This window comes from Pseudarthrobacter chlorophenolicus, from assembly GCF_000962805.1.
Taxonomy (GTDB): domain Bacteria; phylum Actinomycetota; class Actinomycetes; order Actinomycetales; family Micrococcaceae; genus Arthrobacter; species Arthrobacter chlorophenolicus_A.
In genome coordinates, this window is the sequence record NZ_JZTW01000023.1 from 1 (window position 1) to 56,691 (window position 56,691).

Here is a 56,691-nt window from a genome sequence, read left to right on the forward strand (position 1 = left end):
TTCTCGGGGGCGAGGCAGTCTGTTTCGTCGGCGACGATCACCGCGTGCCGCCACGACATTGATCCAGCAGCCAGCGCACCCAACACCAGTGGCATGGCGCAGACTTTCCGGGACTGGCTGATGAACGCCGCCGCTGCGCCAGGGCTGAGGGTCAGGACCCCGGCGATCTCCGCCGTCGTGGACATCTCCACGAACGCCCGCCGCGACCCCGTGGCCTCCGGCGGCGTCATCCCCTCCTGGAACTCCGCGAAATCCGCCGCGTCCTGGGCTTTGCCCGCCGCAACCTGCGCTTCCAGCTGTTTCCACAACGCCAGCCGCTGCAGCCGAAGCTCCGACTTCCGCCCCAGCACATCCACGTCAGCCATGCCGGCAGGGCCAGCGGCGGCACCGGCATCGTCACGGCCAGCCAAGACAGCAGAGTCATCAACCAGGCCCAGCTCCGCGTCCGACAGGAACAGCGCGTCAAGGCCGTCGACAGAGGCCCGAACAGCCTCCATCACCCCTGTCTCCTCGACCCGAGAAGCTGCCGCGTTTTCCATACAGGCATCATCGCGCGAGGGTCTGACATTCGTGCCGGAAGGTGAAGCCACATCGTACGGGCCCCGTCCCCGCCCGAATCGCCCTCAGCGTCGAATCCGGAACGCCAAAGGGAGCAGCTACGCGCCGGTCCCCGCGGCCGGTCCCCCGGATCCGTGCCAGAGACAGGCGTCGACGTCGAAGGGCAGGAGCTGGTCCTGCTCGGCCATCAGGTTGGCCCCATGGGCGGTGACACGGCGCATGAAGTGCCGCCTGCAGAGGGTCTCGTACCCCACCACCGGGACATGCTCGCCACCGGCACCGGAAGCTCCGTCGGCCCCCATGTCCACATCGCCCACCACCACCTGCGCGCCCTCGGTGACCATGACGCCGTCGACCGTCCTGGCATTGTGCGTGGCGCGGCGACCGCACCAGCACAAAGCCTCAACCTGCAGGACCTGGACACGGTCAGCGAGTTCGATCAGCCGCTGCGAGCCAGGAAACAGCCGGGTCCGGAAGTCCGCGGTGATCCCGAACGCGAAAACATCCACATCGATCTCATCCACTACTTTGGCGAGCTGCTCCACCTGCCCGGGCGTGTAGAACTGTGCTTCATCGCAGATGAGGTAGTCGACGCGCTGGCCGTGGGTACGCCGACGCATGACTTCCTCCCAGAAGTCCGTGCCATCCACCACCTCGACGGCGTCGGTTTCCAGGCCCAGGCGGCTGGAGATCCGTGATTCGCCGGCACGGTCGTTCCGACTGAACCGTACGCCGCCGCGGCCCCTGGCCCGGTGGTTGTGGTCCATCTGCAGTGCGAGGGTGGACTTGCCGCAGTCCATCGTGCCGGAGAAAAAGACGAGTTCAGCCACGGCGGCGCCCACCCTTGCCGCCGCCGGCCGTGAGGCAGAGCAGCGGAACTTCGCGCTCCGCCTTGGTCAGTGACCCGTGCTGGCCCACCACCTCCATGGCGGTGGGGCGGCTGCGCCGGGTGTCGTAAAGTGCCAGGGAGTCCCGGGCTGCGATCATCACGTCGCCAATCCTGCCTTCGACGGCGGGCCGCACGGCACCGAAGAGCCCGGCGGCCACAGCTTCGTCCCGGGTAAAAGCCCAGACCTTGCTGCCGAAGCGGTTCCGCCATGCGGCCAGGAGCCGGTCCCGGTCCGCTGCCCCGGACGTCTCCTCGAGGTAGAGGTGGACCATGCGGGGTTCGCCGGCAGTGTGCCGTACGCCGTCCACCAGTGCGGGCTCGGCGGAGTAATCGATCCGATGCGGTTCCGGCACGTCCAGCATCCCGTGGTCAGCGGTGAGGAGAATCGTGGTCCCGGCCGGAAGCGAGGCGCTGAGCCGCTTGACGGTGGCGTCGAGTTCCTCAAGCTGGTGTTCCCACTGCTGGGACTGGCAGCCGTAGCGGTGCCCGGCTTTGTCCAGTTCGTTCAGGTAGAAATACATCAGCGACGGCCCGCTGCCGGACATGGCATCCGCTGCGGACGCGGTACGCGCATGGGACGTGGTACCGGAGATGAACCGCCCACCGCGCAAGGCTGCGCGGGTCATGGGCGAATCCGCGAACTGGGGCAGGCTGATGGTGGTGACGTCGGCATGTTCGGCTGCCCGCTCGAGCACCGTGGGGTGGGGCTGCCAGTCGTTGGGGTCCACTCCGGGGTCCCAGTTCCCCAGCAGGTTGACCACTTTGTCCTGCTGCGGGTCGAGCACGTCGTAGCCCACCATGCCGTGCTGGCCGGGCGGCAGTCCGGTGCCAAGGCTGGAGAGGGCCGCGGCGGTGGTGGAGGGAAAAGCGGAGTCGAGCCAGACGGGCACCTCGCCCTGCCCCGCCTGGATGACCGAGCGGAGGAAGGGTGTGTGGGCGGACTTCTGCTTGAGCAGGTTCCTGCCCAGGCCGTCTGCCACCACGACGCAGACCCGCTTCGACGGCGGCAGCTTCAGCGTGTTCTTAAACCCGCCGATTCCGAGGCTGGCGGCGGCGCTGGTCAGCACCTCGGCCACGGAGCGGTGTCCGTAGGCCGGTGCCGGGGGAAGGTCCGACGCCGGTCCGGGCAGCGCGGCGGAAGCTGCAGGGGCGGCCGGGGGTACTTGGGGGCGCTCGTCGGGCATCAGCGCTGCTGGTGGCCGCGGCTGAGGCGCGTGCCGAACACACCGGCGCGGGGCCGGGGCGGCAGTGACTGAACGTGGGGTACCGGCGAAGTGGATCCCGTGTTGACGGCCCGCAGGGCCCGGGCAAAGAGCTTCGCGTCCTGGACTGCCTGCAGCCCGTCGGCCTCCGCACTGATCCGCAGGACGATGTCCTCCTGCGCAATCGTGCCGGTATAGCCGTGGTCCGCTTCGCATTGGGGATCGCCGCAGCTGGCAGGACCCATGTCCAGGCGCTGGCCGCCGGACCAGGCAATGGACAGAGTCAGCTCCCGCACGGGATCGGACGGCTTGTAGTTCTGCGGCTGGGCGTACATGTAGCTGAGGACCACCGAACGGATCTGGGCCACGGGAACGGACTCCGTGGAGATCTGGGCAACGATCTGCTCGCCTGCCTCGTCCAGCTGCTGGTCGTCCACGTGGGTGATGACCAGCATGTCGGCAGTCAGGACCAGCACCGTGATGTGGCGGCGGACTTCGGCACGGTCAAAGTGGGTTTCCAGGTGCACCAGGTGGGCCACGCAGTCGCGGCCGTCCAGGGCGTCGTCCACCACATCTGCTACGAGGCGCGGATAGAAACCGGCCTTTTGGAGGGCACCGTCCAGGCTTTGGCCCTGCGAACTGTGGCTGTGTGAGCTGTGGTGGCGGATGGCCTGGTTTTCATTGCCGGGCGTTTCAGGCGCCGAGGCGGGAGGCTGGGAGCTCATTACCCCATTTTCACAGATGCGCCGCTCACTTTGCTAACCGCCCGCTGCCCGCCGCGGAGAAACGGAGGGCAAGCGAACCACAGACACAAGAACAGGTGAGGCACAAGCATCGCCGGATCACGTAGCAGGCAGGCCTGAGAATCGACGCTCTATCAGCCCCGCATGGCCCGCCGTGCGCTGTCCGTGCGTTGGGCGGCGTTCCCGATCCGGACGTCGGCCGCCAGGATGGTGGCCCCGTTCGTCCCGCAGAGCACAGGGTTGAACTCCACCAGGGCGATCTCGGGGTGGTTGTCCTTCATCCAGGCCAGCCGGCCGGCCAGGTCCTCCAGTGCGGAGACGTCGACGGCGGGAAGACCCTGGTATCCGAACAGCTTCCGCGCCGCCCGGGGCGCCCGGATGAAATCGTGGACGTCCGCGGCGGACAGCGGCGGCACCCGGTGCGACCAGTCATCCAGCAGGTTCACGGCATCGCCGGCCAGGCCGAAGGAGACGACCGGCCCCAGCAGCGGGTCCTCAATGGCCCGGAACGTGCACGCCTGGCCTACCGGTGCCATGGACTGCACTTCCAGGGCCGGATCACCATAGAGAGCCAGGGCTCGGCGCATCTGGAGCACATCCCTGCGCAGCGACTCGGCGTCCTGGATGTCCAGGCGGACGCCGCCCAGGTCCAGCCTGTGCCGCAGCGCGGGGTCCGTCGTCTTCACGGCCACAGGCCAGCCGAGAACCTCGGCGGCTTCCACTGCTTCGTCAGGGGTGTCAAAGGCCGCGGACGGCAGCACGGAAATGCCGTAGTGCCCCAGCAGCGAGGCCGCCGCTGCGGAATCCAGCTGCTTGAGCTGCTCCCCTTTGACGTCGCGGAGCTGCACGTCGAGTTCGGCGCGGGCACGCGCGGGATCGCAGCCCGACGGTTCCACGAAGTGGCCGTGGTCCCGTGACACCCATTCCGAGTACCTCACCACGGCGGCGAGCGCTGCCACGGCCGCCCCGGGGTTGGAGAAGCAGGGAACAGCCTTGTCCGCGGCCCCCACCATGCCTTCAACGTAGACGGAGTCGTCCATGATGCCGGTGAACGCCGCCACCACGGGTTTGCCGGCCTCGGCTGAGACGTCGGCGAGGCACTCAGCGATACTGTCCACTGTGAGTCCGCGGGCCGGCAGCAGCGCTGCGACGGCGGCGTGGACGTGCGACGGGCGCAAAGCCTCGAGCAGCGCTGCGCGCAGGGCCGGCAAGGCGACAGACCGGCCGGCATCGAGGTCCACCCCGGTCACCAGCTGCTCCACGCTGAGGCCGTGGTCTGCTGCGCTGTCCGCAACGACCTTGCCCAGCGCCTGGGAGTTGCTGAGGATTGCCAGGCCGGGCCCCGCGGGCAGCGGCTGGCCCGCGACAACCTGCGCCACATCCACCAGTTGCTCGATGGTTCCGACGCGGATGACGCCGGACTGGCGCAGCATGGAGTCCAGGGCACCGCCCGGCGCCTGGGTGGTGCGGACGGCGTGGCCCGGCGGCAGGCGCAGGCCCATGGTGTCGGACTTGGCCACGATCACCGGCTTGGTGCGGGCCAGGCGCCGGGCGATGCGGGAAAACTTGCGCGGGTTGCCGATCGATTCCAGGTAGAGGCCTACGGCGGAGGTGTCGGCGTCGTCTTCCCAGTACTGCATGATGTCGTTGCCGGACACGTCGGCGCGGTTCCCGGCCGAGAGAAACGTCGACATGCCCAGGCGCCGGCGGCTGGACGCCGCGTACAGCGAGACGCCGATGGCGGCGGACTGGCTGAACAGCCCCAGCCCGCCGCGTCGCGGCAGGGTGGGCGCCATGGAGGCGTTGAGCCGGACCCCGGGGTGGGTGTTGATGATGCCCAGGGAGGCCGGGCCGATGACCCGCATCCCGCTCGCCCGTGCCTGGCGCACAAGGTTCCGTTGCCGCTGAAGGCCGCGTTCGCCGTCGTCGGCGAAACCCGCCGAAGCGATCACCAGGCCTTTGACGCCGGCGGCGGCACAGTCCTCCACGACCGAGGGAACTTCCTCGTACGGCACGGCGATCACCGCGAGCTGCACGGGCTCGGGCACTTCGGTCAGCCGGCCGTAGGACAGCATGCCGGCCAGTTCCAGCGCCTCGGGATTGATGGCGTAGGCGGGCCCGGAGAAGCCGCCTTCCACGATGTGCTCCAGCAGTTGGTAGCCCACGGTCCCCCACTTGCGGCTGGCACCGATGACGGCCACGGACGACGGCGTCAGCAGGTCCCGCACGCTCCTCGCCTCGGCGCGGTGCTCGCGGGATTCCATGACGGCCCGCGATTTTTCGGTGGGGTCGATGTTGAATTCGAGGCTGACCACGCCGTCGTCGAAATGGCGTTTGACGTCATAGCCGGCGTCCGAGAAGACCATGAGCATTTTGCGGTTCTCGGGCAGCACCTCGGCGCTGAAGCGCTGGATGCCGTTCTCGTGGGCGGCCGCGGCGAGGTGTTCGAGCAGGATGGAGCCGATTCCCCTGCCCTGGTGCGCGTCGGCAATGTTGAAGGCAACCTCGGCCTCCGTGGGATCATCCAACCGGTCGTAGCGGCCGATCCCGATGATTTCCCCGCGCATAGTGATGACGAACGCCACCCGGTCCCTGTAGTCCACTTCGGTGAACCGTTTGAGCTCTTTGGCTGACAGCCGTGCCTTGAAGGCGAAGAAGCGCATGTAAATTGAGTTCTGCGACTGCCCGGTATGGAAGGTCTGGATGGCCTCCGCATCGGACGGGTGGATGGGCCGCAAATGGGCTGTCCCGCCGTCGCGCAGGACGACATCGGCTTCCCAATGTTCCGGATATTCGCCGTCCCCGGGCTGATCCACCATAGGCTTAGCCTAGCCAAAAACTGCCGCAGCGCAGCAGTACCCTGCCCGGCAGCCCCCAGTAACCGAAGGATTCACCACCCCCATGGCCCGCCGCCAAAGCCCAGCACCCGTCGCGGACACCACTCCCTTCACGGAGAACATCGTCGACATCGACGTCACTTCCGAGATGGAGGGTTCGTTCCTGGAGTACGCGTACTCCGTGATCTACTCCCGGGCCCTGCCGGATGCGCGCGACGGGCTCAAGCCGGTGCAGCGCCGCATCCTGTACATGATGAGCGACATGGGCCTGCGGCCGGACCGCGGGCATGTCAAGAGCGCCCGCGTGGTGGGCGAGGTGATGGGTAAGCTGCACCCGCACGGTGACGCCGCCATCTACGACGCCATGGTGCGCATGGCCCAGGACTTCTCGCTGCGGCTGCCCCTGATCGACGGGCACGGCAACTTTGGATCGCTCGACGACGGCCCGGCAGCGCCGCGGTACACGGAGGCCCGGCTGGCCCCTGCCGCCCTCACGCTCACCAGCCACCTCGATGAAGACGTGGTGGACTTCGTCCCCAACTACGACAACCAGCTGACCCAGCCGGACGTGCTGCCGGCGGCGTTCCCCAACCTGCTGGTCAACGGCGCCACCGGCATCGCCGTCGGCATGGCCACGAACATGGCCCCCCACAACCTGGTGGAGGTCATCGCCGCCGCCCGGCACCTGATCGCCAACCCGGAAGCCACGCTTGAGGACCTCATGCGGTTCGTTCCAGGCCCGGACCTGCCCAGCGGCGGACGGATCGTGGGCCTGGACGGCATCCGCGACGCCTATGCCACGGGCCGGGGCTCTTTCAAGACCCGCGCCAAGGTTGAGGTGGAGCAGCTCTCGGCCCGCCGCACTGGCCTGGTGGTCACCGAACTGCCGTACATGGTTGGCCCCGAAAAGGTCATCGAGAAAATCAAGGACGCGGTCAACGCCAAAAAGCTGACCGGCATCAGCGACATCGTGGACCTGACGGACCGCAAGCACGGACTGCGCCTGGTCATCGAGCTGAAGAACGGCTTCAACCCCACCGCGGTGCTCCAGCAGCTCTACCGGTACACGCCGATGGAGGATTCCTTCGGCATCAACAACGTCACGCTGGTGGACGGGCAGCCGCAGACCCTCGGCCTGGTGGCCCTGCTGTCCGTCTACGTCAATCACCGCATCGACGTTGTCCGCCGCCGCACCATCTTCCGGTTGGGCAAGAAGAAGGACCGGCTGCACCTGGTGGAAGGCCTCCTCATCGCCATCGTGGACATTGACGAGGTCATCCAGATCATTCGGTCCTCCGATGAGGCCGCCGCCGCCCGTGAGCGCCTGATGTCCATCTACGACCTCACCGAGATCCAGGCCAACTACATCCTGGAACTCCGGCTCCGCCAGCTGACCAAGTATTCGCGGATCGAGCTGGAGAAGGAACAGGACCAGCTGCGCCGCGAGATCGCCGAACTCGAAGCCATCCTCAACTCCGAGGAACTGCTCCGTTCACTGGTATCCGATGAACTCGCAGCGATTGCCGAGGAGCACGGCACGCCCCGCCGGACCATCCTGCTGGAATCCGAAGCCGTCTCCCCCACCGTTGCGGCAGAACTTGCGGGCAGCAAGAAGGGCAAACCCGCTCCCCTCGCCTTGGAGATCGCCGACGATCCATGCTGGGCCATCCTGACAGCCTCGGGTCAGATTGGGCGCACCAGCAACCAGGAACCACTGGCGGAAGCGGGACCACGGAACAAGCACGACGTGTTCACGTCTGTGGTGAAGACCTCAGCGCGCGGTGAGATCGCTGCCATCACCTCCCAGGGCCGGATGCTCCGCCTCCAGGTGATGGACATGCCGGTCCTGCCGCCCGTGGCGGGCCTGCCCAACATGGCCGGGGGCGTTCCGGCGAAGGACTTCCTGACGCTGCTGAAGGGCGAAACCCTGGTGGCGTTTGCCCCGCTGGACGAAATACTCGCCATCGGGACCGCCCAGGGCGTGGTGAAGCGGGTCCAGCCGGAGTACCCGCTGAACCGCGAGGACTGGGAAATCATCGCGCTCAAGGACAAGGATTTCGTGGTGGGCGTGGCACCGGCTGCGGCTGATGATGCCGAACTGGTGTTCCTGACGGCCCAGGCCCAGCTGTTGAAGTTTGCCGCCTCTGCCGTGCGTCCGCAGGGCCGGACGGCGGGTGGAATGGCTGGCATCAAACTGGCCGCGGGCGATCGCGTGACATTCTTCGGCGCGGTGCGCGCCCAGGACGAGGCCGCCGTCGTAGTTACCATCGCCGGCACCAACGGCGCCCTTCCGGGGACTGCCCCGGGCACGGCCAAGGTGACGGCGTTCTCCGAGTACCCGGTGAAGGGCCGTGCCACCGCGGGTGTGCGCGCGCACCGGTTCCTGAAGGGCGAGGACACGCTGCTGCTGGCGTGGGCCGGACATGGCCCGGCCAAGGCGTCCTCGGCCGCGGGCGTAGCCAGGTCACTTCCGCAGGAGCACGGCCGCCGAGATGGTTCAGGTATCCCGTTGTCCCAGGCTGTGGACGTGGTGGGTGCCGCAATGGCGTGGCCGGAGGCTGCCGCCGGGGCTTAGTCCCGCCCCGGCACGCGGCGCCGGATCAAGGTTCCCTGCTCCAGTTGTACGGCGTGGTCGTGGAGACCTTGACGAGCCCGTAGCGCTCGAGGATGGGGCGCGAGTATCCGGTGGAGTCGCTGTGGATCAGGGTCTTGCCGAGCCGCAGGGCGGACCGGGCACGCTGTGCGGTGAGGGCCCGGTAAATGCCCTGTCCGCGCCAGGGCGCCAGTGTGGCCCCGCCCCAGATGCCGGCGAAGTCCGTCCCTGCCACCGGTTCAAGGCGCCCGGCGCTGATGATGCGGTCCTCGTGGCCCGCTGCCCACAGCTCGGTTCCATCACCGGCAGCGAGCCGCCGGAGCAGGTCGTCGGCCCGCGCTTCCGAGACGCTGCCCCCGAACGCGACGTCCTGCATGGCGCTCACGGCGCGGACATCCGCTGATTCGGTGACCTGTCGGAGCCAAACCCCTGGTGGCAGGGGGACCTCCACCACCAGGGCGGCCGCGGCGCCAATCATGATTGATTCGGGGTCGGCGGGCACGAAACCGTGAGCCAGCAGTGCCGTGTCCAGGCCCGGTGCGGCGTCGTGCTCCCGGGTCTTCCACTCCACGGACTGCACCGCAGGGTCTGCGTGGAAGTGCGCCTGGGCCTCCCCCACCCAGGCCGCGACAGTGGCCGCCGACGCCCCGCCCAGGCCAGCGTAGGTGACGAACCCGCGTCCGCCGTCGAACGTGGCCAGCAGCAGGGGACCTAGCCCGACCACTGACGAAGCCCCGGCCACCTCGGGGGCGAGGCGCAGTTGGGAGTCGTAGGCCCGGAGGAACCGATGGGCGTCGGGATGCGTCATTGCGGCTGCTTTCGGATCGATGAGGTGGCCGGGCGTGCCATGCCGTCGATGGCTATGGCGCCGCGAACGGCCAATGTAACAGCTCTCCGCTTAGACTGCTCCCATGCCTATCGTGCCTGATGAGAAGGACTGGACCTGGGTCCTGGACCGCCCCTGCCCCGATTGTTCGTTCGACCCCTCCACCACCACACCGGCAACGGTCCCCGGCACCATCGAAAACATGTTGCCCCGGTGGCGGGCCGTCCTGCGCCGGCCGGAGGTTGCCGAGCGCCCCGACGGCAACACCTGGTCCGCGCTGGAGTACGCGTGCCACGTGCGCGATGTGTTCAGCCTGTTCGACCAGCGCCTGAACCTGATGCTGGACTCCGACGACGCGAAGTTTGAGAACTGGGACCAGGACCTGACGGCCATCGAAAAGGACTATGCCAACGCCGATCCGGCAGTGGTCAACACCGAGCTGGCCGCCGAGGGCCAGCAGGTGGCGGAGTCCTTCGCAGGGGTCCGCGAATCCGAATGGGACCGCAGGGGGCTGCGCAGCAACGGTTCAGAGTTCACGGTCCTGACGCTCGCGCGGTACTTCCTGCACGACGTCGTCCACCACCTGCACGACGTCGACGGATAGTTCCGCGGGCGCGCGGGCGGCGCGGGCGTCAGGCCCGCACCTCCGCTGCTTCCCGGCCGGGCTCCCGGTGTTCCCCGGCCGGCGCGAGCACCAACCGGACGTCCCCGGACTGAATATCGGCGGCGTGGTGGGTTACCAGCACCACTGTCCGGTCCCGCAGCCCGGCCCTCAGGTCGTGCAGCATGGCGCGGGCTGACTCGGCGTCCAGGTGCGCGGTGGGCTCATCCAACAGGATCACCTCGGCACCGGTCATCAGGGTGCGGGCCACTGCAAGGCGCTGGCGTTCACCGCCACTGAGGAAAGCGCCGCCGGGACCGATCCGCGTGTCCAGTCCCGCGGGCAGCCGTTCCATCAGCCCGGTGAGGCCGACGGCGGTCAGGACCGCTGCCATGTGCTGTTCGATCGCGCCCTCCCCCGCGATGTCCCGTTCACTGCCGCCCTGCTCCCTTTTGTCCGGTCCCACCGCGGGCCGCCCCAGCAGGAGGTTGCCGCGGATGGTCGAGTCGAAGAGGTGGGCCTCCTGCGGGCACCATGCCACCCCGCCGGACACCCGCACACTCCCTGCGGCTGGCGGCAGGAATCCCAGCAGGACCGAGAGCAGCGTGGACTTCCCCGAGCCGGACGGGCCTGTGACGGCCAGCCAATGCCCCGGCCCCGCAACCGCATTGAGCCCGGTGAAGACCGGTGCGCCGCCGGGCCACGCCGCCGCGAGGTTCGCCAGCTCCAGGCCGGGAACGCCGCCGTCACGCTCCGGCACCGGCTGCAGCCCGTCCGTGGTTCCGCCGTCGTCGTCCTTCGCGTTCCCGGACGCGTCCAGCGCCCCGGACGACGCCACGCGCTGCAGGACCGCGCGCAAAGCCGGGAACTGGCGTACCGCCGTCGTCATCGCCGAGTAGGGTTCCACCAGGGCCAGCAGCAGCAGGACCACCACTGCGGCAATGGCCGGCTCGATCCGTCCGTCCAGGACGGCGGGGGCCGCCAGCCACGCGCTGGCGAGTGCGGCGGCACCGCAGGCGGCTGCGGTTACCGCGTGGCCCAGGCCCTCTGCCCAGGCCGAACGCTGGGAGGCGCGGGTGGCCTTGCGGTCTTCGCTGCGGAGTCCGTCCAGCACCCGCGGCGCCACACCGTTGGCGGACAGCTCCGCCCGGGCATCCAGGGCAGCCGAGATGCGGCGCAGCACCCCGGAGCGCAGTACCTGCTCCGCGGTCGCCGACTTCCGGTCGCCCCAGAGCGCAAGGACGGGCGCCAGCAGCAGGCTCGCCGCGGCGGCGGCGATGACCGCCGGCAGTGCCGGCGGGACCACCAGCCAGGTGGTTCCCACAGCCAGCACGGCGACTGCCACAGCTGTGACGGGGGGCAGCACCACCCGGGGCAGGAGGTCCCGGACGGTGTCGACGTCGTCGATCACGGTGCCCAGCACGTTGCCGCCCTGGAGGAGCCGCCGCAGGGCCAACGCCCTGCGGCTCAGAGACGCCCACAGCCTTCCCCTGAGCCTGGTCAACGCGGCGAACACAGCGTCGTGCAGCAGCAGCCGTTCCCAGTAGCGGAGCACTGCCCTGCCGATGCCGAAGAAGCGCACGCCAACAATGGCGGTCAGCAGGTAGAGGATGGGCGGCTGCTCGCTGGCGCGGATGATCAGCCAGCCGGACAACCCGGACAACGCCACAGCGAAGACTGCTGCGAACGTGCCGACTACGGCGGCCGCAGCGAACTTTCCCCGCACCGGCGCCAGCAACGGAGCCAGGAATTGCATACCGCCCCGGCCGGGACGGCCCGCGGTTCCGGCGGTGGCACTGGATTCAACCCGCCGCGTTGCAGCCTTGGAGGCCCGTGAGGCGGCAACGGGAGCGTGGACTGCATCCGCCGGCGCCGCCGCCGGGGGCAACGTGTTCTGTTGCTTTGCAGCCTCCGGTCCCGCTTCTGCGCCGATTGGCACCAGCACGTCGGCGAGACTGCGGGTCCGCTCCTCGTGGGCCACCAGTATTACCGTCACTTTGCCGCGCAGCCCGTGAATGGCGTCTTCGACGGCTTGCGCCGAATCGGCGTCCAGGTGCGCGGTGGGCTCATCGAGCAGGAGCACAGTTGCTCCGGCATCGATCCTCGCCAGGCCTCGCGCCAGCGCGACGCGGCGCAGCTCCCCCGGGCTTAGTTCGGCAGGATGTTTCTGCGCGAGGTGCCCGGCACCTGCGCGGGCAAGGCAGGCGCGGGCGGTTTCCTCAGCCAGCGCACTGTCCCGGGCGTTGCGTGGGCGGGAGCCCAGGTAGAGCAGCACCTCGTCCAGCACCCTGTCGGCCACCAGCACAGGATGCTGCGGCACCCAGGCCACGGCGTTCCGGTCCAACCCGGCCAACGTCCCGGTCACAGCTGCCCCTGCACCGTCCCCGATGGTGCCGGCCAGGACGCCCAAGACTGTGCTCTTGCCGGCACCGCTGGGTCCGTCCAGTGCGGTGATCCGGCTCTGGGGCGCTTCAAACGTCAGGGGCCCGACGGCGGCGCGTGACCTTCCGCGGTAGGTCACGGTGAGCCCGGTGACAGTGAGCGGCGCTCCGGGCCTTCCCGCAGGCACGGCAGGCAGTGGCTTCGGCTCGGGGGCGTCCGTGACGGCGGTGACGCCGGCAAGGGCCACCCGGCCGTCGTCGCTGGCGTGGTGCGCCGTGCCCAGCTCACGAAGCGGCAGGTAGCAGTCCGGTGCCAGGATCAGGGCCAGCAGGCCGGCTTCGAGCGGCATGTCGCCGTGCACCAGGCGCACGCCGATGAACACGGCCACCACGGCCACGGAGATGGTGGCGATGAGTTCCAGCGCCAGGGCGGAGAGGAAAGCGGTGCGCAGGGTCCCCATGGTGCGCGAGCGGTATTCCTCCGAGATCTCCTCGAGTGCTTTCCGCTGGGCCGTGGCCCGGCCCAGGCCCACCAGGACGGGCAGTCCCTTGGCGAGTTCCAGCATGTGCGCCGAGAGCCGGGCCAGCGACGCCTGCGCCTCGCGCACGTTGTCTTCGGTATAGCGGCCGATCAGCACCATGAACAGCGGAACCAGTGGCACTGTCAGGACGATCACTATTGCGCTGACCCAGTCTGCGAAGAGGATCCTTGCGCCCAGCAGCAGCGGCACAGCGGCGCAGTTCACCAGCGCCGGCAGGAACTGGGTGTAGTAGCTGTCCAGGGCATCCAGGCCCCGTGTGGCCAGCACGGCGAGGCCACCGTCCGCGGGACCGGTTTCGCGTACTCCGTTGCGCAGCGTCCGCTCCAGCAGCCCGGCCCGCAGTTCCTCCTTGATGCCCAGCGCGGCGCGCCGGGCAGCCACGGCCTGCCCCCACACGGTGACGGACCGCAGGACCACGCCGGCCATGCCCAGTGTGAGCTGGTCCGGACGGACAGGGTCCCCGGCCGCCAGCCCCGCAAGGGCGGCCGCCACCGCCTGTCCCATCAGGACCAGCGAGAGTGCCTTCAGCGCTGCGAGCAGGCCGAGCCAGTAGACGGCGGAGCGCGTTGCAGGTCCCGGCGGGAGCATGGGCCGCACGTCAGCCCTTGGTGGTGAACGCCTTGGCGGCGATGGCAGGCAGGAAGCTGTGGGCTTCCGGAATGGATTCGGTACTGACCCGGCGGCGGAAGACCCAGTAGGTCCATGCCTGGTAGGCGATCACGAGCGGAAGGCCGAACGCGGCAACGATGGTCATGAGCCCCAGCGTGTAGTCCGAGGACGAGGCGTTGGAAATGGTCAGGTCAAAGGCGCTGTCCAGGGTGGAGGGCAGCACCACGGGGAACACTGCGCCGAAGATGGAGGCCGTGCCGAGCACCAGGAAGGCGCCCAGTGCCAGGAACGCCCTGCCTTCGGCGCCGGTGCGGGCGAGAGTCCAGGCGGTGGCGGCAGCGGCTACGGCGAGGACCACGAGGGCCCAGGTCCAGGGTTTGCCGTCCAGGAACTGAATGCTGAGCGCCCAGGCCGCAATGGGAAGGATCAGCACCGGAAGCAGGCGCACGAACCAGGCGCGGGCACGGTGCCGGACCTCGCCGTCGGTCTTCAGCGCAAGGAAGGCCAGAGCGTGGACCAGCGAGAAGCCCACCACGGCCACGCCGCCCAGTACGGCGTAGCCGCTGAACCAGGCAAAGGCGCCGCCCTCACGGTCGCCGTTGGCATTCAGGGGCAGGCCGGTGGTGGTCAGGGCAAGCGCCGCTCCGACGCCGAAGGCGGCGAAAAACGATCCCAGGGCAATGGCCCAGTCCCACCGGGCGCGCCAGCGGTCCGTATCAACTTTGCCGCGGTACTCGAAGGCCACGGCGCGGAAAATCAGGGCTACGAGGACCACCAGCAGGGGAAGGTAGAGGGCGGAGAACAGGGAGGCGTACCAGAGCGGGAACGCCGCAAACGTGGCGCCGCCGGCGGTCAGCAGCCATACCTCGTTGCCGTCCCAGACCGGGCCGACGGTGTTCAGCAGGACCCGGCGTTCGGTGTTGTTCCGGGCGAAGATCTTCATCAGCATCCCCACTCCGAGGTCGAAGCCCTCAAGGAAGAGATAGCCGGTCCACAGGACCGCGATGGCGATGAACCAGATGGTGGGCAGCAGTTCCATTGTCGAATTCCTCTGCGCTTAGTAGGCGAAGGCCAGGACGTCGTCGGCGGGCTTGGCGCCGCCTGGTCCGCCGGAACCCGGCGTTTCGTCCTCGTTCTCATCGGCGGGGACATGGGCCAGTTCGGGCATGGCGGACACCACGCCGCCGCGGATGTACTTCACCAGCAGCTTCACCTCCACCACCAGCAGGACGGCGTAGACCGCTGTGAGGGTCACCAGTGAAGCCACCAGCTCGCCGGCGGAAACCCCGGGTGAGACGGCCGCGGCCGTAAACATGAACACCTGGTCGATGCCGCTGGGGTCCGGATTGGGGGCCACCACGAACGGCTGCCGGCCCATCTCGGTGAAGATCCAGCCTGCGGCGTTCGCACCGAACGGGGCGAGGATGCCGAAGATGGCAAGCCGCATGAGCCACGGCGATTCGGGCACGGTGCCCTTCCGGGTCAGCCACAGCGCCACCACAGCCGCCAGCGCGGCGAGTCCGCCGAAGCCAATCATCATCCGGAAGCCCCAGTAGGTCACTTCCATGACCGGCAGGTACTCAATTTCCTGGCCGGCGCGCTCACCGTAGATGGGGTTGTCCGGCAGGTGGGTGCCGTAGTTCTCCTTGTACTCGGGCAGGAGCGTGTTCACGCCCTTCACCTCGGTGGTGAAGTCGCCCTTGGCGAGGAAGGAGAGGATTCCGGGGACCTCGATGACGGCCACGATGTCGTCGCAGTTCTGGGAGCCGATGTTGCCGATACTCAGCACGGAGAACCCCGTGCCGTCGTGGCAGGCCGCTTCCGCTGCGGCCATTTTCATGGGCTGCTGTTCGAACATGAGCTTGCCCTGCAGGTCGCCGGTGACGGCGGTGCCGGCGAAGGAGATCATGGCCACCACCGCGCCGATGCGCAGGGAGCGGATCCAGACGCTGTGGTCTGCCCGGTCACGGCCCGGGATGGTGGCGGACTCGCCGGGAACGACCTTGCCGTCGGGACCGACGGTGTCGACGCCGTCGCGGCGCCGGCGCCACAGGTGGTACCAGGCGATGCCGAGCAGGAAGCCGCCGGCCACCGCAAGGGCGCCGAAGAGGGTGTGCGGTACGGCTACCAGGGCGGTGTTGTTGGTGAAGACGGCCCAGGCGTTGGTCATGACCGGGCGTCCGTCGATCATTTCGACGCCTACCGGGTGCTGCATCCAGCTGTTGGCCACAATGATGAAGTAGGCGGAGAAGACCGATCCGATCACCGCTACCCAGAGGCAGGCCAGGTGGATGCCTGGTTTCAGCTGCTTCCAGCCAAAGATCCACAGCCCCAGGAAGGTGGACTCCACGAAGAAGGCCAGCAGGGCCTCCAAGGCCAGGGGCGCTCCGAACACATCGCCGACGAACCGGCTGTATTCGCTCCAGGCCATGCCGAACTGGAACTCCTGGACGATGCCGGTGGCCACGCCCATGATGAAGTTGATGAGGAAGAGCTTGCCCCAGAACTTGGTCATCCGCAGATACTCGGGCTTGCCCGTGCGGTGCCAGGCCGTCTGGATGACAGCCACCACCAGGCCCAGGCCGATGGTCAGCGGGACCATCATGAAGTGGTAGACGGTGGTGATGCCGAATTGCCAGCGTGCTATTTCCAAGGCGTCCAAGGCAGGTCCCTACTCTAGGCCAACTCAAACTTCTACGTTTCGTAGAAGTTCAACTTCTACAGAGTGTAGAACAACTTGCTGTCCGGCGGAAAACGCACCGCCCGATACCAGCATGGGGCCTAACTGTCCCGCGCGCCACGTGTTCTACCCAACGTAGAAAGTCCGGCGGTTTCAGGGTAAATTTGAATCTGTAGTTGTTTAACCGTTGAGCAGTCACCGGCGCAGGAAGCGTGCGGTGCGGGGACAAAAAGGAAAAGTGCAATGGCTAGTCTTGGTGAACTGGAACGGGCAGTGATGGACCTGCTCTGGGCGGGCCAGGAAGCAGCCACGGCCAACACTCTGCGGGACCAGCTGGCCCGCACGTCCGCCGCTCAGGGCGGCCCCGGCCATGAGGGCAAGGAACTTGCCGTGACCACGGTGCTGACGGTGCTGTCCAGGCTGGAGAAGAAGGGCCTCGTGGAGCGGGAACGCGGAACCCGTCCGCACCGCTATCAGGCGGTGTCCAGCCGCGCAGACCACACGGCCGAACTCATGCATGAGGTGCTGGGGTCGGCTCCGGACCGCGAAGCCGTACTGGCACGGTTCATCGGGTCCGTCTCCGAGGGTGAAGCCGAAACACTGCGCAAACTGCTGGGTCACGTCTAGCCCACCATGTTCTGGGCCTCATACCTGCTGGCGGTCCTGGCGATCATACTGGCGTGGCCGGTACCCATCCTGCTGTCGCGTGCGCAGTGGCCCGCGCGGTCGCCCTTTACGGCCATGATTCTCTGGCAGGCCATCGCACTGGCAGGTGGCCTGTCGATGATCGGCGCCATGCTGGTCTACGGCCTGGAGCCCATAGGGGACAACCTGATCGCCGGGCTCCGGTCCCTGGCCGGCATGGTGCTCTTCAACGCCCCCACCACAGCCCTGGGGTTTTGGCACATCTTCGCCCTGTCTGCAGCAGCCCTGCTGACTGCCCACCTTGTGTTCACCCTGTTGCTCACCTACTACAGGATCCAGCGGCAGCGGTGGCGCCACCGAGAGCTGCTGGCCCTCCTGGCGTCCCCGTCAGGCCAGGACACCGCCACGCTGGTCATCAGCCATGACTCCCCGGTGGCCTATTGCCTGCCCGGCGGAGCACGGTCTGTCACAGTACTTTCCGACGGCCTGATGGCGGCCCTCGAGCCAGCAGAACTCCAGGCCGTCCTGACCCACGAAAACGCACACCTGAGCCAGCGGCACCACCTGCTGCTGTGGGCGTTCGCCGCGTGGCGCCAGGCCCTCCCCTGGCTGCCCACCACGCGTCTTGCGCAGGAATCGGTGAGCTCGCTCATTGAAATGCTGGCCGACGACGTTGCCCTGCGGACAGCCAGCAAAGCCACCCTCATCAAGGCAATCGCCATCGTGGCCAGCGGTTCGTCCGCCGGACCGAACGGGCACGGCACCGGCCAGGCTGCTCCCGGTATGGCATTGTCCGGCCTCGAGTCCGCCGCGGGAACTGCCGGCTCTGACTCCAGCCGCACTACGGCGTCCCGGGTCAGCCGCCTGCTTTCACCACAACCCGGACTGCCACGGGCCGCACGGAGCCTGGTCCTCACCGCCTGCGTGCTGCTGCTGGCGCTTCCCACGGCCCTGCTGGTGGTGCCCGGCCTGCTGGGCTGAACCTCTCGCCGTTGTGCCCTGAAAGCGGACGGTGCGCCGGACACCGCGGGTGCACCGTAAGCCCGCCAACAGCCCCTGTCAGGCGTCGATGCGCTCCCGGTCCAGGCTTGCAGCGCCGGCGATGATGAAGTCCTTGCGCGGGGACACATCAGAGCCCATCAGCAGGTCAAAGGTCTTCTCGGCCTCTTCCAGTTCCGCGATCCCCACTTTGCGGAGCATCCGGTGCCGGGGGTCCATGGTGGTCTCGGCCAACTGTTCGGCGTCCATTTCACCCAGGCCCTTGTACCGCTGGATGGGCTCCTTGTACCGCTTGCCTTCCTTGGCCAGCCTGGCCAGCAGCACGTGCAGCTCGGCCTCGGAGTAGGTGTAGATCATCTCGTTGGCCTTCTGCCCGGCGTTGACCACCTCCACCCGGTGCAGCGGCGGGACGGCGGCGAACACCCTGCCTTCCTCGATCATCGGGCGCATGTAGCGGAAGAAGAGCGTCAGCAGCAGCGTGCGGATGTGCGCGCCGTCCACGTCGGCATCGGTCATCAGGATGACCTTGCCGTAACGGGCTGCGCTGATGTCGAAGCTGCGGCCGGACCCTGCACCCACCACCTGGATGAGGGCGGCGCATTCGGCGTTGGAGAGCATGTCCCCCACGGAGGCCTTCTGCACGTTGAGGATCTTCCCGCGGATGGGGAGCAGCGCCTGGAAGTCGGAGGACCGCGCCAGCTTGGCTGTCCCCAGCGCCGAGTCGCCTTCCACGATGAAGAGTTCGGAACGTTCGACGTCGTCCGTGCGGCAATCTGCCAGCTTGGTGGGCATCGAGGAGGTTTCCAGCGCATTCTTCCGCCGCTGGGTTTCCTTGTGCACACGGGCCGAGATGCGCGATTTCATCTCGCTGACGATCTTCTCCAGCAGGAGGGCCGACTGCGCTTTGTCGTTGCGGTTGGCGGAGCCCAGTTTGGCGACGATTTCCCGTTCCACCACCTTGGCCACGATGGCGCGGACAGCGGAGGTGCCAAGTATTTCCTTGGTCTGGCCTTCGAACTGCGGCTCGGCAAGGCGGACTGTGAGGACTGCCGTCAGGCCGGCGAAAATGTCGTCCTTTTCTATCTTGTCGTTGCCGGCCTTGAGCTTGCGGGCGTTGGTTTCCACGGCCTTGCGGAAGGTCTTCACCAGCGCCTGTTCGAAGCCGGACTGGTGCGTTCCACCCTTCGGTGTGGAGATGATGTTGACGAAGCTGCGGACGGTGCTGTCATAGCCGATGCCCCACCGCAGGGCCACGTCCACCTCGCAGTCCCGTTCAACCTCCGCCAGCTGGCTGTGGCCGCGCTCATCGAGGACGGGCACGGTTTCCTTGAACTTGCCCGAACCGTGCAGCCGCCAGACGTCGGTCACCGGCGGGTCAGCGGCCAGGAAGTCAACAAACTCGGAGATGCCGCCGTCGTGGTGGAACACTTCCTCGTGCGGGCCGGCCTCGCCGGGGGTGCCGGGCACCCGGCGTTCATCGCGGACCGTCAGCTTCAGGCCCGGCACCAGGAAAGAGGTCTGCCGGGCGCGGGATGCCAGTTCGTCGTAGGAAAACTTCGCGTCCGGCGTGAAGATCTGGCGGTCCGCCCAGTAGCGGATGCGCGTGCCAGTGACGCCGCGTTTCGCCTTGCCGACGACATCCAGCACGGAGTCGTCGACGAACGGGGTAAACGCAGCGGCAGGATCGGTCTTGCTGCCGACATCCTTGAAACGGCCGGGCTCGCCCCTGCGGAAAGACATCCGGTAGGTCTTGCCGCCCCGGTCAACCTCAACGTCCAGCCGGGATGACAGCGCGTTGACCACCGAGGCGCCAACACCGTGCAGGCCGCCGGAGGCCGTGTAGGACCCGCCGCCGAATTTTCCGCCGGCGTGCAGCTTCGTAAAGACCACCTCGACGCCGGTGAGTCCGGTCTTGGGTTCCTTGTCGATGGGGATGCCGCGGCCGTCGTCGTGGATCTCCACGGAGTTGTCCGCATGCAGGATGATGCGGATGTCGTGGCCAAAGCCGGCCAGGGCCTCATCCACTGAGTTATCGATGATTTCCCACAGGCAGTGCATCAGGCCGCGCGAGTCGGTTGAACCGATGTACATGCCCGGGCGCTTGCGGACGGCCTCCAGGCCTTCCAGGACTGACAGATGCCGGGCGGTGTACTCAGAGCTTGGTGCCACTGGTGATGAACTCCTTCAGGGACGGAACAGCAGGCGCTTAAAGCGCTCCCTCTAGGGTAGTCGGCCCCGGACCGGAGCTGCGGTTGCCACTCCTTGCCGTCCCTGTGGACCGCGCCACTTGGCCACCGCCTGCCATGCAGTGGCCAATCTTGACCGAAGCTTGCGGATACGCGGACAGCGAACTTGGTCCATCCTTGCGATGGTTTGGATACGAATACTGGTTATATAGACGTACAGATCTACTAAGGAGGCCGATTATGACAACAGCAGTGGCAGACCGCACACTCAACGCACTCGACCGGTGCGACCGTTGCGGAGCTCAAGCGTATGTCCGGGTTGTACTCGAGTCCTCCGGCGGTGAGCTGCTCTTCTGCGGCCACCACGCCCGAGCCGTCGAAGCGACGCTCAAGCCCCTGAGCTCCGACTGGCACGATGAGACGGCCAAGCTTCACCAGAAAGAAGCCGTGGAAATCGACTAGGGACAGCATAACGTCCAAAGGGTGGGACCCCTCCGAACGGAGGGGTCCCACCCTTTTGCTTTAAACGGCGCTTTGCTGCGATGCGGGCTTGGCCGAACCGGGCCGGGTCCGCCGAACGGAGCCGCCGCCTCTTCAGCCGAATCGGGCTGGAAACGCCAGCGGGCCGGCCCGGACCCCTGATGGATGGAATCCGGACTGGCCCGCTGGCCTTGCCCTGCGTACCGGCGGCCTTACGGGCCGGCCGGCGCGTGTTGCCTAGTCCAGGTAGTCGCGCAGCACCTGGGAACGTGACGGGTGGCGCAGCTTGGACATGGTCTTCGATTCGATCTGGCGGATCCGCTCGCGCGTGACTCCGTAGACCTTGCCGATTTCGTCTAAAGTCTTCGGCTGTCCGTCGGTCAGGCCGAAGCGCATGGCCACAACCCCGGCTTCACGTTCGGACAGGGTGTCCAGAACGGAGTGCAGTTGCTCCTGCAGCAGTGTGAAGCTCACGGCATCGGCGGGAACCACGGCCTCGGAGTCCTCGATGAGGTCGCCGAACTCGGAATCGCCGTCTTCACCCAGCGGGGTGTGGAGGGAGATGGGTTCGCGGCCGTACTTCTGGACCTCGACAACCTTTTCGGGTGTCATGTCCAGTTCGAGTGCCAGTTCCTCGGGCGTGGGTTCGCGGCCCAGGTCCTGCAGCATCTGGCGCTGGACGCGGGCCAGCTTGTTGATGACTTCCACCATGTGCACCGGGATACGGATGGTGCGGGCCTGGTCGGCCATGGCACGGGTGATGGCCTGGCGGATCCACCATGTGGCGTACGTGGAGAACTTGAAGCCCTTGGTGTAGTCGAACTTCTCCACGGCGCGGATCAGGCCCAGGTTGCCTTCCTGGATCAGGTCCAGGAAGAGCATGCCGCGGCCGGTGTAGCGCTTGGCCAGCGAGACCACCAGGCGGAGGTTGGCCTCCAGCAGGTGGTTCTTGGCACGCTTGCCGTCGTGGATGATGAATTCCAGCTCGCGCTTGTACTTCGGCTCCATGGAGCCGTCGTCAGCGGCGATCTTCTCTTCGGCGAACAGGCCGGCTTCGATCCGCAGCGCAAGGTCCACTTCCTGCTCAGCGTTGAGCAGGGCCACCTTGCCGATCTGCTTCAGGTAGTCCTTGACGGGGTCGGCAGTAGCGCCGGCCGACATGACCTGCTGGACGGGGGCGTCGTCGTCGTCGGCGTCAGAGTAGACAAAGCCCTTGCCGCTGCCTACGGCACCCTTGGCCGTGGCGGCTTCGCTTTCTTCAGCGGCCTCGGCGCCTTCCAGGAGGCTCTCGTCGGGATCCTCCTCGACGTCCTCAACTTCGTCAGCGTCGTCGGCAGAAGCCTTGTTGGCGGCCTCCGCGGCCGCCTTGGCGCCGGGCTTGGGCCCGCGCTTCTTGGGCTCAGGCTTGCCGTCCGCGCCGGAGGAAGCCTTGTTGGCTGCCCGGGTAGCGGCCCGCTTGGCGTTGGTCGCAGCCTGCTTCTCCTCGGCGGACAGATTGTCCTGGGCGGCGGGGTCCTTCTTCGTGGAAGACGGGGTCACAGAAAACCTTTCTTGCGGTGGTCTGTGGAATCGCCATACGGGCAACACCACTATGACCCTGTCAAGTCCGTGATGGAAATCAAGCGCCACCACGGCCGGCAGAGTCTTTTAAGACAACTACCGGAGCGGCCGTATTGTTCCCCGAAGGACGATACTGCTGGTGCTCGATACACGGACCCAACCGGGTCTCGGCAACCATTGTCTCATGTTTCGCCGCATCGGGCCTCCCCCGGCTCCAGCGGGCCGGTTCCGAAGGTGCCGTGCATATTGGCAGCCCACCCTCACGCAGCAGCTCCGGGGCCGAACTTCTGCCAGGCTGATTCCTTCCTGGCTGCCCAACCGCAAATGGATCCACGTTCCACCAGCTCCAGGATCAGTTCCGCAAGCCGGGACCCAGGTTCGGCCCTCAGTGCGTCGCTCAGGTGCCGGGCGGCATAGGAACCGCGGCCACGGCACCATGAGATCCAGCCGCGGCCGGTCAGCGCCGCCGCCGCCGCCTGGCCGTCCAACGCAGCCAACTCCGCCAGGATGCGGTCCAACCCGTCCATGCCCGCCCAGTCCGGGATGTCCGGCGCCAAGCCCATCAGGACCGCCCCGTAGTTGGGCACCTCCCCGTCGACTGACTCCGGTCCCGCAGGGTGCGCCATGTGAAGCCTTACTAGTCCCCGGCACTCCCCTGCGGCGCTGCCTGGCCTACCCGCATCGCCGGACGTTCCGGCGTCATGGCCGGGCACTGCCAACGGGCTGATCGGCTCCAGCTGAAGGGCATCGTCGAAGATATAGAGGCCCTCATCGCCGGCCTCGGCCGCTTTCCTCCCTGCTGCGCTCATCACCAGCACAGCGTCCCGCCAATGCGGGACCAGGAGGGAGGCGGACAGGAAGCCGTCGCGGTCCGCATCCGGAATCCAGGGCAGCGCAGCGGGACGGGCCAGCAGGTCCTCCCACACATCCAGGACCCGCCGAAACTGTGCCAGGCTGCGGCGCCGCGCCGACAGCCCGCGTTCCCACTCTTCCTCGGCCTCCATGGCGGCTGCCCGGTGCATCGCGGGAACCGGCCGCGCGCCAGTCTCCTGCCGTTCCGGCCCTGGTCCCACGCTGCTGCCCCGGTACACCATTTCCGCATTTAGTGCGCTGTCGCGGATTTCCTGGACGGGGCGTCCGGGCCCCGGGCAGCAGTCGGCATCTAGGCAGTATGCGTCCCGCCAGTAGTCCCCGCCGACGTACCAGGCGTCCCGCACCGGCATGCCGGCCTGATCCAGCACGGGCGCGAGGCCAGCCAACAGCGGGCCGTAACTGCCCGCGGCCACGTGCGTGTCGCTGGTGAAAACGGCGAGCAGCGTGCCGTCAGCACTCGTGTCAGCATCAAGGTAGCCGCGTACCGCCTGCAGATAGCGCCCCGGCGCGGCACCCCCTGCAGGCGACGGCAGGTCGAGCCGGAGCGTGGCACCAAGCTGCCTGCCGTGCATGGTCATGGCCACGAGGCTGTCGGAAGGCCAGTAGCCCAGCGAATGCGGAATGAAACCGAGGATGTCCGCGGGTCCGGTGACGGTGAGTCTTTCGGGAGCTGTCATGGCTCCACGATCCGCCGGGCGGCCGTCACCGGGAAGGCGTGGCCCTGCCTAAGTGGACAACTCCGGCCAGGCTTCGTCGGAAAGCGGCGGCATCCACTAACAAACACCAGGAAAGCCACCGCCCCACGACGGCGGAGACCGGTTGTGGAGGACTGGTCAGTCTCCCGTGGCAGTGTTCTGGCTGCGCCGGGCCAGGTTCTCGCGGCGCTGCCTGGCCAGGGCAGTCCGGAGCGGCGGAACGACCACGCCTTGCTCGGCCATTCGCCGCCGTACCTTCCGCCGGCAACCCATCACGGCGGCCGCGCCGAACCCCAGCAGCAGGAACTGGACGCTCAGGGCGATGCGGAACGGATCGAGCCCGTACAGGACCCCGTTGGAGAAGCCGCTGGCGTAGAGGAGGTCCAGAACGAGCCCAATAAGGAAGATCGCGGTCAGCGCGGCAATGAAACCGCCAACGTTCACAATTCCAGTTGCCGTCCCGATGCGGTGCGCAGGGTTGAACGTCCGCGCAAAGTCAAACCCGATCATTGATCCCGGCCCACCAATGGCCAGGGCCACCACCAGGATGGCCAGCAGCCACAACGGAGCCCGCCCCGGAATCAGCAGGACCGCCGCCCAGGCCGCCGCCGTCACCGCGGCGATGAGCAGGACCATCGTGGAACGCCGCAGCGGGTGCTTGGAGACGAACCGGCCGATGAACGGCCCCACCGCCATGGCGGCCGCCACATACAGCGCCATCAGGGAGGCAACGGTTCCGGCATCGAGCCCCTGCCCGGAAATCAGGAACGGGTAGCCCCAGGTCATGGCGAAAACCGTGCCGCTGAACTGGATGGTGAAGTGGCTCCACATGCCGAGCCGGGTTCCCGGCTGGCGCCATGCACTGGCCAGGGACACTCCCGTGGCCTTGAGCCCCTGATGGGCCGTGGGCCGTTCAACCCCAGGCGGGACGTCCTGCAGGAACACCACCACCAGCACCACCGCGAGGGCGGACATGCCCGCGAGCATCAGGAACGCCGGCGTCCATCCGGATGCGTGCAGGACGAAGGCAAAAGGAATGACACTGATCAGCTGTCCCAGCTGGCCTGACATGCCTGTCAGCTGTGTAACCAGCGGGACCCTTGCCGGCGCAAACCACAGCGGGATCAGCCGGATCACTGAAATGAAGGTCATGGCGTCGCCGGCACCCACCAGGACCCTGCCCAGGACACCGCCGGGAATGCTGTCGGCATAGGCGAGCTGGAGCTGGCCCAGGCCCATCAGGACGGCACCGCCCGCAATCATGGCCCGTGAACCGAAGCGGTCCACCAACAGCCCGACCGGGATCTGCAGGGCGGCATAAACCAGCAACTGCAGGACAGTGAAGAAGGAGATAGCCGACGCGCTGGCATGGAACCGTTCGGTGGCCTCGAGGCCCACCACTCCAAAGGAGGTGCGCTGGGAAACGGCCACCAGGTATCCGAATACTCCGATGGTCCAGATCAGCCAGGCGCGGGGTGCAGTCACCAATTCATTATGTCAACACGCCCTGCCCGGCCCGGGACTACGCGCCGGGCGGCTACTGCCCTGGGTTCTCCCGCGCCAGGTAGGCCTCGACGGCGGCGCCCAGCACATCTGCGTCCGGAAGCTCGTCATTTTCGTCGGCGAGCAGGGACCGGCGGACGATGCCGTCAGACTTTTCGTCGTAACGGGTTTCCAGCCGGGACACCACCTGCTGGACCTCCTCCGAGGCCTCAATCTGCTCAGCGATCTGGCGGCTCACGTCACGGCCCGATTCGCGCAGCCGGTCCGTGGGCAGCATGAGGGACGTGGCCGCACCCAGGTATTCCAGGCCGGCGACGGCGGCCGTGGGGTATTCGGCTTCGGCCAGGTAGTGCGGAACATGGATGACGTAGCCGGCAACATTGCGGTTGGCCTCGACGAGGCGCAGCTCCAGGATGTGGCCAACGGCAGCGGGCACTTCCACCGTTGGCTTCCATACGGAGATGCCTTCGATGAGTTCGGGCCGGTTTCCGTGGACCGTCACCCCAACCGGGCGGGTGTGCGGCACTGGCATGGGAATCGAATGGATCCAGGTGACCAGGTTGACGTCCAGCTTTTCCACGATGCCCACCACGGCACGGGCAAAGCGTTCCCACTGAAGATCAGGCTCAAACCCGGCCAGCAGCAGGAAAGGCTTACCCAGCCCGTCAACCAGCCGGTAGAGCGCCAGCCGCGGCTCCTGGTAATCCTGGATATGGTCTTCGACGAAGCTCACGTGGGGCCTGCGGGACCGGTAGTCAATCAGCTGGTCCGCGTCGAAGACGGCAACGGGCTGGGCATCAAGGGAGTCCAGCAGTTCGGCATTGATCTGCTTCACCACGTGGCCGGCATCCGCGAAGCCGGTAAACCCCATCACCAGGTTCAGGCCGCGAAGCTCAGGGCTGTGGAACAGCTCGATGTTGCTCGCATAGAGAGCGTCGGGGTCCAGCAGGGAGCCGGAGATCCTTTCAAGCACGCCATGGTCCTTTCACGGGTTGGGGTGGTCATCAGGCATAACGCAGAGTTGGGCCGCGGCATTCCGCCGCACCGTGTGGTGCACATCTCAGGAAATTCTCCCGCCGCGGCGGCGAAGGGCTACGATCGGAACTGGCCTGCCAGCCGGGCCTGCTTTCGCCCGGGCCGCGTCCGGAACGGCCGCCTCCGGGCCACCATGGCGGGAGCCGAACATGCATCCCCGCCCGATCTTTTCGAGAATTGAGGACTCATCCCTGTGGTCAAGAATACTGAAATCAACCTTAGTACCGTCTCCCGGGACCTGAAGAAGAGCCCCAGCGACGCCGTGGTCATCGGGGTGGGGCAGGGAACTGACGGGCCGGTCCTGCTGGAGAACCCCCTGACGGCGAAGTCGGCTGAGGCACTGGCCGACTCGCTCAAGGCGCTGGGCATCACCGGTGCGGCAGACCAGGTGGTCCGGCTGCCCGGCCTGTCCGAAACCGGCGCGGGCATCCTGGTGCTGGCGGGCGTGGGCAAGGTGCAGGCGGGCAAGCCGCTCGCCGCAGAATCGCTCCGCCGGGCCGCCGGTTCCGCGGTCCGCCAGCTGGCCGGGCTGGCAACGGTGGCGCTGGCGTTCCCGACGGCGTCAGTGGCCGACGTCGAGGCCGTCGCCGAGGGTGCGGCGCTGGGCGCGTACTCCTTCACCGAGTTCCGGTCGGCCAAGGACGGGCTCAAGGATCCGGTGCGAAACGCACTGATTTTCACCGACGTGGTGGAGCAGAAGGACCTCGGCACTGCACTGAAGCGTGCGGGTTTGGTGGCCAAGGCCGTCAACGCCACGCGTTCCCTGGTCAACACCCCGCCCAGCCACCTGTACCCGGAGTCATTCGCCGAAGCAGCCAAGGACCTCGCCAAGGGCCTGCCCGTCAAGGTGACGGTCTGGGACGAGAAGCGCCTCGAAAAGGAGGGCTTCGGCGGCATCATGGGCGTCGGCAAGGGCTCCACGCGCCAGCCGCGCCTGGTCAAGGTGGAATACTCCCCCGCCAAGGCTGCATCCAGCATCGCACTCGTAGGCAAGGGCATCACGTTCGACACCGGCGGCATCTCCATCAAGCCGGCCCTGGGCATGGGCGACATGAAGAGCGACATGGCCGGAGCCGCCGTCGTACTTAACACTGTCCTGGCCCTCGCCGGACTGGGCCTGCCGGTCAAGGCCACCGCGTGGCTCTGCATCGCCGAGAACATGCCGTCCGGCGCCGCTTCCCGTCCCGCCGATGTCCTGACCATGTTCGGCGGCAAAACGGTGGAAGTGCTCAACACGGATGCCGAAGGACGCCTGGTCATGGCCGACGGAATCGTTGCAGCCAGCCGCGAATACCCGGACGCCATCATCGACGTCGCAACCCTCACGGGTGCGCAGCTCATCGCCCTGGGCAACCGCACCGCGGGCGTCATGGGCTCGGACAGCGTCACCGGAGCCCTCAAGTCCGCTGCCGACCGTGCCGGCGAACTGGTGTGGCCCATGCCGCTGCCCGAGGAACTGCGCCCCACCCTGGATTCCCAGGTGGCGGACCTGGCCAACATCGGCGAACGCCACGGCGGAATGATGACCGCTGCCGTGTTCCTGCGTGAATTCGTGGGTAAGGACAAGCAGGGCGAGCAGATCCCCTGGGCGCACATTGATATCGCCGGCCCGTCCTTCAACAACGGCAGCCCGTACGGCTACACGCACAAGCAGGGCACCGGCTGCACGGTCCGTACCCTCGTCGCCTACGTCGAGGACATCCTGGCCGCAGCCTGACTCTGCGGCGCGGCAACGGTGCACGCGGCCCTGCGCTACGGGTGATCCCTGTGCCACAGGGCCGCGTGACACTGGACACAAGCGCTCCACAAACGCTGCGCCAAGGTGGAGCATGGATGGGTGGTTCGCTAAGGTGAACCACGGTAGTCACAAATGCAAGAGAACTGACCTGCTGACATAATCACGGCAGTGCAATTCCAAGACCAGATGATGCGCGCAGAACGCGTCATCGTTCACGCGAGGGAGCGTTTAAGTGGCCGATCAGGCAACTGCGCAAGAATTCGACATCCTGGTACTCGGTGGCGGCAGCGGCGGGTACGCTGCGGCGCTCCGGGCAGTACAGCTCGGCCTCACCGTCGGCCTCGTGGAGAAAGCCAAGCTGGGCGGCACCTGCCTCCACAACGGCTGCATCCCCACCAAGGCCCTGCTCCACTCTGCCGAACTGGCCGACCACGCCCGCGACTCCGCCAAGTACGGCGTGAACGTCACCCTTGACAGCATCGACATGACCGCCGTCAACGCGTACAAGGACGGCATCATCGCCGGCAAGTACAAGGGCCTCCAGGGCCTCATCAAGTCCAAGGGCATCACCGTCATCGAAGGTGAAGGCAAGCTCCAGGGCACCGACACGGTAGTGGTCAACGGCACCGCCTACAAGGGCAAGAACATCATCCTGGCCACGGGTTCCTACTCCCGCACCCTGCCCGGCCTGGAAATCGGCGGCAAGGTCATCACCTCCGACCAGGCCCTCACCATGGACTCCATTCCCAAGAGCGCCATCATTCTGGGCGGCGGCGTCATCGGCGTCGAATTCGCGTCGGTCTGGAAGTCCTTCGGCGTGGACGTCACCATCGTGGAAGGCCTGCCCTCCCTGGTCCCCAACGAGGACGCCACCATCATCAAGAACTTCGAGCGCGCCTTCAAGAAGCGCGGCATCAAGTTCTCAACCGGCGTGTTCTTCCAGGGCGTTGAGCAGAACGCCGACGGCGTCAAGGTCACCCTGGTGGACGGCAAGACGTTCGAAGCCGACCTCCTCCTGGTCGCCGTCGGCCGCGGACCCGTCACCGCCAACCTGGGCTACGAGGACGCAGGCATCACCATCGACCGCGGCTTCGTGATCACCAACGAGCGCCTGCACACCGGCGTCGGCAACATCTACGCCGTGGGCGACATCGTCCCCGGCGTCCAGCTGGCCCACCGCGGCTACCAGCAGGGCATCTTCGTGGCCGAGGAGATCGCCGGCTTGAAGCCCGTGATCGTTGAGGACATCAACATCCCCAAGGTCACCTACTCCGAGCCCGAGATCGCCACTGTTGGCTACACCGAGAAGGCTGCCAAGGAAAAGTTCGGCGACGACCAGGTCCAGACCCAGGAATACAACCTGGCCGGCAACGGCAAGAGCTCCATCCTGGGCACCTCCGGCCTGGTGAAGCTGGTCCGCCAGAAGGACGGCCCCGTGGTGGGCGTCCACATGATCGGTGCCCGCATGGGCGAGCAGGTTGGCGAAGCCCAGCTGATCGTGAACTGGGAAGCGTACCCGGAAGATGTGGCACAGCTGCTGCACGCACACCCCACGCAGAACGAATCCCTGGGCGAGGCCCACCTGGCTTTGGCCGGCAAGCCTCTTCACGGCTGATATCCCACAGCATTACCGAGCCCGGTGCACCCGGTCACGCAGACCGGGTGCACTAGGCTTCCAACAAGGCAGCAATCATTCGCACTAAAGATCAATAAGGAGAACGGGGACGACATGTCTGAATCCGTTAACTTGCCCGCCCTCGGTGAGAGTGTCACCGAAGGAACCGTCACCCGCTGGCTGAAGCAGGTAGGTGACCGGGTAGAGATGGACGAGCCGCTGCTCGAGGTCTCCACCGACAAAGTCGACACCGAAATCCCCTCTCCTGTCGCTGGCGTGATTGAGGAAATCCTGGTCGCCGAGGACGAGACCGCAGAGGTCGGCGCACCCCTGGTCCGCATCGGTGACGGCTCCGGCGGCGGTTCCGCACCCGCCGAAGAAGCGCCCGCCGCTGCACCCGCAGAAGAGGCACCCGCGGCTGAACCCGCCCAGGAAGCACCCGCCGCACCCGCAGAGGAAGCACCGGCCGCTCCTGCCGCCGAAGCACCTGCTGCCGGTGGTGGCGAAGGCCACGAAGTCACCCTCCCCGCGTTAGGCGAGAGCGTTACCGAAGGAACCGTCACCCGCTGGCTGAAGGCCGTGGGCGACACCGTTGAGGTCGACGAGCCGCTGCTCGAGGTTTCCACGGACAAGGTTGACACCGAGATCCCGTCCCCCGTTGCCGGCACCCTGCAGGAAATCCGCGTGAACGAGGACGAGACCGCAGAGGTCGGTTCCGTCCTGGCCGTCATCGGTTCGGGCGCTGCGGCGGCACCGGCTGAAGCACCCAAGGCCGCTCCCGCACCGGAAGCACCCAAGCAGGAAGCCCCGAAGGCTGAAGCACCCAAGGCCGCCCCCGCACCGGAAGCACCCAAGCAGGAAGCCCCGAAGGCTGAAGCACTTAAGGCCGCCCCGGCCACCGAAGCCCCCAAGGCTGAAACCTCCGCAGCAGCAGGCTCCGAGTCCGGCTACGTCACTCCCCTGGTCCGTAAGCTGGCCAACCAGCACGGCGTGGACATCTCCTCGCTGTCCGGCACCGGCGTCGGCGGCCGCATCCGCAAGCAGGATGTCATTGCCGCCGCCGAGGCGCAGGCCGCACCGGCAGCAGCTCCCGCTGCAGCGCCGGCCGCATCCGCACCGGCAGCCGGCAACGGCCAGGTTTCCTCGCTGCGCGGCACCACCCAGAAGGCTCCGCGCATCCGCCAGGTCATCGCACGCCGCATGCGCGAATCCCTCGAGGTTTCCACGCAGCTGACGCAGGTCCACGAAGTGGACATGACCAAGGTTGCCAAGCTCCGCCTCAAGGCCAAGAACTCGTTCCAGGCCCAGAACGGCACCAAGCTGACCTTCCTGCCGTTCATTGCCAAGGCCGTGGCCGAGGCCCTCAAGCAGCACCCCAAGCTCAACGCTGCCTACGACGAGGACAAGCAGGAAATCACGTACCACAACGCCGAACACCTGGCGATCGCCGTCGACACCGACAAGGGCCTCCTGGTTCCGGTCATCTCCGACGCCGGCAACCTGAACCTGGCCGGCCTCGCCGGCAAGATTGCCGATGTTGCCTCGAGGACCCGCGACGGAAAGATCGGCCCGGACGAGCTGTCCGGCGGCACGTTCAGCATCACCAACATCGGTTCGGTGGGCGCCCTGTTCGACACCCCGATCATCAACCAGCCGCAGGTTGGCATCCTGGGTACCGGTGCCATTGTCAAGCGTCCCGTAGTGGTCGCTGACGAAAACGGTGACGACTCGATCGCTATCCGCTCCATGATGTACCTGTCGCTGACGTACGACCACCGCCTGGTGGACGGCGCTGACGCCGGCCGGTTCCTCCAGACCCTGAAGGCACGCCTCGAAGAGGGCGCCTTCGAAGCGGACCTGGGCCTCTAAACCCGGTACGCAGTCCCCGGCGGCTGTCCGGCTGCCAGTGGTGATCGACTGGAAGTCCGGCCGGCCGCCGCGGCATTTAACCTGCGCCGTGCCAACGATGCGGTGGCCGGAACGCGCTGCGGCGGGACGCGCGATTCGGTTACTACAGAGCGTAGAAGAATCTGGATAGACTGATGCCATGAACATCGTTTACAACATCATGGTCTTCCTGCACATCGTCGGCGCCGCCATGATCGTCGGCATCTGGATCGGGCAGATGAAGAAGCCCACCGTCCACCCGCGCCAGTTCGATGGTGCTGCCCTGCAGCTCCTCACCGGTGTGGCGATGATGGGCCTGATCCCTGCCTTGGACATGGACGCCAACTACGCCAAGCTGGGCATCAAGCTCGTCATTGCACTGGTTGTTGCCGTCCTGGCCTTCATCGGCAGCCGCAAATTCAAGAAGGGCGAACCGGTCTCCATCGGCCTGGCCCACAGCGTGGGCGGCCTGGCACTGCTGAACGTCGCCATCGCGACGCTCTGGCGGTAGCCGCTCCACGCTCCGCAGGCCACTCACGACGGCGGCGCTCCCCCTGTGCGGGAGCGCCGCCGTCGTGCGTTGCACGGGCCGGTCACAATCCTCTCTCAGCGGACAACCTGTGCACCGGTGCTGCCAAATCCCTAGGATGGAAAACGGCGGGCTGCGGCGGATGCCGGTGCCCGGATCGAATCAACGTTGAGGAGTGACATGGCTACAACACGCAACGCGCACACGGTATGGACGGGCAGCCTGACCGAGGGCTCCGGCAACACCACCCTGGACAGCTCAGGCCTGGGCACGTTCGATGTCACCTGGAAGGCCCGCACCGAGGCGGCCGAGGGCAAGACCAGCCCCGAGGAACTCATCGCAGCGGCACACTCGGCATGTTTCTCGATGGCTTTCAGCCACGAACTCAGCCAGGCCGGTTTCACCCCCGAAGAAGTCAACACCAAGGCGGAGGTGGGCTTCCAGCCGGGCACCGGCATTACCGGCAGCCACCTGACGCTGAATGCCCGCATCCCCGGCATTTCCGAGGAGGACTTCCAGCGCATCGCCGAGGCAGCCAAGAAGGGCTGCCCCGTATCGCAGGCGCTGGCCGGTATTGAGATCAGCCTGGACGCTACTCTCGCTTCCTGACCCGCTTAAAGCTAAAGGCCCTGTTCCTGCCGGTTCGTCCGGTGGGAACAGGGCCTTTTGCGTGTCAGTCTGCAGGCAGCTGACCGGCGGGCTACGCCTTGGCCTGGCTCCTTGCAGGGAGCGGCGCGGGACGCAGCCGGCGGTAGCCTTCACGAAGCGGAGGACGGTCCGTGGGCAGTTCCTGGACCATTTCCTTGAGCGCGCCGATGCCGTACTCCAGCTGCGGATCGCGGCCGGCGGCGTAAGCATGCGGCGGGAAGGTCACTTCGATGTCCGGGTCCACGCCGTAGTTCTCCACGCTCCAGCCGACGCCGCCGCCGAACCAGTTGGCGTAGCGCGGCTGGGTGACGCCCGTCCCGTCAGCCAGGGCGAAGCGGTTATCGATGCCAACCACGCCGCCCCAGGTCCGCGTCCCGATGACCGGGCCGATTCCCCGCAGCTTTGACACCTGGGTGATGATGTCGCCATCGGAGCCCGCGAACTCGTCCGCGAGGATGATCACCGGTCCCCTCGGTGCGTGGTGGGGGTAGGTGCGCGGCTTTTCCCCGCGCGGCATGCTCCAACCCGTTACCTTGCGGCCAATCAGTTCGGCCACCAGCTGCGAGGTGTGTCCGCCGCGGTTGCGCCGCACATCCACGATCAGCCCGTCCAGCGCGGTCTCGGTGTCCAGGTCCCGGTGCAGCTGGGCCCAGCCATTGGCCATCATGTCCGGGATGTGCAGGTAGCCAAAGGCGCCTCCCGAGGCTTCCCGGACGGTACGGCGGTTCGACGCCACCCATTCCTGGTACCGCAGCCGCTCCTCATCCTTGATGGGAACGACGGCGACGCGGCGCTGGGTGCCGGCGGCGTCGCCGTGCCCGGCACCGTTCAGCAGGGTCAGCTCAACGGCACGGCCGGCAGCCCCGACCAGCTGCATGGCGGGCGTGAGCGATTCAGCCAGCGGCACGCCGTCGATGGCCAGCAGGATATCGCCGGCTTTCGCGTCGACCCCGGGCCGGTTCAGCGGTGAGGTGGCCAGCGGATCCGATGATTCGCCGGCGAGGATCCGGGTGATTTCCCAGCCCGACGCCGTGTGGGCCAGATCGGCTCCCAGCCGGCCCTGCCCGTGGCTTCCGTTCTCTGTCACGGCCGCGGGGCGGACGTAGGCGTGCGACGTTCCCAGTTCGCCGTGCAGCTCCCACAACAGGTCAACGAGGTCGTCGTGCGAGCCCAGCCGGTCCACCAGGGGACGGTACCGGCTGCGCATGGACTCCCAGTCCTGGCCCGCCATGTCTTCGGCCCAGAAGAAGTCCCGCTGCAGGCGCCAGGCCTCGTCAAAAGCCTGTCCCCAGACGCTGACGGGATCCATCATCACGCGGATGCGGCCCAGGTCCACCTTGACCAGCTTGCCGGATTCCTCGTCCGCCTTGGCATCTGACGGAACCACGGTGACCTGTTTGTCGGCAATGACCACGGCCTTGGTGCGGTCGCCGGAGAGCCGGTAGCTGTCCAGGGACTCCACGAGGGTTTCCTGCTTGCGGCGCCCAATGTCGTACCGCACCAGGCTGGGACGGGTGTCCTTGTCCTCCTGGCTGGCCTTGCCGTCGCCGGTGACGCCGGAGAGGGCAGCGTCAAGCCAGAGAAGCGCACCCTTGGTTGCCGAAAGACCGGTGTAGTTGCCCTGCGGAACCGGAACGCCGATGACCCGGTGGGCCAGGCCTTCGGGATCCGCGCGGACCGCCGGCGGCCCGGCCTGTGCGTCAGCGGCATCGGTCCCGGCGGTGGCTGTATCAGCTGTCCCGGGCGCCACGTCGGGTCCGAACGGCGACGGCGTACCGGCCGCGAGGGCTACGAGGTAGGGCTTGATGGGGCTCGGGAAGGACAGGTCGAAAGAGTGGCCGTCGTAGACCGGGTCGAAGCTGCGGTTGGACAGGAAGGCAAGGTACTTCCCGTCCGGGGTGAACGCCGGCGACGTGTCGCAGAACCGGCCGTCCGTAACCTCCACGGGCTCGGAATCCGGGGCCGCGATGTGGGCGGCCCGCAGCCGGCTGCGGGAGCCGAACGAGGTGACAGGCTCGGACCAGACCAGCCAGGCGGAGTCGCCGGACCAGGCGAGGTCGGAAATGGTTCCCTCCCCGATGCTGGCTACCTGGGTCAGCTCGCCCGAGGCGGTGTCAGCGAGGTACACGTCGCCGAACGACGTCCCCAGCGCCAGCCACCGTCCGTCAGGGCTCGCCTCGAGGGCGCTGGCCCGCGACGGCGTCGGAACGGCGATCTGCGCGGCAGCAGGAGTCCCGGCAGGTGCAGCGGGCTCGCCTGTCCCCTCCTCCGGGGCCACATCCGGCTGCTGTTCGTCGCTGCCACCAGCGCGGGAGCTGGCCAGGACAACGGGCGAAGGCTGCGCCGATCCCGCCAGCACGGCGGCGCCGGCGGCCGGCACCGGCTGCGGCAAGGAAACAGCATCGGACTGCCCCGAGCCTGAACCGGTGTCTGCTTCCACGGGATTTGCTGCCTCAGGCGTGTCGCCGGCGGAAGGTGTTGCCGGCGCAGCTCCCGCGGGTATCACCGGGTGGTCGATGGCTGCCACGATGTCCCTGATATGCAGGGCCTCGACGCCGCCGTGGTCAGCAATGTAGGCGATGCGGCCGTCGCCAAGTGGCCGTGGAAGGCGGCCACGCACGCCGGGTGTGGCCTCGATGATGCGCGACGGTCCGTCCTTGTGGCGGAGCCAGTGGATGGTGCCGTGCGCCTCCACCGCGCTGGCTGAACCCGTGGCATCCGGCACGACGGCGCCCAAGTGCTTTGAAGTCTTCAGGAGCGCGGGACGGCGGGACTGGGAAGCGGACCCGAGGGTGACATCAAGGCGGACGGCCTCGGATTCAAGGTCCTTCAGTACCCACAGTTCACCGGCCGATTCGAAGATGATCCGGCTTCCGTCGGTGGCGGCATGGCGAACGTAGAAGTCCTCGTGGTCGGTATGCCGGCGCAGGTCCTTTCCGTTGGGAAGGACTGAATAGAGGTTGCCGTAGCCCTCGTGGTCGGAAAGGAAGGCCACCCGGCCACCCACCCACAGGGGGTCGGCAAAGTTTCCTTCGAGATCCGGCAGCAGCCGTTCGAATTCGCCGTTGCCGTCAGTATCGATCCACAGCTTCCCTGCTGTGCCGCCCCGGTACCTCTTCCACCAGGCAGGTTCGCGGGACAGCACGCTGGCCACCACCACCGGACGTTCATCGCCCACTTCGGGGCCGAAGGCTACGGACTCCACGGGGCCAAAGGGCAGTTCTTCCGCCCAGCCGCCTTCGAGCGGCACGCTGTACGCATGGGTGTGGCGGCTTTCTGCCTGACGGAACGCGCTGGTCACCACCACGGCGCCGCCGGCGGTGAAGCCCTTGACCCGGGTGGTGCTGTGGCCGAAGTAGGTCAGCTGCCGGTAGCCGCCTCCGTCGACGTCCGCCGAGACCACTTCCGGGGCCGTTCCCTGGACAACCGTCCACACCAGCTTCTTGCCGTCCGGCGTGAAGCGGGGGTTGCGGGCGGGCAGCTGGAGGGAGGAGACACGCCAGGCGCGGCCCCCGTCCAACGGCGCAATCCAGACGTCATCCTCGGCCACGAAGGTGACCAGATCGCCGTGCAGATGCGGAAAACGGAAGTAGCTCGAAGAGGTCATCGTTCGATCATAGTCATCCCATACCCGGCGCCGCGGGAGGTGCCATGGGGCCGGGTCCGTGGTGTGATGGAGCATGCGCATCCTTATGTCCGGGGCCTCGGGAATGATAGGCACGTCCATGTCCGCCACCTTCAGGGAAGCCGGGCATGACGTTGTGTCGCTGGTGCGCCGGGAACCGAAGGCGGCCGCCGAAGTCCGCTGGGATCCGGCTGCGGGGGCACTGGATCCCCGGGCGCTTGAGGGCGTGGACGCCGTCGTCAATCTTTCCGGCGCCGGAATCGGTGACCGCCCCTGGACGCGCAAGCGGGTTGAAGAGTTGTTCAGTTCACGGCTCCGGTCCACAGAAACCCTTGTCCGGGCGATGCAGCAGGTAGACAGCCCTCCGCCCACCTTCATCAGCCAGTCCGGTTCCGGGTATTACGGCGACGCGGGATACACCGTGCTGCGCGAAGATGCCCCTGCCGGGTCCGGCACCCTGTCCCGCATTTGCGTGGAGTGGGAGCAGGCCGCCGCCGCTGCCCCGCCGGGCGTGCGGACTGTCACGCCGCGCACCGGTGTTGTCCTCAGCCGGTCCGGCGGCGCCCTGGGCAGGCTGCTTCCCCTTCTGCGCCTTGGCATCGGCGGGCCGTTCGGGGACGGCCGCCAGTTCTGGCCGTGGATATCCCTGCCGGACGTGTCACAGGCTTTCCTGTTCCTGCAGGAATCCGACATCAGTGGCCCTGTTAACCTTTGCGCCCCCGAACAGGCTGACGTCAACAGCATCGTGGCGGCACTGGCCCATGCGCTGCACCGGCCTGCTGTCCTGCGGGTTCCGGGACCGGTGTTGCGCCTGCTGATGCGCGACCTGGCCGAAGAACTGCTGCTGGCCAGCCAAAGGATGGAGCCTGCCGTGTTGTCGGCGGCCGGCTTCCGCTGGGAACATCCTGGTTTGGCGGAGGCGGCCGCCTGGGTTGCCGGTAAAGACAAAGCCGCTGACCTGGCCTGACGCTGATCGGGTGGGCCGAGTGCGGGCTGCTGCGGCGCGGCGCGGCGTCAGGAGCCGGGGAGGATCTCGCTGATCCGCCACTTTCCGTCCTCTGCAACCAGGACCAGGCGCAGGGGCTGGCCGGGTGCAGCGGCACCTCTGGCTGCAACAGTTCCCGTGGTGTCCTTCTCTTCCCATGCTGATGTGGCGGCCATGGCCCGGACAACTGCGCGCGCGTCCGTTGGGCCGGGTTCGGTCCGGACGTCCGTGAGGGTGCTGATGAAGCCTGAGAGCACCCTGCCCGAACCTGACAGCCTCTCCGCAGTCAGATGGTCGGCGGCGGCCGCTGGCGATCCGGAGGCGTTGACTTCCGCCAGCAGGCCCACCTGGCCGCTGCGGAATGCGTGGTCGCGCAGCGCCGCCAGCCCACGCAGGGCGTCCGCCGGCCGGGCGGACGAGGCCAGGGCCCTGGCTTCGTCCAGCGCAGCGGGGCCGCCGGCCTGGACCGCGGCAGGGTCTTCGGCGGGGGTCGAAGCTGCCGGAGTCCTGCTGTCACCGGCGGGATGAAGGGTACCCGGGGCCACCTGGGACACAGGGGTCAACCACACGACCAGGGCTGCTCCGGCAGCCGCTCCCACAACGAGGACGGTCCGGCGGAAGGGAATTCTAGATGGCGCCGCGCTGCGGTGGGCCCCCACCCGGCCCCCGCCTGCGTGCTTCCTGGAACGCTGCGGCACAGCACTGTTGTCTTTCCGCCGTGCCGGTTCTCCGGATTCTGCGGGTCCGGGGAAGGCGGGTTCGAGCGAGGCTGCCGGGAAGGCCGTCAACCGCGGCGGCGTCGCCATTCGCCGCCGCAATGTGCCGAACCGTTCCTTCAACCGACCCGGCGAAGGCGGCGGCACGTGCCTGCGCGTCAGGAGTTCCGGGATGACGGTGGGATGGACGGAGGCGGAAAGGTCCACCGGCACAGGGGCGGCGCTGCGGTAGACAGCGGTGGCCAGTGCACCGGCGGTGGGACGGAGCCTGCGGTCTTCGTTAAGGCCGGACTCCAGGGCTGCAGCGAGATCCTCGGGAACCCCTGGAACCAGGAGCGGCAGCGGTGGCCGGTCCGCCGTGCGCGGCGGTGCGGCACCGGTGAGGCAGAACCAGCCGAGGGCCGCCGCCGCGTAGACGTCCCTCTCGGGTTGCAGCCCTGCGCGGACCGCGTCCACCGGGGCGGGATCAACGAACCCGGGCGTCCCGTGGCACGCTCCTCCTGCGGGATCCCCCAGCATCCGGGCGATTCCAAGGTCCGAGAGCATGGGCTTGCCCTGGCCGGTGAACAACACATTTCCCGGCGACACGTCCGCATGCGTAAAACCTTTCCCGTGCAGGTAGGACAGCGCCTGGGCGACGGGGGTCAGCACGGTTACGGTTTCGCCCACACTGAGCCGGCCGCGCGAGCCAAGAAGCTGGCCCAGGGAGCCACCGGATGCGTAGTCCATGATCAGGGCAGTCGAGGCTTGTCCTTCTGCCTCCCCTGACGGGCCAGGGTGCAGGCCAACGGCATCGTGGGCCCGGACAAGGTGCTGGTGGTCCAGGACGGAAAGGATCCGGATTTCCCTTCTCACCGCATCCTCGGACGTGGAGCGGCGGCCGCGCGACGCAGCGGAGCCGGGGTGGAAGCACTTGACGGCGTATTTCCTGCCGGTCGCCTGCTCGGCGGCAAGCCAGACAGATGCGCTGCTCCCACGGCCAAGCAGCCGGTCAACCGCAAAACCCGGAACGTCGGGAGCGTGCAAATCATCCATGTCCCATGTCTAGCGGAATCGGCTGACGGCTGCAGAAGTTATCCACAGGCAGTACGGACCCGCAGTCACATTGTGGGCGCAGGCGGGGCCGCTGGTGAGCTTAGACACTAAACCCTGTCCGCGGCGCTGCGGGGTCTAAGCTGGAAGGCATGACTCTTGAGTTTTCAGGGCTGGGTCTTGCCCCGGAGTTCGTTGATTACCAGCATGCCTGGGACGTTCAACGCGAGCTTCACGGAAAAGTGGTGGCCGGTGAGGCACCCAGTACCGTCCTCCTGCTGGAGCACGCAGCCGTTTACACTGCAGGCAAGCTGACCGAGGACCACGAACGGCCTTTCGACGGAACTCCCGTGGTGGCCGTGGACCGCGGTGGCAAGCTCACCTGGCATGGTCCGGGCCAGCTCATCGCGTACCCCATCCTGAAACTGAAGAACCGCGCCGGGATTCGTGACTATGTGGAGCGGCTCGAAGCGGTCATGATCGCCGTCATGGCCGATTACGGCATCCGCGCAGAACGCATCAAGGGCCGCGCCGGCGTCTGGGTCAAAGCCGACGCCAACGGGCCCGACCGCAAAATCGCCGCCATCGGCATCCGTGTCCTGAACGGAGTGACCATGCACGGCGTCGCCATCAACTGCAGCAACGACCTCGCCCCCTACGGGCAGATCATCGCCTGTGGCATCACCGACGCCGGCGTCACCACCATGTCCCGGGAAACCGGGAAGGACATCCGCCCCGCCGACATCGCCGAACGCTTCGTGGAAGAATTCCGCAAGCACGAAGAAGCACTCGTTTCAAGCCCCGAAGGAGCTCTACTGTGACATTGGCACCCGAAGGCCGGAAGTTGCTGCGGATCGAGCAGCGCAACGCGGCCACACCGGTGGAACGCAAGCCGGAATGGATCAAGGCCAAAGTCCAGATGGGCCCGGAATTCGTCGGACTCAAGAACCTGGTCAAAAAAGAAGGCCTGCACACCGTCTGCGAAGAAGCCGGCTGCCCCAACATCTTCGAATGCTGGGAAGACAAGGAAGCCACCTTCCTCATCGGCGGCTCCGAATGCACCCGCCGCTGCGACTTCTGCCAGATCGACACCGGCAAACCCTCCCCCGTGGACAGGTTCGAACCCACCAAAGTGGCCCGCTCGGTCCAATCCATGGCCCTGCGCTACGCCACCGTCACCGGCGTGGCCCGCGACGACCTCGAAGACGAAGGCGTCTGGCTCTACGCCGAAACCGTCCGCAAAATACACGAACTGAACCCCGGCACCGGCGTCGAACTCCTCATCCCCGACTTCTCCGGCAACCCCGACCACATCAAGGCCATCTGCGACTCCAACCCCGAAGTCTTCGCCCACAACGTCGAAACCGTCCCCCGGATCTTCAAGCGCATCCGCCCCGCCTTCCGCTACGAACGCTCCCTGGACGTCATCACCCAGGGCCGGAACCTGGGCATGGTCACCAAATCCAACCTCATCCTCGGCATGGGCGAAACCCGCGAAGAAATCAGCGAAGCCCTGGCCGACCTCCACGCCGCCGGCTGCGACCTGATCACCATCACCCAGTACCTCCGCCCCTCCGAACGCCACCTCCCCGTGGACCGCTGGGTCAAACCCCAGGAATTCGTGGACCTCCAGCACGAAGCCGAAGAAATCGGCTTCCTCGGCGTCATGTCCGGGCCCCTGGTCCGCTCCTCCTACCGCGCCGGCCGCCTCTGGGCCACCGCCATGCGCAAAAAAGGCCGCGACATCCCCGCCAACCTCGCCCACATCGCCGACGGCATCCAGGACTCCGGCACCACCCGCCAGGAAGCAGCCACCCTCCTGGCCGCGCACTCCTGACGCCAGCAGCTGGAACCCTTACGGGCCGGACACCGGATCATTCCGGCGTCCGGCCCTTCGTCTTTGGTCACGTAGAATTGAGGCACTATGGCGAAATCCCCTGACTCCAGCAACTCCACCCCGGCGGACTCCAGCGCAGCAAAGCGCGGGCTGTTCTCCCGCAAGCCGAAAGAGGCCAAGGCCAAAAAGCCCAGCCGCCTCAAGCAGATCGGCGAGGTCTTCAACATGACCCGCCGCCACGACCCCATGGTTCCGTGGCTGATGCTGCTGATCTTCCTGGGCGTTGTGGCCGTCAGCTTCCTGGTGGGTTTCTGGCTTGAAAACTGGATCACCGGCCTGATCATCGGAATTCCGCTGGGCCTGCTCGGCGCCACGCTGATCCTGTCCCGGCGCGCGGAACGGGCGGCCTTCGCGCAGATCGAAAACCAGCCGGGAGCCTCCGGCGCCGCACTGGGCACCCTCCGCCGCGGCTGGATCACCGAAGAACAGCCTGTCGCCGTCAACGCCCGCACGCAGGATGCCGTGTTCCGCGCCATCGGCCGTCCCGGCGTCGTACTTGTCAGCGAAGGCCCCACCCTCCGGGTGAAGCCGCTGCTGGATGCCGAGCGCAAGCGCCTTGCCCGGATCCTGCCCAATGTGACGGTGCACGTCATCGAAAGCGGCCGCGGCGAGGGCCAGGTGCCCATCAGCCAGGTGGCAAAGAAGATGGGCAAGCTGAAGAAAGAACTGACCAAGCTTGAAGTGAATGCCGTTTCCAAGCGGATCGCATCCCTGGGGAACCGGCTGCCCATCCCCAAGGGCATCGACCCCTATAAAGCCCGCCCCAACCGCGGACGCTAGGCCTGAACAGCGCCCCGGCCACCGGATCCTTCCGGCAGCCGGGGCGTTTTCTTGCACAGGCCAAATCTTCACGCCAGCACGTGCCCGGCGCCCGGGCATTTGCCGCCGCCCGCCAACCAACGATGACGACCGCCCTACCGGACAGGACAGGACACCCCATGCCCCTTCGCAACGCCGCCATCCGCACTTTCCGAATCCTCGCCGTCGCCGAAGCATTCAGCTGGGCCGCTTTACTGATCGGCATGTACTTCAAATGGATCGCCGGCACCACCGAGATCGGTGTACAGGTGGCCGGACCTATCCATGGAGCGCTGTTTGTTGGCTACGGCGTAACAGCCCTGGTGCTTTGGCGCCTGCAGCGCTGGCCTTTCACCGTGGCACTTTTTGCCGGGCTCTCAGCAGTCTTCCCGTTCGCCACCATTCTCTTCGAACGCTGGGCAGATAAGCGGAATCTGCTGACGGCGGCTGACGCCGGGACATCCGCCCCGGAGGCCCGCCCGTCCAAGGCTCCGGAAGAAAGCCAGGTCTAGCGGCCTGCTCCGTCCGTTCAGCGGCGGATCAGCAGGGTGTTCATGGCTTTGTCGTGCAGGCCGCGCTGGTCCGGGTCAAAGATCACGGCCGGGATCACCAGGCACAGCAGCACGGCCCGCACCAGGGCGGCCAACGGTCCCGGAGTCCCGCCGCCGGGGCGCACTACCGAGATACCAACCACCCGGTGGCCGATGCTGTACCCGAGGGTGCCCACCAGGAGGATCTGCTCAAGGGCGAAAATTCCCAGGGTGGCCCATGAATCGCCGGCGAAGGCGAAGTTGCTGATCAGCAGGGCAATTCCCCAGTCGATCATGATGGCAATGATCCGCCGGCCGGCCCGGGCAATGGACCCCGGCCCCGATTCTGGCAAGCCCAGGCGCTCACCCGGGTACTTGGAAATGCCGGAGGTGTCCGGCCCGGTGAGCCATGAGCCAAGGTCTTTGCGATCTACCACCGTCCAAGTTTACCGGCCTTCATCCCGCGTGCCGGCCGGGTGTGTGACGCCCACATCGCGGATGGGGTTAGACCACAGTGTGGACACCCGATAGCGTGGTCATAACAGGGCATTCTGTAACCTGCCCGAAACAATGTGGACACGGACGGGAAATGCCGCGTCCATAGGCTGTTAGCAGTTTCAAGCAATCTACCCGGCAGGTATCTGCGGCAGGGCCACAGCAGGGAAAACCTTGCGTCTTCCCTGCTTTCGGATTGCGCTGGACCATATGGCTGCGGCCAGATATTTACATATGCGTTAGGAGCATAGATGTTCAAGACTGCGGACGAAGTCCTCAAGTTCATCAAGGACGAAGATGTAAAGTTCGTCGATATCCGCTTCACCGATCTTCCCGGCGTCCAGCAGCACTTCAACGTTCCGGCCAAGAGCGTTGACGCTGACTTCTTCGTCAACGGCCAGCTCTTCGACGGTTCTTCCATCCGCGGCTTCCAGGGCATCGCCGAATCGGACATGCAGCTGATCCCCGATGTGACCACCGCGTTCCTGGACACCTTCCGCATGGAAAAGACCCTTGCGCTGAACTTCTCCATCGTGAACCCGCGCACCGGCGATCCCTACCACCGCGATCCCCGCGGCGTAGCCGAGAAGGCCGAAGCGTACCTGGCTTCCACCGGCATCGCCGACACCGCTTTCTTCGCTCCCGAGGCCGAGTTCTTCGTCTTCGACAACGTCCAGTACCAGTCCTCCCCGCAGGGCAGCTTCTACAAGATCGACTCCGAAGAAGCTCACTGGAACACCGGCCGCGAGGAAGAGGGCGGAAACCTCGGTTACAAGACCCCCGTCAAGGGCGGCTACTTCCCGGTTTCCCCCACCGACAAGCAGGCTGACCTGCGCGACGCCATGTGTGTCGCCCTGGACGAGGCCGGCCTCGAGGTCGAGCGCAGCCACCACGAAGTTGGATCCGCCGGCCAGGCTGAGATCAACTACAAGTTCACCACCCTGACCCACGCTGCCGATGACCTGCAGAAGTTCAAGTACGTCATCAAGAACACCGCGGACGCCTGGGGCAAGTCGGTCACCTTCATGCCGAAGCCGGTCTTCGGTGACAACGGCTCGGGCATGCACTGCCACCAGTCGCTGTGGAGCAACGGCGACCCGCTGTTCTACGACGAAAAGGGCTACGCCGGCCTGTCCGACACCGCCCGCTGGTACATCGGCGGCCTGCTGAAGCACGCCGACGCCGTCCTGGCTTTCACCAACCCGACGGTGAACTCCTACCGCCGCCTGGTCAAGGGCTTCGAGGCTCCGGTCAACATGGTTTACTCGCAGGGCAACCGCTCCGCCGGTATCCGCATCCCGATCACCGGTTCGAACCCGAAGGCCAAGCGCATCGAATTCCGCGCTCCGGACCCCTCCTCGAACCCGTACCTGGCGTTCGCTGCCCAGCTGATGGCCGGCATTGACGGCATCCGCAACCGCATCGAGCCCCCGGCGCCGATCGACAAGGATCTCTACGAGCTGCCCGCCGAGGAAGCCAAGGACATCCCCAAGGCTCCGGGCACCCTGGAAGAAGCCCTGGAAGCACTGCGCGAGGACAACGAGTTCCTGCAGGCCGGCGGCGTCTTCACCCAGGACCTGATCGACACCTGGATCGAGTACAAGTACGAGAACGAGATCCGCCCGCTGTCCCTGCGCCCGAACCCCTACGAGTTCGAGCTCTACTACGGCGTCTAGTCTCCAGTCCCCCTGGCAGTATTGCCAGGACCGCTGAGACAGCGAAAGGCGGCCACCGGTGATCCCGGTGGCCGCCTTTCACGTTCCCGGGCCGGAGGCCCGGATTGATCAAAAGGTGGAGGCCCGGCTCCAGACGTGCTGAGACCGGGAGCCAGACCTCCTGACGAATGCCCCCCGAGACGAAGACTGTTCGAGCCTTCCCCCCAACAAGGTTGAAGAACACCGCCATTCCACATCATCGAATAAACGGTTTCCCAACGCAATAAGGGCCCGCCGGTGTTACCTCATTGTGGCTTGGCGAAAGGCATGAACAGGGTCCGCTGCGGCCCCGCGGACCCGCCGGTGTACTGGCCGTGGTCCACGAAGCCGGCCTTCAGGTACGCCGCCAGTCCGGCTCCGTTGGCCTCGTTGACGGAGAGCACGACGCCGGAAGCACCGGTTCTGTGCCGGCGCTCAAGTTTTCCTGCCGCCACCACGGCCGCGGCAGCCCCCAGCGTCCCCAGGCCTTTGCCCTGCTGGCGCCGGTCCACGAGGAATCCCCGGAGCAGCCAGGCGGAGCGGTCATCCGGCCAGCCGGCCAGGGTGGCTGCTCCGGACTGCAGGGTGAGCACGCCTATTGCACGCCCGCCGGCTTCCATCACACAGGGATGCCGCCCCTCTTCGGCCAGGCCGGTGAGGGCCATCCGCAAAGGATCACCTACGAATCTTTCCTGGCCGGGCCCGAGCCGGAGCCGGGCCACAGCGTCCAGCTGGATTGCCTGGGCGTCCGCATCAAGGTCCCGCAGCTGGATGATCCAGACGGACCCAGGGAACCCGTCAGTGCCCATAGAAGATGCGCTCGAAGACGCCCCGTGCCCGCCGGCTGACCCGGAGGTAGTCCTCCTCCAGGGCGGCGGCGTGGCCGGGCTCGTAGCCGCACCACCGGGCCACCGCTTCCAGGTCGCGGCGGGACGAAGGCAGGAGGTCGGACGCCTTGCCGTTCCAGATGACGTTAGCGGACCTGATCCTGCTCGCCAGCCGCCAGGCCTGCGCCAGCGTCTCTGCGTCGTCCCGGGACAGCAGCCCCAACGTAGCCGCGGCCTCCAGCGCCGGAAGGGTGGACGTGCTCCGCAGCTCCGGGTGTTTTCCGGCGTGCTGGAGCTGGAGCAGCTGGACGAGCCATTCGACGTCGCTGAGGCCGCCGCGGCCCAGCTTCAGGTGCCGGGCGGGATCGGCGCCGCGGGGCAACCGTTCCGACTCCACGCGGGCCTTGACCCTGCGGATCTCCCGGACGTCCTGCACCGCAACGGACTCGGGATAGCGGATGGGGTCAATCAGTGCCAGGAAATCGGCGGCGAGGCCATCGTCACCGGCCATCGGACGCGCGCGGAGCAACGCCTGCGCTTCCCAGATCAGCGACCAGCGGCGGTAGTACTCGGCAAAGGATTCCAGGGAGCGGACCATGGCCCCGTTTTTGCCCTCCGGGCGAAGGTCAGCGTCCATCTGCAGGACGCGTTCGGCCATAATGGCAGGCTTCAACGGCTGGGTCAGCAGGCTGGACACCTTGGCTACGATCCTGCCCGCCTGTTCCTGGGCCTCAGCCTCGGAAAAGCCCGCCAAGGCCCGGTGGACGTACATGACATCGGCGTCGGACCCGTAGCCGATTTCCCGCCCGCCCTGCCGGCCCATGGCAACCACCAGCACGGCGGTCTTCAGGGGTCCGCCGGCGGCCACGATCCCCTCGGCCACGCGCAGGGCACCCAGGACGGCGGCCCGGTCCGTATCCGCGAGGGCAGAACCCACCTGGTCCTGGTCCAGCAGCCCTGCCGAATCGGCCACGGCGATGCGGAGGATTTCCCGGCGGCGGATGAGCCGGATCAGGCGCATGGCGCTCTCGGGATCCGAGTGCCGTGACATCTTGGACGTGATTTCCTGCCACTGCGCTTCGAAGGACACCGGAACAAGGTCCTTGTCCTGCCCAAGCCAGGCAACCGACTCCGGTGACACTTCCAGCAGGTCGGCGATCAGCCGCGAATTGGAGAGCATGTGGCAGAGCCGCTCCGCCGCCGCGTTGGAATCGCGGAGCAGGCCAAGGTACCAGTGGGTGGTTCCGAGTGCCTCGCTGACCCGGCGGAAGGCCAGCAGGCCGGCGTCGGGATCCACGCCCTCGGCAAGCCAGTCCAGGAGGATGGGGAGCAGCTGCCGCTGCAGGGCTGCCCGCCGGCTGACACCGGCCGTCAGGGCTTCGATGTGCCGCATGGCACCCTGCGGGTCACTGTATCCAAGTGCCGCGAGCCGGGCCTGGGCAGCCTCGGGGGTGAGCCTGGCATCCTCGCTGCTGAGCTTGGCGGCCGTGTTGAGCAGTGGCCGGTAGAAAATCCGCTCGTGCAGTTCCCTGACGGACCGTTTCGTCTTCTGCCAGGCGCTCAGCAGGGCATCAGGGTGCGGCCGATCATTGGAGAACGGGCCAAGCACCGCCTTTGCCAGGGCGCGCAGCGCAGGTTCGGCTACCGGCATCAGGTGCGTGCGGCGCAGCTGGAACAGCTGGATCCGGTGTTCCAGGAGCCGGAGGTACCGGTAGGCGTTGTCGAAGGCTGCGGCGTCCGTGCGCCCGATGTAACCGCCCGCCGACAACGCCGCGATCGCCGACGTGGTGTCCCGCCGTCGTAATGTCTCATCCGCTTTGCCGTGGACCAGCTGCAGCAGCTGGACCGTGAACTCCACGTCGCGCAGGCCGCCGCGGCCCAACTTAATCTGGCGCTGCTCCTCGGCAGCGGGGATGTGTTCGGTCACCCGGCGGCGCATGGCCTGGACGGACTCGACGAACCCGTCCCGGCCTGCAGAATTCCAGATCAGCGGGGCTACAGCTTCCTCGTAGCGGCGGCCCAGTTCTGTGTCGCCGGCGATGGTGCGGGCTTTCAGCAGTGCCTGGAACTCCCAGCTTTCGGCCCAGCGTGCGTAGTAGGCCTCGTGGGAGGCCAGGGTGCGCACCAATGGCCCGGATTTGCCCTCCGGCCGGAGATTCGCGTCTACCTCCCAAAGGCCTGGTTCGCGCGCCACGGAAGAGATGGCACGGGAGATGCCACTGGCCAGCGCGGTTCCGATGGTGTTGGCGTGCGCGTCCTCCAACTGCCCGGCATCGATGACATAGATGACGTCGACGTCGGAGATGTAGTTAAGTTCCCGGGCGCCGCATTTGCCCATTCCGATGACCGCCAAACCAACGTCGGCGACGTCGGCGGCGTCGAACTGTTCTGCCGCCTCGGCCCGCGACACGGCAAGGCCGGCTTCGATGGCCGCGCCGGCGAGGTCGGCCAGCTCGCCTCCCACGGACGGCAGGAAGTCCAGCGGATCCGCGGCACAGAGATCCTTGATGGCCAGGTCCACCACTCCCCTGCGGTACGCCGTCCGCAACGCAGCGTAGGCCTCCGCGCCTGTCACGGCAGCAACGGGACGCGCAGCCCGGGGATCAGCACCCACCGACTGCAGCAGGGTGGACCGCAGCTCCGCAGGGTCTGCGGGAAGGGGCTCCGGGCTGGTGCGCACGTTGAACGCCGCGAGGTGTTCGGGGTGGCGGATCAGGAACTCACCCAGGGCCTCCGAGGCACCGAGCACCCGGTACAGCGGCTCACTGGTTTCAGGATCCGCCCCGGCCACCGCACGAAGGTCGGGGTGCTTTTCGATCAGCCGTACCAGGGACTGCAGCGCGGCATCCGGGCTGGCCGACAGCTGGAGTCCGGCAAACAGCCGGTCCTGGTCCAGCCCTTCCAGCTCACTCGCCGCCAGGAAGCGTTCGCCTTTTTCCAGGTCGCTGAATCCGGCCGCGATTAGGCGGCGTGCCAGGCTCACGCCCGCAGCCTAAAGGATGCCGAGGTTGCGCTGCAGCTCGTAAGGCGTCACCTGCAGGCGGTAGTCCTGCCATTCCGCCCGCTTGTTGCGGAGGAAGTGCTCGAACACCTGCTCGCCCAGGATCTGCGGCATCAGTTCCGAATCCTCCATGGCGCGGATGGCGTCGTGCAGGCTGGCAGGCAGGGGATCGTGGCCCATGGCCCGGCGTTCGGCCGAGCTCAGCGACCAGACATCGTCTTCGGCGGCGGCCGGGAGGTCGTAACCTTCCTCGATGCCCTTGAGGCCCGCGCCCAGAAGCACCGCGTAGGCCAGGTAGGGGTTGGCTGCCGAGTCGATCCCGCGGTATTCGATCCTGGCGGACTGGCCCTTCCCCGGCTTGTATAGCGGCACACGGACCAGCGCGGAACGGTTGTTGTGGCCCCAGCTGAGGTAGCTCGGAGCCTCGCCGCCGCCCCACAGCCGCTTGTAGGAGTTCACGAACTGGTTGGTCACAGCGGTGAACTCGGGAGCGTGCTTGAGGATGCCGGCGATGAACTGGCGGGCTGTCTTGGACAGCTGGTACTCGGACCCGGCTTCGAAGAACGCGTTGCTGTCGCCTTCGAACAGGGAGAAGTGCGTGTGCATGCCGGAGCCGGGGTGGGCCGTGAACGGCTTGGGCATGAAGGTGGCGTAGGTTCCCTGCTGCAGGGCGACTTCCTTGATGACCGTGCGGAAGGTCATGATGTTGTCCGCCGTCTGCAGGGCATCGGCGTAGCGGAGGTCGATCTCGTTCTGGCCCGGACCGCCCTCGTGGTGGCTGAATTCCACTGAGATGCCCACCGACTCGAGCATGGTCACCGCGGTCCGGCGGAAGTCCTGGGCCACGCCGCCCGGCACGTGGTCGAAGTAGCCGCCTTCGTCAACCGGCACGGGCGCGCCGTCGGGGCCGGGCTCCTGGGATTTAAGGAGGTAGAACTCGATCTCCGGATGGGTGTAGCAGGTGAAGCCCATGTCCGCGGCCTTGGCCAGGGTGCGCTTGAGCACGTTGCGGGGGTCAGCGGTGGAGGGTTCGCCGTCGGGGGTGAGGATGTCGCAGAACATGCGCGAGGTCTGTTCCGTCTCGCCGCGCCATGGCAGGATCTGGAAGGTGGCGGGATCGGGCTGCAGCAGCATGTCTGATTCAAAGACGCGCGCCAGGCCCTCGATGGAGGATCCGTCGAAGCCAAGGCCTTCCTCAAAAGCCCCTTCGACCTCTGCCGGCGCCAATGCCACGGACTTCAGCGATCCCACGACGTCGGTGAACCACAGGCGCACGAAACGTACGTCGCGCTCTTCGATAGTGCGCAGGACAAATTCTTGCTGGCGGTCCATGATGGCCTCTTCTCCGGTCAAACGTCCATGCTCCGGGTCCACGCATGGGGAAAGCCGGCAGCAGTTCACCAACACTGTACTAAGCATTCGACGCCGATGCTTGAGCCTGCGCCGCACGTAACACAGCATTAACCTGGCGCATTGCCGGCGGCGGCCCGCGGCGCCGGTTTTCGCGACCACCGGCGGCCTACCGATGCCCCTGGCTATGACGGTTATCACCTTTACCGCCCGCCCCCGCGGTAGCTAGGACGGCAGGTACCGCACTACGCTCGTCCCATGGCCTCCAACAGCTCCGAATCACGCGCGTCCGCTGAAGTACCCGCCCCCTACGGCAGCGGCCCCGCGCAGCCGGCTCCCGCAGCTGAGCGAAAGCCGGCCAAGGTGCGAATCCACCACCTGCAGCAGGCCAAGCGGGACGGAACCCGGTTCGCGATGCTGACCGCCTACGAGCAGTACACGGCGGAAATCTTCGACGCGGCCGGGATCGAGGTCCTGCTGGTGGGTGACTCCGCCTCCAACAATGTCTTTGGAAACGAGACCTCCCTGCCCGTCACCGTTGACGAGCTCCTCCCGCTGTGCCGGGCGGTGGCGCGTACCGCCCAGCGCGCCCTGGTGGTAGCGGACCTGCCTTTCGGCAGCTACGAGGTTTCAGCGGAGCAGGCGGTGGCCACCGGCGTGCGCTTTTTGAAAGAAGGCCTGGCACATGCGGTCAAGATCGAAGGCGGCGCCTACTACGCCCCCACCGTACGGGCCATGGTCCAGGCCGGTGTTCCGGTCATGGCCCACATCGGCTTCACCCCGCAAAGCGAACATGCCCTGGGCGGCTACCGTGTGCAGGGCCGCGGCGACGATGCACAGCGCCTGATTGACGACGCTGTCGCTTTGGCCGGCGCCGGCGCGTTCTGTGTGCTCATGGAAATGGTCCCGGCCGAAACGGCCGCCGCCGTGGACGCCGCCGTCGACGTTCCCACTGTGGGCATCGGCGCGGGCAAGGAAACCACCGGGCAGGTGCTCGTCTGGCAGGACATGGCCGGACTGCGCGGCGGCCGGATGGCGAAGTTCGTCAAGCAGTACGCGGACCTTCGCAGCACGCTGCTGGATGCGGCCACACAGTACGGCAACGACGTCCGGACCGGGCAGTTTCCGGGCCCCGAGCACTCCTTCTAGTCCGGCACCTGCTTCCGGGCGGGCACCTGCCCGTCAGTCGTCGTCGCCCTTTTCCCAGGCCTCGTTCCGCGCACGGACTTTTTCGATCGCGTGCTCGGCCTCTTCCCTCGTCTTGTAAGGCCCGATCAGCTGGCTCCAGTCGGAAAGCCTGTCCTCTTCGACCTCGTGGGTATTGACGTTGTACCAGTACTCAGGCATTGCTGCTCCTCGGTTCGGCCGGCGCGTCCGGAACGTGATCCGCGTAACGTTGATTCTTACGGCGGCGTACCCGGCTTTGCGGTTGTTAGGCGTTCTGTGGTGCCTTATATGATCAATCTATGCCTTCCCTTGCCTCGACTGCACCCATCGGCACCCTCACCCCCGGTACCGTCAGCCCGCAGCGTCCTGTCCCGGCGTCCATTCCCCGGCCGGAGTATGTGGGCAAACCCGCCCCCGCCAAATTCACCGGCTCGGAGGTGAAGTCTGCGGAGACCATCGAGAAGATCCGCGTCGCGGGCAAGATCGCGGCGCAAGCCATCGTCGAGGTGGGAAAGCACATTCAGCCGGGCGTCACCACGGACCAGCTGGACAAGGTGGGCCATGAGTTCCTGCTCGACCACAAAGCCTATCCCTCCACGCTTGGCTACCGGGGGTTCCCCAAGTCCCTGTGCTCCTCGCTGAACGAGGTCATCTGCCACGGTATCCCGGACAGCACGGTGGTCCAGGACGGCGACATCATCAACATCGACATCACCGCCTTCATTAATGGCGTCCACGGCGACACCAACTACACCTTCCTGGTGGGCGACGTTGATGAAGATTCCCGGCTGCTGGTGGAACGGACACAGGAATCCCTGAACCGGGCCATCAAGGCCGTTGCCCCGGGCCGCGAAATCAACGTCATCGGCCGCGCCATCCAGTCCTACGCGAAGCGCTTCGGCTACGGCGTGGTCCGGGACTTCACCGGGCACGGCGTGGGCGAGGCTTTCCACACCGGGCTGATCATCCCGCACTACGACGCTGCCCCGGCCTACAACACCGTCATCGAAGCCGGCATGGTCTTCACCATTGAACCGATGCTCACGCTGGGCACCGTGGAATGGGACATGTGGGCCGACGACTGGACCGTTGTGACCAAAGACCACAAGCGCACCGCCCAGTTCGAGCACACCCTCCTCGTCACCGAAAACGGCGCCGAAATCCTTACCCTGCCCTAACGCGCCGCACTGCGGCCGCACAGGCCTGCGAGGGCCGCAAGCCACCCGGCACCCTATTTCCTGCCCGCCCCCTGCCACGAACGGAAACCCATTGGCCAAGAAAGACGAGAAGTCGCACAAGAACGCCCCGCTGATCGGCATCGACATCGGAGGCACGGGAATCAAGGGCGGCATCGTCGACCTGAAAAAGGGCAAGCTGATGGGTGACCGGTTCCGTGTACCCACGCCGCAGCCGGCCACGCCCGAAGCCGTGGCCGAGGCCGTGGCACTGGTAGTGGCCGAGCTGTCCGCGCGTCCCGAGGCCCCCGAGGCCGGCTCGCCGGTCGGTGTGACCTTCCCCGGCATCATCCAGCACGGCGTGGTCCACTCCGCTGCGAATGTGGACAAGAGCTGGCTCGACACCGACATTGATGCCCTCCTCACCGCCCGGCTGGGCCGTCCGGTTGAGGTCATCAACGACGCCGATGCCGCCGGACTCGCGGAAGCCCGCTACGGCGCGGGCGAGGGCGTCAAGGGAACCGTCCTGGTCATCACGCTCGGCACCGGAATCGGCTCGGCCTTCATCTTCGACGGGAAGCTCGTTCCGAACGCCGAGCTGGGCCACCTGGAGGTGGACGGTTTCGATGCAGAGACCAAGGCATCCGCAGTGGCACGTGAACGGGACGGGCTCTCCTGGGACGAATACAGCGTGCTGCTGCAGCGCTACTTCTCCCATGTTGAGTTCCTGTTCTCCCCCGAACTGTTCATTGTTGGCGGAGGCATCTCCAAGCGTGCCGACGAATACCTGCCCAACCTCAAGCTCCGCACCCCGATTGTCCCGGCCGTGCTCCGGAATGAAGCCGGGATTGTGGGCGCCGCAGTCGAGATAGCGCTGCAGCACAAGCTCACCAAGTGAGCTGCACCGCAAGGCCGGCCCTGCCCGGTTAGCCCAGAACACCCCTTCCGATCCGGGAGGGGTGTTCTGCGTTTTGGTCTCAGGTTTTGTGGGACCCGCCGGGCCGCCGCGCTGGACGGCCATGGCTGGTCGTGCGGCGTCGTCAGGGGTGAGGTACCGGCGGCAGCTGCAGCTTCCCCTCCGCAGCTGCCGCCGGAAGTCTTATAGGGAAGTCTTTTCCGGCTTCCGCGGCGTGGCGGGGCGTTCCGTGGCATCTGCCTGCGCCTCATGGCGGAGCTGGGCGATGGCCGCCTCGAAGTCCTCAAGGGATTCGAAGGCCTGGTAGACGCTCGCGAAGCGAAGGTAAGCCACCTCGTCCAGCTTCTGCAGCGGCCCAAGAATGACCAGGCCCACCTCATGGGCGTCTATTTCCGCGGCGCCGGAGGCACGGATTTGCTCTTCGACTTCCTGCGCCAGCATGGCGAGGTCGTCTTCACTCACAGGCCGTCCCTGGCAGGCCTTGCGGACGCCGTTGATGACCTTGCTGCGGCTGAAGGGTTCGCCCACCCCGGACCGCTTGATGACCGACAGGCTGGTGGTCTCCACGGTGGTGAACCTGCGCCCGCACTCCGGGCACTGGCGGCGCCGGCGGATGGCCGAGCCGTCGTCAGCCATCCGGCTGTCCACGACGCGCGAGTCGGGATTGCGGCAGAACGGACAGTACATGGCGTCCCTCTCTCGCAGGGTCCCTTCGGGGACTGTGGGTTCGGCATTCGGCAGGTGAAGACTATGGTGGCACAGGTTGGCGGCATCACGGCCGCAGCCTCCAGTTTACGGCGGCGGGCACGCGAATAACAAGCGTGTCATTACTACATGTAGTGGGCGGGCCAACTACATGTAGTGCCGGAGCCCTCTTGGGGCTTAGCCGGCGGCGCCCGGGAAGCGCGCCGTCACCGCGTCACCGTGGGCGGGCAGGTCCTCTGCGCGCGACAGGTTCACGATGTGGCTGCTGACTTCGGCAAGGGCGTCCCGGCTGTAGTTCACCACCTGGATGGCGCGCAGGAACGTGGTGACGTTCAGGCCGGAAGAGAAGGCCGCGGTTCCGCTGGTGGGGAGCACGTGGTTTGAGCCGGCGCAGTAGTCGCCGAGGCTGACGGGGCTGTAGTCCCCCACGAAGATTGCCCCGGCGTTCCTGATCCGCGCCGCTACGGATGAAGCATCCTTAGTCATGATCTCCAGGTGCTCGGCAGCATAGGCATCGCAGGCCGCGATGCCCTGTGCCAGGCCATCCACCAGCACTACTCCGGATTGCGGGCCGGACAGGGCCTCACGGACCCGGTCTGAGTGCCTGGTGGCTGCGGCCTGGAGGTCCAGCTCCGCGCGCACGGCAGCGGCGAGTTCCTCCGAATCCGTGATCAGGACCGAGGCCGCCTGGGGGTCGTGTTCTGCCTGGCTGATCAGGTCGGCGGCAACCAGGGCAGGCTGGGCAGTGGAGTCGGCAAGGATCGCGATCTCGGTGGTTCCCGCCTCGGAATCGATGCCCACCACGCCTTTCACGAGGCGCTTGGCAGTGGCGACGAAAATGTTGCCTGGCCCCGTCACCACGTCCACGGGTTCCATGGCCGGGCCGGCTTCCGTAGCCTCTACGCCGTAGGCGAAGGCCGCGATCGCCTGTGCGCCGCCGATGGCGTACACCTCAGTGATCCCCAGCAGTGCGGCTGCGGCGAGGATGGTGGGGTGCGGCAGCCCGCCGAACTCCTTCTGCGGCGGCGACGCCAAGGCGATGGATTCCACGCCCGCGGCCAGCGCCGGCACCACGTTCATGATGACCGACGACGGATAGACGGCCAGGCCGCCGGGCACGTAGAGGCCCACCCGCGCTACCGGAACCCAGTTCTGGCTGACCAGGGCCCCGTCGCCCAGTTCCACGTCGACGTTGCGGGGACGCTGGCCGTCAGCGAAGATGCGGGCACGACGGATGGATTCCTCCAGGGCCTCCCGGACGGCGGGCTCCAGGGAGTCCAGCGCCGAGGCAAGGGCCTCAGTGGGCACCCGGGGGTGTGACTGCTCCACACCGTCGAACCGGAGCGCCAACTCGGCCAAAGCCTCAAACCCGCGCGCGCGGACGGCGCCGATGATGTCGAGGACCTTCTCTTCGGCGTTGGCCACCGTCTGTCCCTGCGCACGCGGCACTGCCGCGCGGAGCCCGGCGAGCGTCAGGTTTCGGCCCCGGACGTCCACCGTCCGGAAGTTCACGGCAGTGGCAGGGGTGGCGGGGAACTCCGATGAAATGGTCACCGGACTATTTTACGGGGCGCCGCGGCCGCTGGTGCCAGCCGCGTCCTCCAGCGGGTTGACGGCGCCGGGCTTCCGGCCAAGCTGTTCCAGGAGTTCCAGGACAAATACGGAGATGGCAGTGGCTGCCGGCCACAGGAGCAGCACCGGCAGTGCGCGCAGTGAAAACGCCAGGCTTGCATTTACGGAGGTGTCCACCGGGGCGCCCCACAGCCTTCCGGCCAACATACCCGTCTGCCAGGCCACGAGGCTGCCAATGAGCGCCCCGGCCAGGCCCAGCACCAGGGACGCTTCGGGACGTGGACGGCGGCGGTCGGCCAGGAACACCGCAAGGAGGCAGCCGGCAAGGACCATCAGGCCGGCGAGCGTGAGGTCCCGCGGCAGCCAGACGGAGGGGTTGGAGCCGGTACCCAGCGCAGGGTCCCGGGTGATCAGGTTGAGGCCTCCCGGTGCCAGCACCCACCAGAGGATTCCCGCGGGAACACCGGCAACCGCGGGAACGGCGAAGAGGGCCCACTGCAGGGGCGGCCGGTCCCGGCGGGGTATAAGTGTCATGCCACAAACCTTAACAAATGTTCCTGCCACCAGACCGCGGACCAGCTTCGGGATGTTGCCCTCCCGCCTGTGTCGGAATGTTGCTCCTCCGGGAAAGGCGGACAATAGGGTTGGGGAACAAGCAATGCCCATCCAGCCTTCAGGAGTTCCGGGTGACCGACAACAGCGCGCCGTTCGAGCGGACGTTCAGGGAAATGTTCCGGCGCCACGCCGCCGGGGTGGCCATCATCACGGTCAACTACCAGGACGAGCCCTATGGCTTCACGGCAACGTCAGTGGCTTCGCTCTCCGCCCAGCCGCCACGCTTCACGTTCAACATGGCCCGCAGTTCGCGTTCCTGGCCGGCCGTTGCCAACACGACGTATATCGGAGTCCACATGCTGGGGCTCGAAAACCAGCAGCTGGCCGCCCGGTTCTCAGCCGCCGGGAACCGTTTTGAGGGCGACCACTGGGCCATCGGACCGCACGGGGTCCCCGTGCTGAAGGACGTTGCGGGCTGGCTGATCGGCGAAGTGCAGATGCGCCTGTCCTTCGAAAACAACGCCGTGGTGGTGGTCCAGGTGGTCGACGGCCAAGTGGGCGGCGAAGGCACGCCCCTGCTTTACCACGCCGGGGGTTACGGCCAGCCTGTCCCCCTCGACTACGAAATCTAGCCCCGGCAAACGCACCTCCCGCGGAAGGGCGCACGACGACGAAAGCTGGCTTCCGCCGTCGTGCTTCCTTGCGGGAAAAGCGCCTAGGTGTACTCAGTCAGTAGGTTGTTTGCACCTGCTGGTGGGTGGTTTGCCTCCGAGGCTGCTGTGGGGCCGGTGGTTGTT

43 protein-coding genes and 1 pseudogene are annotated in these 56,691 nt (G+C 66.9%); 20 read left to right on the forward strand and 24 right to left on the reverse strand.

Annotated elements, in window-relative coordinates; genetic code table 11:
- The 5 genes and pseudogenes from UC32_RS17980 to UC32_RS18000 form a co-directional block, all read right to left on the reverse strand.
- Nucleotides 1-497 (reverse strand): annotated as a pseudogene (locus UC32_RS17980) (HNH endonuclease signature motif containing protein); the annotation flags it as partial.
- Between the two features lie 159 nt (nt 498-656).
- On the reverse strand, nt 657-1,388 hold the full coding sequence (locus UC32_RS17985) for a thymidine kinase (RefSeq protein ID WP_045732584.1): 732 nt from the start codon (nt 1,386-1,388) through the stop codon (nt 657-659).
- Nucleotides 1,381-2,631 carry an alkaline phosphatase family protein gene (locus tag UC32_RS17990; protein ID WP_045732551.1) on the reverse strand — a complete coding sequence of 417 codons (1,251 nt, stop codon included), beginning with the start codon at nt 2,629-2,631 and terminating at the stop codon, nt 1,381-1,383. Before UC32_RS17990 ends, UC32_RS17985 begins: the two co-directional genes overlap by 8 nt.
- Nucleotides 2,631-3,374 carry a DUF5998 family protein gene (locus UC32_RS17995; protein ID WP_045732552.1) on the reverse strand — a complete coding sequence of 248 codons (744 nt, stop codon included), beginning with the start codon at nt 3,372-3,374 and terminating at the stop codon, nt 2,631-2,633. Before UC32_RS17995 ends, UC32_RS17990 begins: the two co-directional genes overlap by 1 nt.
- 152 nt (nt 3,375-3,526) lie before the next feature.
- On the reverse strand, nt 3,527-6,211 hold the full coding sequence (locus tag UC32_RS18000; RefSeq protein ID WP_045732553.1) for a bifunctional acetate--CoA ligase family protein/GNAT family N-acetyltransferase: 2,685 nt from the start codon (nt 6,209-6,211) through the stop codon (nt 3,527-3,529).
- A gap of 82 nt (nt 6,212-6,293) precedes the next feature.
- Here UC32_RS18000 and UC32_RS18005 point away from each other — a divergent pair, with 82 nt between their 5' ends.
- Nucleotides 6,294-8,804, forward strand: coding sequence for a DNA gyrase/topoisomerase IV subunit A (locus tag UC32_RS18005; RefSeq protein ID WP_045732554.1), 2,511 nt, complete (start codon nt 6,294-6,296; stop codon nt 8,802-8,804).
- Nucleotides 8,805-8,829: 25 nt separating this feature from the next.
- Here UC32_RS18005 and UC32_RS18010 read toward each other — a convergent pair whose 3' ends face one another.
- Nucleotides 8,830-9,630, reverse strand: coding sequence for an acetyltransferase (locus UC32_RS18010; protein ID WP_045732555.1), 801 nt, complete (start codon nt 9,628-9,630; stop codon nt 8,830-8,832).
- Nucleotides 9,631-9,733: 103 nt separating this feature from the next.
- Between UC32_RS18010 and UC32_RS18015 the strand changes: the two genes are divergently transcribed.
- The gene (locus UC32_RS18015) at nt 9,734-10,252 is read left to right on the forward strand and encodes a DinB family protein (RefSeq protein ID WP_045732556.1); all 519 of its coding nucleotides are present in this window, start codon (nt 9,734-9,736) and stop codon (nt 10,250-10,252) included.
- Between the two features lie 28 nt (nt 10,253-10,280).
- Here UC32_RS18015 and cydD read toward each other — a convergent pair whose 3' ends face one another.
- From cydD to UC32_RS18030, 3 genes are read right to left on the reverse strand one after another with little or no spacing between them, the layout of a single operon-like run.
- Nucleotides 10,281-13,760, reverse strand: coding sequence for a thiol reductant ABC exporter subunit CydD (gene cydD, locus UC32_RS18020; protein ID WP_412178035.1), 3,480 nt, complete (start codon nt 13,758-13,760; stop codon nt 10,281-10,283).
- Between the two features lie 10 nt (nt 13,761-13,770).
- Nucleotides 13,771-14,820 carry a cytochrome d ubiquinol oxidase subunit II gene (cydB, locus tag UC32_RS18025; RefSeq protein ID WP_045732558.1) on the reverse strand — a complete coding sequence of 350 codons (1,050 nt, stop codon included), beginning with the start codon at nt 14,818-14,820 and terminating at the stop codon, nt 13,771-13,773.
- Nucleotides 14,821-14,838: 18 nt separating this feature from the next.
- A complete protein-coding gene (locus UC32_RS18030) occupies nt 14,839-16,443 on the reverse strand; it encodes a cytochrome ubiquinol oxidase subunit I (protein ID WP_045732559.1) in 1,605 nt (534 codons plus the stop codon).
- Between the two features lie 261 nt (nt 16,444-16,704).
- Here UC32_RS18030 and UC32_RS18035 point away from each other — a divergent pair, with 261 nt between their 5' ends.
- On the forward strand, nt 16,705-17,088 hold the full coding sequence (locus tag UC32_RS18035; protein ID WP_015936823.1) for a BlaI/MecI/CopY family transcriptional regulator: 384 nt from the start codon (nt 16,705-16,707) through the stop codon (nt 17,086-17,088).
- Nucleotides 17,089-17,094: 6 nt separating this feature from the next.
- The gene (locus tag UC32_RS18040) at nt 17,095-18,087 is read left to right on the forward strand and encodes a M56 family metallopeptidase (protein ID WP_045732560.1); all 993 of its coding nucleotides are present in this window, start codon (nt 17,095-17,097) and stop codon (nt 18,085-18,087) included.
- Nucleotides 18,088-18,165: 78 nt separating this feature from the next.
- Here the strand turns inward: UC32_RS18040 and UC32_RS18045 are convergent, their stop codons facing one another.
- The gene (locus UC32_RS18045) at nt 18,166-20,274 is read right to left on the reverse strand and encodes a DNA gyrase/topoisomerase IV subunit B (RefSeq protein ID WP_045732561.1); all 2,109 of its coding nucleotides are present in this window, start codon (nt 20,272-20,274) and stop codon (nt 18,166-18,168) included.
- Nucleotides 20,275-20,531: 257 nt separating this feature from the next.
- On the opposite strand from UC32_RS18045, the gene UC32_RS18050 reads away from it, so the two are divergent.
- Nucleotides 20,532-20,753: a DUF7455 domain-containing protein gene (locus UC32_RS18050; protein WP_015936820.1), complete on the forward strand. Its 222-nt coding sequence runs from the start codon at nt 20,532-20,534 to the stop codon at nt 20,751-20,753.
- A gap of 255 nt (nt 20,754-21,008) precedes the next feature.
- On the opposite strand, the gene UC32_RS18055 is transcribed toward UC32_RS18050, so the two are convergent.
- From UC32_RS18055 to UC32_RS18070, 4 genes are all read right to left on the reverse strand, one after another.
- Nucleotides 21,009-22,310: an RNA polymerase sigma factor gene (locus UC32_RS18055; protein WP_045732562.1), complete on the reverse strand. Its 1,302-nt coding sequence runs from the start codon at nt 22,308-22,310 to the stop codon at nt 21,009-21,011.
- A 281-nt stretch (nt 22,311-22,591) separates the two neighbouring features.
- The gene (locus tag UC32_RS18060) at nt 22,592-23,881 is read right to left on the reverse strand and encodes a DUF4192 domain-containing protein (RefSeq protein ID WP_045732563.1); all 1,290 of its coding nucleotides are present in this window, start codon (nt 23,879-23,881) and stop codon (nt 22,592-22,594) included.
- 156 nt (nt 23,882-24,037) lie between these two features.
- Nucleotides 24,038-25,384 carry an MFS transporter gene (locus UC32_RS18065; protein ID WP_045732564.1) on the reverse strand — a complete coding sequence of 449 codons (1,347 nt, stop codon included), beginning with the start codon at nt 25,382-25,384 and terminating at the stop codon, nt 24,038-24,040.
- Nucleotides 25,385-25,436: 52 nt separating this feature from the next.
- Nucleotides 25,437-26,375 carry a proteasome assembly chaperone family protein gene (locus UC32_RS18070; protein WP_045732565.1) on the reverse strand — a complete coding sequence of 313 codons (939 nt, stop codon included), beginning with the start codon at nt 26,373-26,375 and terminating at the stop codon, nt 25,437-25,439.
- A gap of 255 nt (nt 26,376-26,630) precedes the next feature.
- On the opposite strand from UC32_RS18070, the gene UC32_RS18075 reads away from it, so the two are divergent.
- The 5 genes from UC32_RS18075 to UC32_RS18095 all read left to right on the forward strand — a co-directional run bounded on the left by UC32_RS18075 (nt 26,631) and on the right by UC32_RS18095 (nt 32,815).
- Entirely contained in the window at nt 26,631-28,154 is a 1,524-nt protein-coding gene (locus tag UC32_RS18075) for a leucyl aminopeptidase (protein ID WP_045732566.1), read from the forward strand.
- A gap of 253 nt (nt 28,155-28,407) precedes the next feature.
- The gene (lpdA, locus tag UC32_RS18080) at nt 28,408-29,790 is read left to right on the forward strand and encodes a dihydrolipoyl dehydrogenase (protein WP_015936814.1); all 1,383 of its coding nucleotides are present in this window, start codon (nt 28,408-28,410) and stop codon (nt 29,788-29,790) included.
- Between the two features lie 114 nt (nt 29,791-29,904).
- Complete coding sequence (gene sucB, locus UC32_RS18085) at nt 29,905-31,659, forward strand: 2-oxoglutarate dehydrogenase, E2 component, dihydrolipoamide succinyltransferase (RefSeq protein ID WP_045732567.1); 1,755 nt, start codon at nt 29,905-29,907, stop codon at nt 31,657-31,659.
- Nucleotides 31,660-31,837: 178 nt separating this feature from the next.
- The gene (locus UC32_RS18090; protein ID WP_045732568.1) at nt 31,838-32,188 is read left to right on the forward strand and encodes a hypothetical protein; all 351 of its coding nucleotides are present in this window, start codon (nt 31,838-31,840) and stop codon (nt 32,186-32,188) included.
- 198 nt (nt 32,189-32,386) lie between these two features.
- Complete coding sequence (locus UC32_RS18095; protein WP_015936811.1) at nt 32,387-32,815, forward strand: OsmC family protein; 429 nt, start codon at nt 32,387-32,389, stop codon at nt 32,813-32,815.
- Between the two features lie 91 nt (nt 32,816-32,906).
- On the opposite strand, the gene UC32_RS18100 is transcribed toward UC32_RS18095, so the two are convergent.
- On the reverse strand, nt 32,907-36,461 hold the full coding sequence (locus UC32_RS18100) for a S41 family peptidase (protein ID WP_045732569.1): 3,555 nt from the start codon (nt 36,459-36,461) through the stop codon (nt 32,907-32,909).
- Between the two features lie 73 nt (nt 36,462-36,534).
- Between UC32_RS18100 and UC32_RS18105 the strand changes: the two genes are divergently transcribed.
- Entirely contained in the window at nt 36,535-37,446 is a 912-nt protein-coding gene (locus UC32_RS18105) for a TIGR01777 family oxidoreductase (protein WP_045732570.1), read from the forward strand.
- 47 nt (nt 37,447-37,493) lie between these two features.
- On the opposite strand, the gene UC32_RS18110 is transcribed toward UC32_RS18105, so the two are convergent.
- Nucleotides 37,494-39,215 (reverse strand): serine/threonine-protein kinase, encoded by a 1,722-nt coding sequence (locus UC32_RS18110; RefSeq protein WP_045732571.1) that lies wholly within the window; start codon nt 39,213-39,215, stop codon nt 37,494-37,496.
- Nucleotides 39,216-39,364: 149 nt separating this feature from the next.
- On the opposite strand from UC32_RS18110, the gene lipB reads away from it, so the two are divergent.
- The 4 genes from lipB (at nt 39,365) to UC32_RS18130 (ending at nt 42,419) form a co-directional block, all read left to right on the forward strand.
- Nucleotides 39,365-40,033: a lipoyl(octanoyl) transferase LipB gene (gene lipB / locus UC32_RS18115; RefSeq protein ID WP_015936807.1), complete on the forward strand. Its 669-nt coding sequence runs from the start codon at nt 39,365-39,367 to the stop codon at nt 40,031-40,033.
- Nucleotides 40,030-41,049, forward strand: coding sequence for a lipoyl synthase (lipA, locus tag UC32_RS18120; RefSeq protein ID WP_045732572.1), 1,020 nt, complete (start codon nt 40,030-40,032; stop codon nt 41,047-41,049). Before lipB ends, lipA begins: the two co-directional genes overlap by 4 nt.
- A gap of 87 nt (nt 41,050-41,136) precedes the next feature.
- Nucleotides 41,137-41,889, forward strand: a complete 753-nt coding sequence (locus UC32_RS18125; RefSeq protein ID WP_045732573.1) for a DUF4191 domain-containing protein — start codon at nt 41,137-41,139, stop codon at nt 41,887-41,889.
- A gap of 158 nt (nt 41,890-42,047) precedes the next feature.
- The gene (locus tag UC32_RS18130; protein ID WP_045732574.1) at nt 42,048-42,419 is read left to right on the forward strand and encodes a DUF3817 domain-containing protein; all 372 of its coding nucleotides are present in this window, start codon (nt 42,048-42,050) and stop codon (nt 42,417-42,419) included.
- A 17-nt stretch (nt 42,420-42,436) separates the two neighbouring features.
- On the opposite strand, the gene UC32_RS18135 is transcribed toward UC32_RS18130, so the two are convergent.
- Nucleotides 42,437-42,874, reverse strand: a complete 438-nt coding sequence (locus tag UC32_RS18135; RefSeq protein ID WP_015936803.1) for an RDD family protein — start codon at nt 42,872-42,874, stop codon at nt 42,437-42,439.
- A gap of 309 nt (nt 42,875-43,183) precedes the next feature.
- On the opposite strand from UC32_RS18135, the gene glnA (UC32_RS18140) reads away from it, so the two are divergent.
- Nucleotides 43,184-44,608: a type I glutamate--ammonia ligase gene (gene glnA / locus UC32_RS18140; RefSeq protein ID WP_015936802.1), complete on the forward strand. Its 1,425-nt coding sequence runs from the start codon at nt 43,184-43,186 to the stop codon at nt 44,606-44,608.
- 284 nt (nt 44,609-44,892) lie between these two features.
- Here glnA (UC32_RS18140) and UC32_RS18145 read toward each other — a convergent pair whose 3' ends face one another.
- From UC32_RS18145 to glnA (UC32_RS18155), 3 genes are read right to left on the reverse strand one after another with little or no spacing between them, the layout of a single operon-like run.
- Nucleotides 44,893-45,435: a GNAT family N-acetyltransferase gene (locus UC32_RS18145; protein WP_045732575.1), complete on the reverse strand. Its 543-nt coding sequence runs from the start codon at nt 45,433-45,435 to the stop codon at nt 44,893-44,895.
- Nucleotides 45,425-48,436, reverse strand: coding sequence for a bifunctional [glutamine synthetase] adenylyltransferase/[glutamine synthetase]-adenylyl-L-tyrosine phosphorylase (locus tag UC32_RS18150; protein ID WP_045732576.1), 3,012 nt, complete (start codon nt 48,434-48,436; stop codon nt 45,425-45,427). The genes UC32_RS18145 and UC32_RS18150 overlap by 11 nt, the downstream gene beginning before the upstream one ends.
- Nucleotides 48,437-48,445: 9 nt before the next feature.
- Entirely contained in the window at nt 48,446-49,786 is a 1,341-nt protein-coding gene (glnA, locus tag UC32_RS18155) for a type I glutamate--ammonia ligase (protein ID WP_045732585.1), read from the reverse strand.
- Between the two features lie 276 nt (nt 49,787-50,062).
- Here glnA (UC32_RS18155) and panB point away from each other — a divergent pair, with 276 nt between their 5' ends.
- Nucleotides 50,063-50,953, forward strand: a complete 891-nt coding sequence (gene panB, locus UC32_RS18160) for a 3-methyl-2-oxobutanoate hydroxymethyltransferase (RefSeq protein ID WP_045732577.1) — start codon at nt 50,063-50,065, stop codon at nt 50,951-50,953.
- 33 nt (nt 50,954-50,986) lie between these two features.
- Here the strand turns inward: panB and UC32_RS20630 are convergent, their stop codons facing one another.
- A complete protein-coding gene (locus UC32_RS20630; RefSeq protein WP_015936797.1) occupies nt 50,987-51,151 on the reverse strand; it encodes an SPOR domain-containing protein in 165 nt (54 codons plus the stop codon).
- Between the two features lie 119 nt (nt 51,152-51,270).
- On the opposite strand from UC32_RS20630, the gene map reads away from it, so the two are divergent.
- On the forward strand, nt 51,271-52,149 hold the full coding sequence (map, locus tag UC32_RS18165; RefSeq protein ID WP_045732578.1) for a type I methionyl aminopeptidase: 879 nt from the start codon (nt 51,271-51,273) through the stop codon (nt 52,147-52,149).
- Between the two features lie 91 nt (nt 52,150-52,240).
- A complete protein-coding gene (gene ppgK, locus UC32_RS18170) occupies nt 52,241-53,044 on the forward strand; it encodes a polyphosphate--glucose phosphotransferase (protein ID WP_045732579.1) in 804 nt (267 codons plus the stop codon).
- Nucleotides 53,045-53,245: 201 nt separating this feature from the next.
- Here the strand turns inward: ppgK and nrdR are convergent, their stop codons facing one another.
- The 3 genes from nrdR to UC32_RS18185 all read right to left on the reverse strand — a co-directional run bounded on the left by nrdR (nt 53,246) and on the right by UC32_RS18185 (nt 55,873).
- Nucleotides 53,246-53,749: a transcriptional regulator NrdR gene (gene nrdR / locus UC32_RS18175; protein ID WP_045732580.1), complete on the reverse strand. Its 504-nt coding sequence runs from the start codon at nt 53,747-53,749 to the stop codon at nt 53,246-53,248.
- Between the two features lie 195 nt (nt 53,750-53,944).
- Entirely contained in the window at nt 53,945-55,321 is a 1,377-nt protein-coding gene (gene hisD / locus UC32_RS18180) for a histidinol dehydrogenase (RefSeq protein WP_045732581.1), read from the reverse strand.
- A 9-nt stretch (nt 55,322-55,330) separates the two neighbouring features.
- Nucleotides 55,331-55,873: a hypothetical protein gene (locus tag UC32_RS18185; protein ID WP_045732582.1), complete on the reverse strand. Its 543-nt coding sequence runs from the start codon at nt 55,871-55,873 to the stop codon at nt 55,331-55,333.
- A 152-nt stretch (nt 55,874-56,025) separates the two neighbouring features.
- On the opposite strand from UC32_RS18185, the gene UC32_RS18190 reads away from it, so the two are divergent.
- A complete protein-coding gene (locus UC32_RS18190; protein WP_045732583.1) occupies nt 56,026-56,526 on the forward strand; it encodes a flavin reductase family protein in 501 nt (166 codons plus the stop codon).
- Nucleotides 56,527-56,691: the final 165 nt, after the last annotated feature.

Bases quoted from the DNA above. Each gene is read 5' to 3' on its own strand.
- UC32_RS18000 (WP_045732553.1), bottom strand. From the start codon at position 6,211: ATGGTGGATCAGCCCGGGGACGGCGAATATCCGGAACATTGGGAAGCC.
- UC32_RS18060 (WP_045732563.1), bottom strand. From the start codon at position 23,881: ATGACAGCTCCCGAAAGACTCACCGTCACCGGACCCGCGGACATCCTC.
- UC32_RS18185 (WP_045732582.1), bottom strand. From the start codon at position 55,873: ATGACACTTATACCCCGCCGGGACCGGCCGCCCCTGCAGTGGGCCCTC.
- UC32_RS18040 (WP_045732560.1), top strand. From the start codon at position 17,095: ATGTTCTGGGCCTCATACCTGCTGGCGGTCCTGGCGATCATACTGGCG.
- UC32_RS18105 (WP_045732570.1), top strand. From the start codon at position 36,535: ATGCGCATCCTTATGTCCGGGGCCTCGGGAATGATAGGCACGTCCATG.
- UC32_RS18110 (WP_045732571.1), bottom strand. From the start codon at position 39,215: ATGGATGATTTGCACGCTCCCGACGTTCCGGGTTTTGCGGTTGACCGG.
- UC32_RS18015 (WP_045732556.1), top strand. From the start codon at position 9,734: ATGCCTATCGTGCCTGATGAGAAGGACTGGACCTGGGTCCTGGACCGC.
- UC32_RS18125 (WP_045732573.1), top strand. From the start codon at position 41,137: ATGGCGAAATCCCCTGACTCCAGCAACTCCACCCCGGCGGACTCCAGC.
- UC32_RS18050 (WP_015936820.1), top strand. From the start codon at position 20,532: ATGACAACAGCAGTGGCAGACCGCACACTCAACGCACTCGACCGGTGC.
- glnA (WP_045732585.1), bottom strand. From the start codon at position 49,786: ATGGACCGCCAGCAAGAATTTGTCCTGCGCACTATCGAAGAGCGCGAC.
- sucB (WP_045732567.1), top strand. From the start codon at position 29,905: ATGTCTGAATCCGTTAACTTGCCCGCCCTCGGTGAGAGTGTCACCGAA.
- glnA (WP_015936802.1), top strand. From the start codon at position 43,184: ATGTTCAAGACTGCGGACGAAGTCCTCAAGTTCATCAAGGACGAAGAT.
- UC32_RS18035 (WP_015936823.1), top strand. From the start codon at position 16,705: ATGGCTAGTCTTGGTGAACTGGAACGGGCAGTGATGGACCTGCTCTGG.
- UC32_RS17990 (WP_045732551.1), bottom strand. From the start codon at position 2,631: ATGCCCGACGAGCGCCCCCAAGTACCCCCGGCCGCCCCTGCAGCTTCC.
- UC32_RS18090 (WP_045732568.1), top strand. From the start codon at position 31,838: ATGAACATCGTTTACAACATCATGGTCTTCCTGCACATCGTCGGCGCC.
- UC32_RS20630 (WP_015936797.1), bottom strand. From the start codon at position 51,151: ATGCCTGAGTACTGGTACAACGTCAATACCCACGAGGTCGAAGAGGAC.
- cydB (WP_045732558.1), bottom strand. From the start codon at position 14,820: ATGGAACTGCTGCCCACCATCTGGTTCATCGCCATCGCGGTCCTGTGG.
- map (WP_045732578.1), top strand. From the start codon at position 51,271: ATGCCTTCCCTTGCCTCGACTGCACCCATCGGCACCCTCACCCCCGGT.
- lipB (WP_015936807.1), top strand. From the start codon at position 39,365: ATGACTCTTGAGTTTTCAGGGCTGGGTCTTGCCCCGGAGTTCGTTGAT.
- panB (WP_045732577.1), top strand. From the start codon at position 50,063: ATGGCCTCCAACAGCTCCGAATCACGCGCGTCCGCTGAAGTACCCGCC.
- UC32_RS18095 (WP_015936811.1), top strand. From the start codon at position 32,387: ATGGCTACAACACGCAACGCGCACACGGTATGGACGGGCAGCCTGACC.
- cydD (WP_412178035.1), bottom strand. From the start codon at position 13,760: ATGCTCCCGCCGGGACCTGCAACGCGCTCCGCCGTCTACTGGCTCGGC.
- UC32_RS18100 (WP_045732569.1), bottom strand. From the start codon at position 36,461: ATGACCTCTTCGAGCTACTTCCGTTTTCCGCATCTGCACGGCGATCTG.
- UC32_RS18130 (WP_045732574.1), top strand. From the start codon at position 42,048: ATGCCCCTTCGCAACGCCGCCATCCGCACTTTCCGAATCCTCGCCGTC.
- UC32_RS17995 (WP_045732552.1), bottom strand. From the start codon at position 3,374: ATGAGCTCCCAGCCTCCCGCCTCGGCGCCTGAAACGCCCGGCAATGAA.
- UC32_RS18005 (WP_045732554.1), top strand. From the start codon at position 6,294: ATGGCCCGCCGCCAAAGCCCAGCACCCGTCGCGGACACCACTCCCTTC.
- UC32_RS18010 (WP_045732555.1), bottom strand. From the start codon at position 9,630: ATGACGCATCCCGACGCCCATCGGTTCCTCCGGGCCTACGACTCCCAA.
- UC32_RS18145 (WP_045732575.1), bottom strand. From the start codon at position 45,435: ATGGGCACTGACGGGTTCCCTGGGTCCGTCTGGATCATCCAGCTGCGG.
- nrdR (WP_045732580.1), bottom strand. From the start codon at position 53,749: ATGTACTGTCCGTTCTGCCGCAATCCCGACTCGCGCGTCGTGGACAGC.